49 protein-coding genes and 1 pseudogene (2 of these 50 cut by a window edge) are annotated in these 57,671 nt (G+C 41.4%); 42 read left to right on the top strand and 8 right to left on the bottom strand.

Going from position 1 to position 57,671, the window contains the following annotated elements; all coding sequences use genetic code 11:
- From J2S23_RS03540 to citX, 8 genes and pseudogenes are all read left to right on the top strand, one after another.
- Nucleotides 1-266, top strand: the 3' portion of a protein-coding gene (locus tag J2S23_RS03540; protein WP_307121381.1) for an OadG family protein. 25 nt of this gene lie to the left of the window's left edge; only the last 266 of its 291 coding nucleotides appear in the window; its start codon lies beyond the left edge, outside the window; its stop codon occupies nucleotides 264-266.
- 15 nt (nucleotides 267-281) lie between these two features.
- Nucleotides 282-635, top strand: a complete 354-nt coding sequence (locus J2S23_RS03545; RefSeq protein ID WP_307121382.1) for a biotin/lipoyl-containing protein — start codon at nucleotides 282-284, stop codon at nucleotides 633-635.
- A gap of 20 nt (nucleotides 636-655) precedes the next feature.
- Nucleotides 656-1,786 (top strand): sodium ion-translocating decarboxylase subunit beta, encoded by a 1,131-nt coding sequence (locus J2S23_RS03550; protein ID WP_307121383.1) that lies wholly within the window; start codon nucleotides 656-658, stop codon nucleotides 1,784-1,786.
- 46 nt (nucleotides 1,787-1,832) lie between these two features.
- The gene (citD, locus tag J2S23_RS03555) at nucleotides 1,833-2,150 is read left to right on the top strand and encodes a citrate lyase acyl carrier protein (protein WP_307121384.1); all 318 of its coding nucleotides are present in this window, start codon (nucleotides 1,833-1,835) and stop codon (nucleotides 2,148-2,150) included.
- Nucleotides 2,138-3,031 carry an aldolase/citrate lyase family protein gene (locus tag J2S23_RS03560; protein WP_307121385.1) on the top strand — a complete coding sequence of 298 codons (894 nt, stop codon included), beginning with the start codon at nucleotides 2,138-2,140 and terminating at the stop codon, nucleotides 3,029-3,031. Before citD ends, J2S23_RS03560 begins: the two co-directional genes overlap by 13 nt.
- Nucleotide 3,032: 1 nt before the next feature.
- A pseudogene (citF, locus tag J2S23_RS03565) lies at nucleotides 3,033-4,574 on the top strand (citrate lyase subunit alpha).
- Nucleotides 4,575-4,599: 25 nt separating this feature from the next.
- A complete protein-coding gene (locus tag J2S23_RS03570; protein ID WP_307121386.1) occupies nucleotides 4,600-5,886 on the top strand; it encodes a 2-hydroxycarboxylate transporter family protein in 1,287 nt (428 codons plus the stop codon).
- Between the two features lie 162 nt (nucleotides 5,887-6,048).
- Nucleotides 6,049-6,600: a citrate lyase holo-[acyl-carrier protein] synthase gene (citX, locus tag J2S23_RS03575; protein ID WP_307121387.1), complete on the top strand. Its 552-nt coding sequence runs from the start codon at nucleotides 6,049-6,051 to the stop codon at nucleotides 6,598-6,600.
- A 71-nt stretch (nucleotides 6,601-6,671) separates the two neighbouring features.
- Here citX and citC read toward each other — a convergent pair whose 3' ends face one another.
- Genes citC through J2S23_RS03590 form a run of 3 tightly spaced genes read right to left on the bottom strand, consistent with a single transcriptional unit; the run spans nucleotide 6,672 to nucleotide 9,301 of the window.
- On the bottom strand, nucleotides 6,672-7,709 hold the full coding sequence (citC, locus tag J2S23_RS03580) for a [citrate (pro-3S)-lyase] ligase (protein WP_307121388.1): 1,038 nt from the start codon (nucleotides 7,707-7,709) through the stop codon (nucleotides 6,672-6,674).
- A 34-nt stretch (nucleotides 7,710-7,743) separates the two neighbouring features.
- Nucleotides 7,744-8,634, bottom strand: a complete 891-nt coding sequence (gene citG / locus J2S23_RS03585) for a triphosphoribosyl-dephospho-CoA synthase CitG (protein WP_307121389.1) — start codon at nucleotides 8,632-8,634, stop codon at nucleotides 7,744-7,746.
- Nucleotides 8,606-9,301 (bottom strand): GntR family transcriptional regulator, encoded by a 696-nt coding sequence (locus J2S23_RS03590; RefSeq protein ID WP_307121390.1) that lies wholly within the window; start codon nucleotides 9,299-9,301, stop codon nucleotides 8,606-8,608. The genes citG and J2S23_RS03590 overlap by 29 nt, the downstream gene beginning before the upstream one ends.
- Nucleotides 9,302-9,618: 317 nt before the next feature.
- Here J2S23_RS03590 and J2S23_RS03595 point away from each other — a divergent pair, with 317 nt between their 5' ends.
- The 12 genes from J2S23_RS03595 to J2S23_RS03650 all read left to right on the top strand — a co-directional run bounded on the left by J2S23_RS03595 (nucleotide 9,619) and on the right by J2S23_RS03650 (nucleotide 28,051).
- Nucleotides 9,619-9,882 carry a phosphocarrier protein HPr gene (locus J2S23_RS03595; RefSeq protein ID WP_168549411.1) on the top strand — a complete coding sequence of 88 codons (264 nt, stop codon included), beginning with the start codon at nucleotides 9,619-9,621 and terminating at the stop codon, nucleotides 9,880-9,882.
- Between the two features lie 3 nt (nucleotides 9,883-9,885).
- Nucleotides 9,886-11,613, top strand: coding sequence for a phosphoenolpyruvate--protein phosphotransferase (ptsP, locus tag J2S23_RS03600; protein WP_307121391.1), 1,728 nt, complete (start codon nucleotides 9,886-9,888; stop codon nucleotides 11,611-11,613).
- 543 nt (nucleotides 11,614-12,156) lie between these two features.
- A complete protein-coding gene (gene cps2T / locus J2S23_RS03605) occupies nucleotides 12,157-13,305 on the top strand; it encodes a beta 1-4 rhamnosyltransferase Cps2T (protein ID WP_307121392.1) in 1,149 nt (382 codons plus the stop codon).
- Nucleotides 13,302-14,243 carry a glycosyltransferase family 2 protein gene (locus tag J2S23_RS03610; RefSeq protein ID WP_307121393.1) on the top strand — a complete coding sequence of 314 codons (942 nt, stop codon included), beginning with the start codon at nucleotides 13,302-13,304 and terminating at the stop codon, nucleotides 14,241-14,243. Before cps2T ends, J2S23_RS03610 begins: the two co-directional genes overlap by 4 nt.
- Complete coding sequence (locus tag J2S23_RS03615; protein WP_307121394.1) at nucleotides 14,240-15,043, top strand: ABC transporter permease; 804 nt, start codon at nucleotides 14,240-14,242, stop codon at nucleotides 15,041-15,043. The genes J2S23_RS03610 and J2S23_RS03615 overlap by 4 nt, the downstream gene beginning before the upstream one ends.
- Before the next feature lie 2 nt (nucleotides 15,044-15,045).
- Nucleotides 15,046-16,245, top strand: a complete 1,200-nt coding sequence (locus tag J2S23_RS03620) for an ABC transporter ATP-binding protein (protein WP_307121395.1) — start codon at nucleotides 15,046-15,048, stop codon at nucleotides 16,243-16,245.
- An 11-nt stretch (nucleotides 16,246-16,256) separates the two neighbouring features.
- A complete protein-coding gene (locus tag J2S23_RS03625; RefSeq protein ID WP_307121396.1) occupies nucleotides 16,257-18,011 on the top strand; it encodes a glycosyltransferase in 1,755 nt (584 codons plus the stop codon).
- On the top strand, nucleotides 18,008-19,765 hold the full coding sequence (locus J2S23_RS03630) for a rhamnan synthesis F family protein (protein ID WP_307121397.1): 1,758 nt from the start codon (nucleotides 18,008-18,010) through the stop codon (nucleotides 19,763-19,765). Before J2S23_RS03625 ends, J2S23_RS03630 begins: the two co-directional genes overlap by 4 nt.
- Nucleotides 19,762-22,245 (top strand): LTA synthase family protein, encoded by a 2,484-nt coding sequence (locus tag J2S23_RS03635; RefSeq protein WP_307121398.1) that lies wholly within the window; start codon nucleotides 19,762-19,764, stop codon nucleotides 22,243-22,245. The genes J2S23_RS03630 and J2S23_RS03635 overlap by 4 nt, the downstream gene beginning before the upstream one ends.
- Before the next feature lie 14 nt (nucleotides 22,246-22,259).
- A complete protein-coding gene (locus tag J2S23_RS03640; protein ID WP_307121399.1) occupies nucleotides 22,260-23,729 on the top strand; it encodes a glucosyltransferase domain-containing protein in 1,470 nt (489 codons plus the stop codon).
- A 121-nt stretch (nucleotides 23,730-23,850) separates the two neighbouring features.
- Nucleotides 23,851-24,522 (top strand): excalibur calcium-binding domain-containing protein, encoded by a 672-nt coding sequence (locus tag J2S23_RS03645; protein ID WP_307121400.1) that lies wholly within the window; start codon nucleotides 23,851-23,853, stop codon nucleotides 24,520-24,522.
- 190 nt (nucleotides 24,523-24,712) lie between these two features.
- Nucleotides 24,713-28,051: a GBS Bsp-like repeat-containing protein gene (locus tag J2S23_RS03650; protein ID WP_307121401.1), complete on the top strand. Its 3,339-nt coding sequence runs from the start codon at nucleotides 24,713-24,715 to the stop codon at nucleotides 28,049-28,051.
- 115 nt (nucleotides 28,052-28,166) lie between these two features.
- Here the strand turns inward: J2S23_RS03650 and queA are convergent, their stop codons facing one another.
- Nucleotides 28,167-29,195, bottom strand: a complete 1,029-nt coding sequence (gene queA, locus J2S23_RS03655) for a tRNA preQ1(34) S-adenosylmethionine ribosyltransferase-isomerase QueA (protein WP_307121402.1) — start codon at nucleotides 29,193-29,195, stop codon at nucleotides 28,167-28,169.
- Nucleotides 29,196-29,335: 140 nt separating this feature from the next.
- Between queA and J2S23_RS03660 the strand changes: the two genes are divergently transcribed.
- The gene (locus J2S23_RS03660) at nucleotides 29,336-30,046 is read left to right on the top strand and encodes a glucosamine-6-phosphate deaminase (RefSeq protein WP_307121403.1); all 711 of its coding nucleotides are present in this window, start codon (nucleotides 29,336-29,338) and stop codon (nucleotides 30,044-30,046) included.
- An 82-nt stretch (nucleotides 30,047-30,128) separates the two neighbouring features.
- Here J2S23_RS03660 and J2S23_RS03665 read toward each other — a convergent pair whose 3' ends face one another.
- On the bottom strand, nucleotides 30,129-31,577 hold the full coding sequence (locus J2S23_RS03665; RefSeq protein WP_307121404.1) for a UDP-N-acetylmuramoyl-L-alanyl-D-glutamate--L-lysine ligase: 1,449 nt from the start codon (nucleotides 31,575-31,577) through the stop codon (nucleotides 30,129-30,131).
- 428 nt (nucleotides 31,578-32,005) lie between these two features.
- Between J2S23_RS03665 and J2S23_RS03670 the strand changes: the two genes are divergently transcribed.
- The 15 genes from J2S23_RS03670 to J2S23_RS03740 all read left to right on the top strand — a co-directional run bounded on the left by J2S23_RS03670 (nucleotide 32,006) and on the right by J2S23_RS03740 (nucleotide 46,615).
- Nucleotides 32,006-33,637: a putative polysaccharide biosynthesis protein gene (locus J2S23_RS03670; protein WP_307121405.1), complete on the top strand. Its 1,632-nt coding sequence runs from the start codon at nucleotides 32,006-32,008 to the stop codon at nucleotides 33,635-33,637.
- A gap of 181 nt (nucleotides 33,638-33,818) precedes the next feature.
- On the top strand, nucleotides 33,819-34,910 hold the full coding sequence (locus J2S23_RS03675; protein ID WP_307121406.1) for a cystathionine gamma-synthase: 1,092 nt from the start codon (nucleotides 33,819-33,821) through the stop codon (nucleotides 34,908-34,910).
- Between the two features lies 1 nt (nucleotide 34,911).
- Complete coding sequence (locus tag J2S23_RS03680; protein ID WP_307121407.1) at nucleotides 34,912-36,078, top strand: MalY/PatB family protein; 1,167 nt, start codon at nucleotides 34,912-34,914, stop codon at nucleotides 36,076-36,078.
- 81 nt (nucleotides 36,079-36,159) lie between these two features.
- Nucleotides 36,160-36,789: a uracil phosphoribosyltransferase gene (gene upp / locus J2S23_RS03685; protein ID WP_307121408.1), complete on the top strand. Its 630-nt coding sequence runs from the start codon at nucleotides 36,160-36,162 to the stop codon at nucleotides 36,787-36,789.
- 382 nt (nucleotides 36,790-37,171) lie between these two features.
- Entirely contained in the window at nucleotides 37,172-37,783 is a 612-nt protein-coding gene (locus J2S23_RS03690; RefSeq protein ID WP_307121409.1) for an ATP-dependent Clp protease proteolytic subunit, read from the top strand.
- Nucleotides 37,784-37,977: 194 nt separating this feature from the next.
- Nucleotides 37,978-38,256, top strand: coding sequence for a DUF2129 domain-containing protein (locus J2S23_RS03695; RefSeq protein WP_307121410.1), 279 nt, complete (start codon nucleotides 37,978-37,980; stop codon nucleotides 38,254-38,256).
- Between the two features lie 113 nt (nucleotides 38,257-38,369).
- A complete protein-coding gene (locus J2S23_RS03700) occupies nucleotides 38,370-39,563 on the top strand; it encodes an ABC transporter substrate-binding protein (RefSeq protein ID WP_307121411.1) in 1,194 nt (397 codons plus the stop codon).
- Nucleotides 39,564-39,667: 104 nt separating this feature from the next.
- Nucleotides 39,668-40,537 (top strand): branched-chain amino acid ABC transporter permease, encoded by an 870-nt coding sequence (locus J2S23_RS03705; RefSeq protein WP_307121412.1) that lies wholly within the window; start codon nucleotides 39,668-39,670, stop codon nucleotides 40,535-40,537.
- Nucleotide 40,538: 1 nt separating this feature from the next.
- Nucleotides 40,539-41,486, top strand: a complete 948-nt coding sequence (locus J2S23_RS03710) for a branched-chain amino acid ABC transporter permease (protein ID WP_307121413.1) — start codon at nucleotides 40,539-40,541, stop codon at nucleotides 41,484-41,486.
- The gene (locus J2S23_RS03715) at nucleotides 41,487-42,251 is read left to right on the top strand and encodes an ABC transporter ATP-binding protein (RefSeq protein WP_307121414.1); all 765 of its coding nucleotides are present in this window, start codon (nucleotides 41,487-41,489) and stop codon (nucleotides 42,249-42,251) included.
- Nucleotides 42,251-42,961: an ABC transporter ATP-binding protein gene (locus J2S23_RS03720; protein WP_307121415.1), complete on the top strand. Its 711-nt coding sequence runs from the start codon at nucleotides 42,251-42,253 to the stop codon at nucleotides 42,959-42,961. The genes J2S23_RS03715 and J2S23_RS03720 overlap by 1 nt, the downstream gene beginning before the upstream one ends.
- Nucleotides 42,962-43,161: 200 nt before the next feature.
- Nucleotides 43,162-43,575 carry a hypothetical protein gene (locus tag J2S23_RS03725; protein WP_307121416.1) on the top strand — a complete coding sequence of 138 codons (414 nt, stop codon included), beginning with the start codon at nucleotides 43,162-43,164 and terminating at the stop codon, nucleotides 43,573-43,575.
- Between the two features lie 83 nt (nucleotides 43,576-43,658).
- Nucleotides 43,659-45,125, top strand: coding sequence for a hypothetical protein (locus J2S23_RS03730; protein WP_307121417.1), 1,467 nt, complete (start codon nucleotides 43,659-43,661; stop codon nucleotides 45,123-45,125).
- 35 nt (nucleotides 45,126-45,160) lie between these two features.
- Complete coding sequence (locus J2S23_RS03735) at nucleotides 45,161-45,802, top strand: HI_0552 family protein (protein ID WP_307121418.1); 642 nt, start codon at nucleotides 45,161-45,163, stop codon at nucleotides 45,800-45,802.
- Nucleotides 45,803-45,961: 159 nt separating this feature from the next.
- Nucleotides 45,962-46,615: a CBS domain-containing protein gene (locus tag J2S23_RS03740; RefSeq protein WP_307121419.1), complete on the top strand. Its 654-nt coding sequence runs from the start codon at nucleotides 45,962-45,964 to the stop codon at nucleotides 46,613-46,615.
- A gap of 187 nt (nucleotides 46,616-46,802) precedes the next feature.
- Here the strand turns inward: J2S23_RS03740 and J2S23_RS03745 are convergent, their stop codons facing one another.
- Nucleotides 46,803-47,948, bottom strand: coding sequence for a hydroxymethylglutaryl-CoA synthase (locus J2S23_RS03745; protein ID WP_307121435.1), 1,146 nt, complete (start codon nucleotides 47,946-47,948; stop codon nucleotides 46,803-46,805).
- A gap of 19 nt (nucleotides 47,949-47,967) precedes the next feature.
- On the bottom strand, nucleotides 47,968-49,143 hold the full coding sequence (locus J2S23_RS03750; protein ID WP_307121420.1) for an acetyl-CoA C-acetyltransferase: 1,176 nt from the start codon (nucleotides 49,141-49,143) through the stop codon (nucleotides 47,968-47,970).
- Between the two features lie 296 nt (nucleotides 49,144-49,439).
- On the opposite strand from J2S23_RS03750, the gene J2S23_RS03755 reads away from it, so the two are divergent.
- Entirely contained in the window at nucleotides 49,440-50,135 is a 696-nt protein-coding gene (locus J2S23_RS03755) for a phosphoglycerate mutase (protein ID WP_307121421.1), read from the top strand.
- A 395-nt stretch (nucleotides 50,136-50,530) separates the two neighbouring features.
- Here the strand turns inward: J2S23_RS03755 and J2S23_RS03760 are convergent, their stop codons facing one another.
- Nucleotides 50,531-51,988, bottom strand: a complete 1,458-nt coding sequence (locus tag J2S23_RS03760; protein WP_307121422.1) for an alpha-amylase — start codon at nucleotides 51,986-51,988, stop codon at nucleotides 50,531-50,533.
- Nucleotides 51,989-52,326: 338 nt separating this feature from the next.
- Between J2S23_RS03760 and pbp2b the strand changes: the two genes are divergently transcribed.
- The 5 genes from pbp2b to J2S23_RS03785 form a co-directional block, all read left to right on the top strand.
- Complete coding sequence (gene pbp2b, locus J2S23_RS03765) at nucleotides 52,327-54,360, top strand: penicillin-binding protein PBP2B (protein WP_307121436.1); 2,034 nt, start codon at nucleotides 52,327-52,329, stop codon at nucleotides 54,358-54,360.
- A gap of 9 nt (nucleotides 54,361-54,369) precedes the next feature.
- The gene (gene recR, locus J2S23_RS03770; protein ID WP_307121423.1) at nucleotides 54,370-54,966 is read left to right on the top strand and encodes a recombination mediator RecR; all 597 of its coding nucleotides are present in this window, start codon (nucleotides 54,370-54,372) and stop codon (nucleotides 54,964-54,966) included.
- A 14-nt stretch (nucleotides 54,967-54,980) separates the two neighbouring features.
- The gene (locus J2S23_RS03775) at nucleotides 54,981-56,024 is read left to right on the top strand and encodes a D-alanine--D-alanine ligase (RefSeq protein WP_307121424.1); all 1,044 of its coding nucleotides are present in this window, start codon (nucleotides 54,981-54,983) and stop codon (nucleotides 56,022-56,024) included.
- A gap of 171 nt (nucleotides 56,025-56,195) precedes the next feature.
- Nucleotides 56,196-56,966: a TspO-related membrane protein gene (locus J2S23_RS03780; protein WP_307121425.1), complete on the top strand. Its 771-nt coding sequence runs from the start codon at nucleotides 56,196-56,198 to the stop codon at nucleotides 56,964-56,966.
- A gap of 15 nt (nucleotides 56,967-56,981) precedes the next feature.
- Nucleotides 56,982-57,671, top strand: the 5' portion of a protein-coding gene (locus J2S23_RS03785; protein WP_307121426.1) for a hypothetical protein. 30 nt of this gene lie beyond the right edge of the window; the window shows 690 of its 720 coding nt (coding positions 1-690); the start codon lies at nucleotides 56,982-56,984; the stop codon falls past the right edge of the window.

Here is a 57,671-nt window from a genome sequence, read left to right on the forward strand (position 1 = left end):
CCTTAGGGCTTTCTGCAGTAGCTATTATCGTCGTTATGATAGTGCTGGTCGGATTGATGCTTATCGTTAGTGGCTTCAAATACATTGGAGGCTCAGAACAAGTAGCTGTTGCCTCAACCCCACAGCCAGCAGCAAGTCCTGCACCAGCTGTGCTTGAAGAAGACGAAGAAACCAAAACGGTTGCCGCTCTGACAGCCCTAATCATGGCAAATGATAACCAACAGGATAAAAAATACCGCATCACATCTATTAAACGTATCAAGTAAGGAGTAGTTTAACACATGAAAAATTATCATATTACTGTCAATGGTAAAACCTACGATGTCTCAGTAGAAGAAGTCTCAGCGCAAGAATTCCAAGCTCAAGCTGCGTCAGCTCCTGCACCAGCAACTCCAGTTACTCCGGCATCACCAGCTGCTAGTTCTGGAACACCTGTCAATGCACCGATGCCAGGAACCATTGTTTCTGTTAATGTGACAGCAGGAGATGCTGTTAAAGCAGGTCAAGTCCTCTGCATCTTGGAAGCTATGAAAATGGAAAATGAAATTGTAGCGCCTGAAGATGGTACAGTAAGTAACGTCTTGGTTGCTAAAGGAGCACAAGTTGAAGCAGGTGCTACACTCGTCACATTATAAGAGTTGGGAGGTTCACCATTATGTTTGATGCCTTAATCGAGATGGTCACATCTTCAGGCCTCTTTGCTTTAGATTTTAAAACCTTGATTGCCTTAGGGATTGCCTGTGTCTTTCTCTACTTGGCTATTGCCAAAGGCTATGAGCCTTATTTGCTCATTCCCATTGCATTTGGAATGTTATTAGTAAACTTGCCACTTGGTGGTCTGATGGATGCACCTGTTGATGGTTCGGGAGGCGGTTTGATTTACTACCTCTACCAAGGGGTAGATAAGGGGATATACCCACCGCTTATCTTCCTTTGTTTGGGAGCTACCACAGACTTTGGTCCCTTGATTTCCAACCCTAAGACCCTCCTTCTAGGTGGAGCGGCTCAAGTTGGTATCTTCGTTGCTTTGCTAGGTTCTATCATGTTAGGCATGACGGGTCCAGAGGCAGCTTCGATTGGGATTATCGGCGGTGCTGATGGCCCGACAGCTATTTACTTGTCTAGCCAGTTAGCCCCACATCTCTTGTCAACGATTGCCTTGGCTGCCTATTCTTACATGGCCTTGGTACCGATTATCCAACCGCCCATTATTCGTGCTTTGACGACTAAGGAACAACGTAAAGTGAAGATGGAACAGTTGCGACCTGTTTCCAAAAAAGAAAAGATTCTCTTCCCGATTGTGGTTACGATCTTTACAGTTTTACTGTTGCCATCGTCAGCTCCACTAATCGGAATGCTAATGCTAGGTAACCTGATTAAAGAATCTGGTCAAGTGCCAAAAATTACTGAGACACTCTCCAATTCAATGATGTACATTATCACGATTCTTTTGGGTGTTAGTGTGGGTGCAAAAGCTAAGGCAGATGTTCTCCTATCACCAGATACCCTTAAAATTATCCTTCTCGGCTTGGTTGCCTTTGCAGCAGGTACAGCAGCTGGAGTCCTGATGGGACGGTTAATGTACCATCTCACTAAAGGGAAAATTAATCCAATGATCGGTGCCGCAGGTGTGTCAGCAGTTCCGATGGCAGCTCGTGTTGTTCAGGGTGTCGGTGTCGAAGAAGACCCTTCAAACTTCTTGTTGATGCATGCCATGGGGCCAAACGTTGCCGGTGTTATCGGCTCTGCCGTTGCAGCAGGTGTGCTCTTACAATATTTCGGATAATTTAGTTATCATATCATTCTCATCACATAGAAAGGATCGTCTAAAAATGAGTTTTGACATTAAACAAGCTGGTTTAGCAGGGACCTTAGAGTCTTCTGATATTCAAGTGGTTATTGAACCAGCTACAGGACAAACCATTGATTTGACGTTGCAAAGTTCTGTTGAAAAACAATTTGGACGCCAAATCCGCAAAGTGATTTTAGAAACGCTTGACAGTCTAGGAATCACAGCAGCAAAAGTGGAAGCTGTTGATAAAGGAGCCTTGGATTGTACAATTAAGGCGCGCGTTATCGCTGCAGCACATCGTGCCAACGGTACAGTAGATGCGATTAACTGGGAGGAGATTGAAACATGGAACGTTTAAGAAGAACAATGATGTTTGTCCCAGCAAGTAACGCTGCTATGCTAAGAGATGCCAATCTTTACGGAGCAGATTCAATCATGTTTGACTTGGAAGATTCTGTTTCCTTGAAAGAAAAAGATTCTGCGCGTTTCCTTTTGTACCAAGCAGTTAAAACCTTTGATTTTGGAGATACTGAAACCATCGTTCGGATCAATGACCTTGCGGCAGGTGGTCGTGACGATGTTGAAGCCATGGTTCGTGCAGGCATTGACTGTATTCGTCTTCCTAAAACAGAAACAGCGCAAGACGTTATCGATGTGGCTGAAGTGATTACAGAAGTCGAAGAAAAAATCGGCCGTGACATTGGCTCAACCAAGATGTTTTGTGCCATCGAAGGGCCAACTGGGGTCTTTAATGCCTTAGCGATTGCGACAGCTAGTGAGCGTGTAGTAGGGATTGCCCTTGGAGCCGAGGACTATGTAACGTCAATGAAGACAAAACGTTATCCTGAGCGTAATGGGGAAGAACTGTTCTTTGCTCGGTCTATGATTGTCCACGCAGCACGTGCTGCAGGTATCGCAGCTGTCGATACAGTCTTCTCTGATGTAAACGATATGGAAAACTTCCGTCGTGAAGTGGAACGGATCAAACAACTTGGCTTTGATGGCAAATCTGTTATCAACCCACGTCAAATTCCTGTGGTCAACGAAGTCTTTGCCCCAACAGAAAAAGAAATTGACAATGCACACCAAGTTATGTTTGCCATTGCAGATGCTGAGGCTAAGGGGTCTGGTGTCGTTTCCTTAAACGGTAAGATGGTTGATAAACCAATCGTGGAACGTGCACAGCGAGTGCTCGCTTTAGCAGCTGCGGCAGGATTGATAGAAGAAGAGGAGGCTTAAGATGGTTGTAAACAAATTAGGACGAGACATTCCTCAAGAGTACGCAGATCAATTTGGTGTTTTTGAAGGTGAACTTGAAAACATTAAAGACTATCAGGAATCAACGCGTACCATCAAGCCTGCTAAACCTCGCGATGAAAAGTTAGTGGGATCAATCCGTGAAGCGATTGAAAAAACGGGTCTTAAAGATGGCATGACCATTTCCTTCCACCACCATTTCCGTGAAGGGGACTATGTCATGAACATGGTCATGGATGAAATTGCCAAGATGGGCTTTAAGAATTTATCGATTGCCCCAAGTTCAATTGCCAATGTCCATGAGCCTTTAATCGAGCATATCAAAAACGGTGTCGTGACCAATATCACCTCATCTGGACTTCGTGACAAATTAGGAGCTGCTATTTCTGAGGGAATCATGGAAAATCCTGTTGTCATTCGCTCGCATGGTGGCCGTGCCCGTGCCATCGCCCGTGGTGATGTTCACATCGATGTGGCCTTTCTCGGAGCTCCAAGTTCTGATGAATACGGTAACGCTAACGGAACCAAAGGTAAGGCCGTTTGTGGGTCCCTTGGTTACGCCATGGTTGATGCAAAATATGCGGATCAGGTTGTTATCATTACCGATACCTTAGTCCCATATCCTAATACGCCAATCAGTATTCCTCAAACAGATGTTGACTATGTGGTGGTTGTTGACGAGATTGGAGATCCTAAGGGGATTGCCAAAGGGGCTACCCGTTTTACTAAGAATCCAAAAGAACTCTTGATTGCAGAATACGCAGCAAAAGTGATTACGAATTCACCATACTACAAAGAAGGCTTTTCTTTCCAAACAGGAACTGGTGGAGCATCCCTAGCAGTTACACGCTTTATGCGTGAAGCCATGAAAAAAGATGGCATCACTGCTAGCTTTGCCCTTGGTGGGATTACCAATGCCATGGTTGAACTTCTAGAAGAAGGTCTGGTTGAAAAAATCATCGACGTTCAAGACTTTGACCATCCATCAGCACTCTCGATCGACCGTAATGCTGGTAAACACTACGAGATTGATGCCAACATGTATGCTTCACCGCTTAGCAAAGGATCTATGGTCAACCGTTTAGATACATGTATCCTTTCAGCCCTTGAGGTTGACACAGACTTTAACGTCAATGTTATGACAGGGTCTGATGGGGTCATCCGCGGGGCGTCAGGTGGACACTGTGATACAGCCTTTGCTTAAAAGATGAGTCTAGTTATCTCACCTTTGGTACGCGGACGCATTCCGACCTTTGTTGAAAAAGTCAACACTGTTATCACACCAGGTACTAGTGTTGATGTCGTGGTAACGGAAATCGGTATCTCAGTTAACCCGAACCGTCCTGACCTAGTTGAACACTTCAAGGACCTGAAAGTTCCTCAATTCACTATTAAGGAATTACAGGAAAAAGCCTATGAAATTGTAGGCAATCCTGATCCGATCGAATATGGTGATAAGGTTGTTGCCTTAATTGAGTATCGTGATGGAACACTCATTGACACTGTTAAAAATATAAAAAATTAAAACATTTTTGGGGGAGGAAAATTTCATGAAAAAGATGAAATTTCTAGGTTTGCCACCTGTACTAGCTGCAGGTCTTATCGTTATCTGTTTGGTAACAATGTATACGGGAGCTTTGTCAAAAGATTTGGCAGGTGCCTTTGCTATCATGCTGTCAATCGGTGTGATCTTTAATGAGATTGGGAAACGTATTCCAATTTGGAACACCTACATCGGTGGTGGTTTGGTATTAGCCTTCTTAGGAAGCTCTGCCTTAGTTTATTTCAATGCTATTCCTGAGGAATATGTAGAGTTGATGAACTTTGCAACAGAAGATGCCAACTTCTTGACGCTCTTCATCGTTATGTTGATTACAGGATCCATTTTAGGGCTTGAGCGCAAACTCTTGTTACGTTCTATGGCTGGATACATCCCTGCGATCTTAGGTGGTGTGGCTGGAGCTGGCTTACTCGGGATTCTCTTTGGTTTGTTGTTTGGTATCAACCCAGCCGACGTTATGATTAAATACGTCCTTCCAATTATGGGTGGTGGTAACGGTGCTGGTGCTGTTCCGCTCAGTCAAATTTATGAAAAAACGACTGGTCAACCAGCAGCAACTTACTATAGTTTTGCCATTACAATCCTAACTATTGCCAACATCTTTGCCATCATTACAGCAGGTATCTTAAATGGTATCGGTAAAAAACAACCTAAATTGACTGGTGATGGAAAAAGTTTGATGCGTAAGAGCAGTGAAATTGAAGTTGAAGAAGAAACTGTTAAACTTTCTATGATTGACTACGGTGGTGCTTTCCTTCTTGCCCTGTCTTTCTATGCTTTAGGACGTCTCTTTAGTGAGGTCTTATTACCAACGGTCTTTGGTGTAGCTATCCATACCTTTGCTTACATGATTATCTTCGTGGTTATCGCTAACGCAACAGGTATCATTCCTACTTATGTCCGCAAGGCGGCAACAGTGCTTCAAAGCTTCTTCACGAAAAACATGATTCTCATCATCATGGTAGGTGTCGGTATCGATACAGACCTTGGAGAATTACTAGCAGCTCTTACCTTCTCAAACGTTGTCATGGCCTTGGTGATCGTTATTGGTGCTATCCTTGGATCAGCTATTGTCGGCTACCTTGTTGGTTTTTACCCTATCGATTCAGCCGTTACAGCTGGTCTTTGTATGGCTAACCGTGGTGGTTCTGGAGACTTGGCCGTTCTTGGTGCGGCAGAACGTATGGACTTGATCTCATACGCCCAACTTTCTTCTCGTCTCGGTGGTGGCCTTGTCCTTGTCATTGCAAGTATCATCTTCGGAATGTTCTTGTAATCCGAATAATAGTATAAACTCAAAGAAGGCTGGACAGTTGCTCAGCCTTCTTTAAATGGTCATGGTTAAACGTCAAGCGCTCAAAAAATAGGGGAACAGCCGGGCTGATTAGCTATTGGGACTCCATAAGCTAGCAAAGGGAGTCGAAAAAGGGGAGAAAATATGTTTGAAACAGGTCAGTCCGTTACACTGCAGGACGTATTGAATGCACGGGAATCAAGGGTTCAGTTGCAAAATGAGTTGCTGAAGCAATACGAAGGGAATACCCTCATCAACTACAAATGCAATATTCCAGGACCAATCAAAAATAATGCCGCTATAAAAGCCCTTTTTCAACAAGGGTTTAATGACATTATCCGGTCAATCGTTGACCATAATGTTCAGGTCATTGACCAAAAAGTGATCAATTGGAAAACAGGTATCGAAGCCTTCATCATGGTAGCCCAACCTCCGAAAGAGGTTAAAAAATGGATGGTTGCCATAGAGGAGAATTCGCCACTGGGCCGTTTGTTTGATATTGATGTCATCTATCGTGATCAAGATTCCAAACAAGAGCAGGTTCAAAGCATTTCTCGGACGGATCTCGGGTTTCCTGAGCGAATGTGTTTGATTTGTGATCAACCAGCTAAAGCCTGTGGGCGCAATCGGACCCACTCTGTTGAAGAAATGCAGGCTTTTATCAGCCAGCTAGCCAAGGATAATCACTTGGTTTAAACCTTCCAAAACTAAAAAAGTCCAGCAGGTGGAGAGAAGACTTCTGTTCCTGCTGGATTTTTTTAATTGGGTTAATAGTGGACGACATTGTCCTGCGCTTTAATGTTTGCGATAATAGGAGCGGCTTCAGGACTTTTGAAAAAAGCCAATGTGGATTCTGGAACAAGATTTTTAAGACTTTCGAAATCACCTAGCTGGATCAGTTGGCGGACGGTGGAAGCACTAATCGGATTACTGGAGATAGCTTTGCGAGGGACTAGGACAAATGAGATGCCTGCCTGTGGGAGGACATCAGACATCACTTGGTTGTATAGATTGGTTACCATACTATGCGGTTCCTCGCCAACATAGCGTTTTTGAATCCCCAGTTTTTTAGCGATTTGACTAAAAATATGTAAATCCACGGCAGCCTGACTGCGAATGACAGCTTCACTGTCTTTTTGAAAATAACTTGGGAAGGTGGACTGGCTAATCATATAAGAATCCGTGTCATGATAGATCAGGTTGTCCAGATGAGCAGTCCCAGATTTGACCAGTTTCTTTCGAACGGTAAAAGGCACCAGACTGCTATCTTCGCTAACAATAAAGAGGTGGACAAGGTCATTTTCCTGCGCAGCTTTTTCGATCAGGTAGAGGTGACCTAACGTGAAAGGATTGGCATTCATGACCACAGCGGCTACTGAGGAGACATTATGCTGAGGTTTCTCTAGCTTGTCCAGATAATTGTGGAAGCCATTTTTTTTATTTTCCAAAAAGACAATGTCTTGACTTCTAACGATTTCATAAAAACCTAAGTCACTAAAAAACTGGGCTGTCTCTGGTTTGGTGTATAAAAAGAGATGCCTGTGGCCTCTGTCAAACTGATAGGTTGTCAGATGGCTGAGGATGAGGTTCATAAAGCCTTCACCCTGGTAGCTTTGGTCGACTGCTAGACATCTCAACGTGTTGCCATAGCAAGATCCTGTGGCAACCAATTGATTATCGTCATAAATCCCACAACTGTAGTCGAGATTAGCGTCTTTTTGAATCCCTTCTGTTGTTAGTAGCTGTGTGAGCTGTTGTTGGCCTTTTTGATCAAAAGGATAGATGGTAGAAACCGTCCAAGACATAGAAACTCCTCTCTTATTGATGCGACATCCTTTACTAAATCAATCCTTCTAATTGCATAAAGAAGTAGCCGAGCGCAAGGAGGTCAGCGCTGCCCCCAGGGCTAAGATGGCGCTTGATTAGCTCTTGGTCATAATCGGTCAGCCACTGGTAGAACTCCTCAGTGGCCAAGTTTTGAACAGTGACGGTAAGGCATTCTTCTTTGATGGTTTCCCAGGCTTTAATGCCTCCACGATGGATAATGTTGCCGTCTTCAACTTCACTCATCAATAGAACTAGCGCCCTCAAAAAAGCTTCTTCTTGACCAAACTGGGTTATATAACCCCTCAACGCTGGCAACAAAAGATCCTGCAAGGTCTGATAGCCTGATGCTGCTTCGCCCCTGATACCTGTTAACCCATACTCACAATAAAGTTTTTCCCCATAGGAGAGCTTTTTGGTCTGATCGATGGATGCAAAATCAGCCATGACACAATCATGGCACATTTCCTTGATGAGGGTTAAGACCTTTTGGCTATCCGTTGCTGTTAGAAGCCCTCGCTTTTCCGTCTGGCCACGGTAGTAGCCTAGAGCAACGAGAACCAAGGCAAAGGAAAAGTTGGCTCCCTTATGTGTATTGGTGCCATTTGTGGCCTCAAACATCCCTTTTTCAGCGTCAACGCCAATTACTCTAGCACGGTCAAAAAGCAGTGGCAGGGGGCCATGGTGGCGATTTCCAGCCTCTAGATAGGCCTCAAAATAAGGAATGAGACTCAGGCTGCTATCGATAAAGAGTGTGAGATCCATATCGTGATGAGCACCAGTATTAAAGCGGTCCACCAGGCCAGGCTTTGGACTCAAACTAACCTCGTATAAAAGGCTTTTAACAGCCATGGTGACAATGTGAGCATCTGTAAAACTATCCAATGTGGCGACGCTCCATTTCATCTAGGATAAAACGAAGGGAGAAATCAAGGTGTTCATTGGTAATTCTACGTATGGTCTCCTCATCCTTTTCTTTCATGGCTTCGTAGAGGCCCCAATGCTCTTCTAGGGCAATATGGCGACGTTTCGAAGACCGGATAGACACATCTCTGAAATAAATCAGGTATTCCCTCAAGGTTTGAACGATGTTTTGCATTCGAGGCATCTGACTTTTCTCATAAATAAAGTGATTAAAATCCGTAAAGTTTTGAAGCAAGGCATCAACCTCATCAGCAGCATCTAGCCGATTGCCTTCTTCTAGAAGGAGACGTAGTTCTTCAAAATCTTCTGGGGTCATGAGTTGAGCAGCCTTGATGGTCGCTAAGGAATCAAGGGCCTTTCGAATATCGAAAATCTCATAAGCGTCTGCTAAGCTGACACCGCGTACAACGACACCGACCTTTGGAGTGTGTTCAACGAGACCTTCTTTAGCAAGCTCTTGTAGGGCGTACCGGATAGGTGTTCTACTGATATTTAATAGCTCTGCATATTCTTTTTCATTAATGCGCTCCCCAGTTGGTATTTCACGGAGAATGATTGTCTTTCGAAAAGCTTCATAAATGCTTTCCTTTAAAGTTTTTTGAGAACTCTGTTGAAAGTTTTTCTTCACACTGTCGATATAAGGATTCATAAACGTTCCTTTCTCATCATAAATCGTCGACCATCTTTTAGATTATTACCATTATACACTAAACCTTCCTAAAAATGTAGCCTAGATTTTTTAAGATTCTGTTGTTAGGTCATCTTTGATAGTAATGCTTAGCAGTTAGCAAAGGGAATTTGAACCTACTGGTAACATTCCTCTTTTAAACTAAGCCATAAACAATAATTTTCTGAAAAGACCCAGTTAAATGATTGAAAAATCATTGAAGAAGTGGTATAATCTAGAATTGTAAGGGTTATCAGAAGGATAATTCATAAATTTGTAAAACAAAAAGGAGAAACCATATGGCTTCAAAAGATTTCCACGTAGTGGCAGAAACAGGTATTCACGCTCGTCCAGCAACTTTGTTGGTTCAAACAGCAAGCAAATTCTCATCAGATATTACTCTTGAGTACAAAGGTAAATCTGTAAACTTGAAATCAATCATGGGTGTTATGAGTCTTGGTGTTGGCCAAGGTGCTGACGTGACTATCTCTGCTGAAGGTGCAGATGCTGACGAAGCACTTGCTGCTATCACAGAAACAATGGAAAAAGAAGGATTGGCATAAGACATGACAGAATTGCTTAAAGGAATCGCAGCATCTGACGGTGTTGCCGTTGCTAAAGCATATCTACTTGTTCAACCGGATTTGTCCTTTGAAACGATTACAGTTGAAGACACAAACGCAGAAGAAGCTCGTTTGGACGAAGCACTTGTTGCTTCTCAAAACGAGCTTCTTCTTATCCGTGAGAAAGCAGTAGGTAGCTTGGGCGAAGAAGCGGCAGCAGTATTCGATGCCCATTTGATGGTTCTCGCTGACCCTGAAATGGTTGGTCAGATTAAAGAAACAATCCGCGCTAAAAAGACAAATGCTGAAACAGGTCTTAAAGAAGTAACAGACATGTTTATCACTCTCTTTGAAGGTATGGATGACAACCCATACATGCAAGAGCGTGCAGCAGATATTCGTGACGTTGCGAAGCGTGTCTTGGCTAACCTCCTAGGAGTTAACCTTCCTAACCCAGCAGCCATCTCTGAAGAGTCAATCGTTATCGCACACGATTTGACACCTTCTGATACAGCTCAGTTAGACAAAAACTTTGTTAAGGCCTTCGTTACCAATATCGGTGGACGTACGAGTCACTCTGCTATTATGGCACGTACCCTTGAAATTGCAGCTGTCCTTGGTACAAACAACATCACAGATCGTGTGAAATCTGGTGATATCTTGGCAGTAAACGGGATTACTGGTGAGGTTGTCATTAACCCAACAGATGAGCAAATCGCAGAATTCAAAGCAGCTGGTGAAGCTTATGCTAAACAAAAAGCTGAGTGGGCTCTCTTAAAAGATGCTCAAACAGTAACAGCAGATGGCAAACACTTTGAGTTGGCTGCCAACATCGGTACACCGAAAGACGTTGAAGGGGTTAACGATAACGGTGCTGAAGCAGTTGGTCTTTACCGTACAGAGTTCCTCTATATGGATTCGCAAGACTTCCCAACTGAAGACGAACAGTACGAAGCTTATAAAGCTGTCCTTGAAGGCATGAATGGTAAACCAGTTGTGGTCCGTACTATGGATATCGGTGGAGATAAGGAATTGCCATACTTCGATTTACCAGACGAAATGAACCCATTCCTTGGTTTCCGTGCCCTTCGTATCTCTATCTCTGAGACTGGTGATGCCATGTTCCGTACACAGATTCGTGCACTCTTGCGTGCTTCTGTTCACGGTCAACTACGTATCATGTTCCCTATGGTTGCCCTTTTGAAAGAATTCCGTGCTGCTAAGGCAGTCTTCGATGAAGAAAAAGCGAACCTCTTAGCAGAAGGCGTTGCCGTAGCTGATGACATCCAAGTCGGTATCATGATCGAAATCCCTGCAGCGGCTATGCTTGCAGACCAATTTGCGAAAGAAGTAGACTTCTTCTCAATCGGTACAAATGACTTGATCCAATATACGATGGCTGCAGACCGTATGAACGAACAAGTGTCATACCTCTACCAACCTTATAACCCATCAATCCTTCGTTTGATTGACAATGTCATCAAAGCAGCTCACGCTGAAGGCAAATGGGCAGGTATGTGTGGCGAAATGGCTGGTGACCAACAAGCTGTTCCCCTTCTTGTCGGAATGGGCTTGGATGAGTTCTCTATGTCAGCAACATCTGTTCTTCGGACACGTAGCTTGATGAAAAATTTGGATTCTAAGAAGATGGAAGAGTACGCTCGCCGTGCTTTGACAGAATGTTCAACAGCTGAAGAGGTTATTGCCCTTCAAGCAGAATACGTTAACTAAAAGCTATTTAAGAGACTGAGACATTATTCTGGCCTCCTTAATGGGGATCTGTCAGAAAAGTGGATTCGTTTGTCCCTCGGCCATTAGGCCAATAAATGATCAATCACAAAGCCCTCACTAGAATAATCTATCTAGTTAGGGCTTGTGGTTGATTTTTTTTGATTTGGCGAGTGATGATGGTGTCAACTATTAGTCAGTTCTATACCGTTTTACTTGCAGTGACGGAATATTGTGTGTCAATATCAAATGAGGGTTTAACATGAAAAATCCCTAGAAAAATGGTATAATCAAATGATTATACTGCCACTCAGCGAATAAACTGAGATTCTGAGGATGGAAAAGGCGATGCAGTCTGTCATGAATAGTGAATGATTGCTGATCTGCCCAAGGGGCCAAAGCTTATATGATATGAAAATTTCTCATGCCATTAGGTCTGAAAGCCCATCATTTATCATCTCAGAGGCGATTAGGTCTATAACGCCGCTCATAGAGATCTATTTCAGAAATAGGAAAAATCCAGCTATCTTGTCAGAAAGGAGCCTTATGCAACACGTTTTTATTATTGGGAGCCGAGGGTTGCCAGCTACTTATGGTGGCTTTGAAACCTTTGTAGACCAACTCGTCTCCAATCAGCAAAGTGACCAGATAAAATACCATGTTGCCTGTCTTTCAGATGAGAAAAGTCACCAGCATTTTGACTATAAAGGGGCAGATTGCTATACCATCAAGGCTCCTAAGCTTGGGCCTGCTCGAGTGATTGCTTATGACATGATGGCCATTCAATACGGTCTTCAATTAGTCCGAGAGCAAGGGATTCAGCGTCCCATTTTTTATATCTTAGGCAATACTATTGGTGGGTTTATCAAACCCTTTGCCAAGCGAATCCAGCAGGCGGGTGGCCTCTTTTTGATCAATCCAGATGGGTTAGAGTGGAAACGAGCCAAGTGGTCTAAACCCGTTCAGTCCTATCTAAAACATGCTGAAAAGGCCATGACACAATCGGCTGATTTGGTGGTTGCTGATAATGCAGGAATTGAAAGCTACTTAAAGGAATCCTACCCGTGGTCCAAGACGACCATGGTTGCCTATGGCACTGACTTGACTCCTTCACCCTTAACTGGTCAAGACAAACAAGTCCGAGATTTCTATGAGAAATGGCAGACTGCTGAGCAGGACTATTACTTGATTTTAGGACGATTTGTTCCTGAGAATAATTATGAAACGAGTTTGCGTCAGTTCATGGCATCACAGACCAAACGAAAGCTCTTAATCATAGCTAATCATGAGAGTAATCCGTATTTTGAGGAGCTTAAAGCTGTCACAGGGTTTGATCAGGATGACCGTATTCATTTTGTAGGCACAGTTTATGATCAGGACTTGCTTAAGTATATCCGTGAGCAGGCGTTTGCCTACATTCATGGACACGAGGTTGGTGGAACCAATCCAGGTCTCCTTGAAGCTTTGGCCCATACGGATTTGAACCTGGTCTTAGGGGTTTCCTTTAACCAGCAAGTGGCTCTTGACACAGCCCTATACTGGTCTAAGGACGATGACAGTTTGGCGTCTTTGATTGATCAGGTTGATCAGGGAGAAAGTCGCTCTGACTTAGGTCGTAAGGCCAAGGCTCACATGCTGGAAAATTACACTTGGGAGAAAATTGTCTCCACTTATGAGGAGTTATTCTTATCATGAACGTCATGATTCTCATGGCCACCTACAATGGTGAGCAGTTTTTAAAAGAGCAGATTGAAAGCATCCGCAAGCAAAGCTTCAAGGACTGGACGCTACTGATACGTGATGATGGGTCGACCGATCAAACGCGTCATATCATAGCAGAATACGAAAAGAGAGATTCACGGATACGATTGCTCAATCCAGAGCATTCTGAAAATCTTGGCGTCATTAAAAGTTTTTTTACTTTGCTAAAGGCTGAAACAGCAGAGTATTACTTTTTCAGTGACCAAGATGATGTTTGGCTGGAAGATAAACTCGCCAAACAATTAGAGATGGCTAACACCTATCCACAGGATAAACCTCTGCTGGTCTATACAGACCTTAAAGTGGTTGATCAAGGGTTGACCGTTATGCACGAGAGCATGATTCGCACTCAGTCACATCATGCCAATACCAATTTACGACAAGAACTAACAGAAAACACGGTCACAGGTGGGACCATGATGATTAATCATGCCCTGGCAGACTTATGGACGGATGCAGAAGATCTCCTCATGCACGATTGGTATTTGGCCCTCTTAGCGTCAGCTTTCGGCCATCTGGTCTATCTGGATTGTCCAACAGAACTTTATCGGCAACACGCCTCAAATGTTCTGGGGGCACGTACCTGGCGAAAACGGATGAAGAACTGGCTACGGCCGTCCCTGCTCTTTCAAAAATATTGGACCTTGATTAAGGACTCACAACGACAGGCTAAAAAGCTCTTGGCCCTTCCGTTAAAGGCTCAAGACCGTTCTATGGTAGAGGCTTTTGTTCATATCATGGATCAACCTCTAATGGAGCGTATCAAAACCTTAAAAGCCTTTAACTTAGGTAAGAACCGCACTTTTCACACCTTTGTTTTTCGAAGCCTTATCATTACAAAATTTGCTTATAGGAGAGATGAATCTCAATGAATTTTTTTAACAAACGTAATCGTATCCTTTTAAGGGAAATGATTAAAACGGATTTTAAGTTACGCTATCAAGGCAGTTTGATTGGGCATCTGTGGTCTATCTTAAAACCCTTAATGCTCTTTACGGTGCAATACTTTGTCTTTGTTCGTTTTTTGAGATTGGGAAGTGATGTGCCCCACTTTCCAGTTGCCCTGCTACTAGGGATGGTCATGTGGAATTTCTTCCAAGAATCAACAGCCATGGGACTGACATCCATTGTGGCGCGTGGCGATTTGTTGCGTAAATTGAATTTTTCCAAACAAATCATCGTTATCTCATCCATTGCTAATGCAGCCATCAACTTCGGGATTAACCTGATAGTTGTCATGCTCTTTACGGTTTTAAATGGGGTGCCGATTACAATCAAATGGCTTTGGATTATTCCACTCTTTTTAGAATTATGCTTACTCTCGACAGGTGTAGCGTTCTTATTAGCGACCTTGTACGTCAAGTATCGGGATATCGGACCGGTTTGGGAAGTTATCATGCAGGCTGGCATGTATGCAACACCAATCATCTACTCACTGTCGCTTGTGCTGAATTACAGCCAGACAGTTGGGAAGTTAATTATGCTCAATCCTCTGGCTCAAATGATCCAAGATGCCCGTCACCTCATGATACACCCGGCCAATATTACGACCTGGAATCTGATTAATAACCCATTGATTGTTGCGATTCCATATGTGATCCCTGTGATTATTTTTGTCATCGGGCTCACCGTGTTTAATAAAAATGCCAGTCGCTTTGCGGAGATTTTATAAGAATGGATAAAAAAATAGCAGTTCGTGTTGACCATGTCAGCAAGTATTTTAAATTACCAACCGAGAGTACCCAGAGTCTTCGAACAGCCCTAGTCAACCGATTTAGAGGAATAAAAGGCTACAAAGAACAACATGTCCTTAGAGACATTACCTTTGATGTGGAAGAAGGCGACTTCTTCGGAATCTTAGGGCGAAATGGCTCCGGTAAGTCTACCTTGCTCAAAATCATTTCTCAAATCTATGAGCCTGAAAAGGGTTCTGTTACGGTCAATGGCAAGATGGTTTCTTTTATCGAGTTGGGGGTTGGTTTTAACCCAGAGCTAACCGGTCGGGAAAATGTCTATCTCAACGGTGCCATGCTAGGTTTTACGACACAGGAAATCGATGCCATGTATGATGACATCGTTGACTTTGCCGAGCTCCACGATTTCATGAACCAAAAGCTCAAAAATTACTCCAGCGGGATGCAGGTCCGCCTGGCTTTTTCGGTTGCTATTAAGGCTCAGGGAGATATTTTAATCCTTGATGAGGTTCTAGCCGTTGGAGATGAAGCCTTCCAACGCAAGTGTAACGATTACTTCCTAGAGCGCAAAGATAGCGGTAAAACCACTATCCTAGTCACTCACGATATGGGCGCCGTTAAAAAATACTGCAATAAGGCTATACTGATTGAGGATGGGTTGATCAAGGCGCAGGGTGATCCGGTTGATGTCTCAAACCAATATAGTTTTGACAATATTCAAGTAGCTACAGAAGTAGAAACGGATGATGAAAAAGAGAAGCTTATCGAAAACTTTAGCGTCAAAATGTTAACACCAGATAAGGTGACCCCAGAGGATACCTTAGAATTTGAATTTTCATTTGAACTCTTAAAAGATAATCTGCCGATCCATATTGCCTTTTCTTTTGTGGATATTACGACAGGACTAGGCCTGTATAATGATAATTCATGGGATTTTAAATGCATAGGAAAAGGCCATAAAACATTACGTTATCAGTGTCAGTTGCCTTATTTTAATCATGTCAAATTACGCTTGATGGCCTATCTCAGAGATGATAAACAACACGATGTCGATATGTTGATGATTCCAAATCCACCAATCTTTTCAGTTGATCGTAAAGTGGATGAGTCTAACTTTTCAGAAGTGGATTCATCAACTGGCTTATTGGTAAGACAGGGACAGTGGCAAACTAATAAATAAGGAATGTAAAGATGAAACTACTATTCATTTCACCAACAGGGACTCTCGATAATGGTGCTGAGAAAGCAGGTCTCAATGTTATGAGTTACTTGGTGTCCTTAGGACATCAGGTTTATAATGTGTTTCCTGCTAATCATTCAGCAACCTATCCCCATTACTTAAAGTTGATGGAAGAAGAAGGCATTGGCTCTTATCCGATGGAGACCTTGAAATGGTGGTGGCCTGAGGCACCAGGGGATAGTCCTTTCACACTTGACAGTATAAGGGTTTATCACCATCAGAACATCGCTGACATTAAAGACATTATTAAAACCGAAGGGATTGACTTAGTCATTTCTAACACTGTCAATGTTTTTCAAGGGGCTGTCGCAGCAAGAAGCGAAGGAATTCCAAGTTTTTACTTACTGCATGAGTTTCCTTATGGTGAATTTGAATATTATTCTAAAAAGTTAACATTACTCGATCAACTTTCAGATAAAATTTTTGCAGTAGAAGGAGAGCTTTTTAAGGAGCTTTCCAAATACTTTTCTAGTCAAAAATTAGAATCCTTTTTGCCATTTTCAAACGTTTCAGATACCCCTCTGAAAGAGACGAAAGAAAGACGCTTTATTTCTATTGGTGCACTAACGGAACGAAAAAATCAGTTAGAGCTGATTAAAGCTTTTTCAAGGTTAGAAGCAAAACCTGATAGCCTTGTCTTTATCGGCGGTTGGGATGATGACTATAAGGAAAAGTGTGACGACTATATCCAAAGTCATGATATCAAAAATATCCATTTTTTAGGATTTCAAGAAAAACCATGGGATCACGTGGGGAGTTCGGATATCATTGTTTTTTCGTCCAAACTTGAAGCTTTTCCATTGGTATTTGTAGAATCTATTTTAAAAGGGGTTCCAGCAATAATCTCTGACAACGTTGGTCATCTCTCCGTCAAGGAGGTGTTTAATGCAGGAACGGTTTACCCGTTAGGCTCTATTGATACTTTAAGCGATGAGATGAATCTTCTACTGAATCAATTCGAAGCCAAAAAAGAACAAGCTCTGACAGATAGTCAGAAAGCCTGGGAACTCTATACCATTGAAGAGGCCAGTAAGAACATAGTCAATCAGCTAAATGTGCTAGAAGATAAGAGGAATCAAGGAGTTCAAAATCTTTATTCTGAGTTAATGGGGCTATCATTTAGCTCAGATGTTCTTCAACACATTAAAAACGAAACAGTATCTATTTTCTTTTCAAATGATGACCAGTTTCACCCGGTTAAGTCTGCTGTTTATCCATTGAAAAAGAGTGACAGCATTGAACTGGAAGTTCAAGAAAACAATCAAATCAGGATTGATTTGTCTGAAAATCCAGCTAGTTTTAAAGCAGTCCAGCTTGTCGAAAAAGACAGTCAGACAGAGATCGAACCGATCTTTTCAAATGCTTTAGAGAAGGATGGTAAACTGACATTTACGACTTTTGACCCTCAAATTGTTTACGATGTTAGTCAATACCACCATCAGAAACTGATCCTCCAGTATGAGAAATTAGAGTATAGTGATCATGTAGCTCAACTGAATCATTACTATAATCAGTTGAGCCAAGATAAACATCAGTTAAAGGATGAGATAGAGCATCAGCAAGAGCGAAATAAAGCCTTAGAATCAGACCTGCGTCAAAGGATAGAGGATATGGCGGCTCTTCAACATGAGTACAATAGTGTCATAACTTCTCGTCGCTGGACAATTCCAACTAAAATAATAAACTTCTTTAGGAGAGCTAAATGAAACGTTTACTTTTGTATGTTCATTTTAATAAATATGATCAATTAAGTAACCATGTTATCTACCAACTTCAAAAAATGACCCCCTTATTTGAAAAGACGGTTTTTATATCAAACAGTCTTTTTACTGATGAGGATTTGAATCACTTACAATCATTGAATCTTATTGATGATTTTATACAGCGTGAAAACACAGGATACGACTTTGCGGCTTGGGCAGAAGGTTTAAAACATATTGGTCTTGGAGATGCTGAGCAATACGATTCCATCACCATGATGAATGATACTTGTTTCGGTCCACTTTGGGATATGGAAGAAGTCTATAACCGTTATGAAACAGATAGTGAGACAGATTTCTGGGGAATGACCAATCATGGTGCAGTAGATGCTGGAAGCATCTATATCGATGAGCATCTGCAATCTTATTTTATTTCATTTAAGAAAAACATTATTCAATCGGATGTCTTTAAAGAATTTTGGAACTCTGTGGAAGCTTATACGGATGTCCAAAAGGTGATTGATAACTATGAAACCAAATACACCAAATTATTTGTGGAAAATGATTTTAAATACCAAGCAATCTTAAATACGGTCCCCTTAGTCAAGGATTTTCAACATTATAATTTCACCATCCACTACCCACATATTCTGATTGCTAATCGTGTGCCATTTATCAAAATCAAGACCTTCGACTTGATTCAGCATTTGTCGCCCTATTTACTCAATGAAATAGAGCGCGTGTCAGACTATCCTGTCGATCTTATCACCTCTCACATGTCTAAAATTAGCCTTCCAACACCACCTTATTTGCTGGATAGGAAAGTGTTAAAGGAGGGGAGCATTTCATTTGGTCAGCAAAAAATTGCCGTCCATCTTCACGCTTTTTATGTAGACTTGGTCGAGGACTTCTTACGGGCTTTTAAAGCATTTTCATTTGATTTTGATCTTTTCCTGACAACAGATCAGGAGTCTAAAAAAAGTGATATCCAAACGCTTTTAGACCGAAATGGTATGCAGGGCCAAATTGTAGTCACAGGAGCTAAAGGTCGTGATGTGATTCCTATGTTAAAACTAAAAGATGTTTTATCACAGTATGATATCATTGGTCACTTCCATACAAAGAAATCACCAGAATACCCTCATTGGGTAGGAGATTCATGGCGGAATGAATTATTCCAAATGCTTTTAACACCTGCTGACAATATTATTTCTCAATTTGAAACGAACCCTGAGTTAGGATTGGTCATCGCTGATATTCCATCCTTCTTTAGATACACTAAAATAGTAGATCCTTGGAATGAATTTCGATTTGCAGAAGATATGAATAAGCTATGGGAACGCATGAATCTTGACCGATCAATCAATTTTGAAGCTGAAAACACCTTTATCATGAGCTATGGGACATTCATCTGGTTCAAGTATGAGGCTTTAGAACCTCTATTTGATTTGGACTTAACAAATGATGAGATTCCAGCTGAACCCTTGCCTCAGCATACCATCTTACATGCCATTGAACGGATATTGGTTTATTTAGCATGGGCAAGGAATTATGACTATGCTATTTCTAAAAATACAAGTTACATTACACCTTTTGTCGATAATCGTGTCCTAAATATTCGACCAGATAATGTGCCAAATACTTACATTAATTTTGACCAAATCGGTGGCATAAAAGGTGCACTAAAATATATTATAATTGGACCCGGAACGGCTGTTAAATATATCCTGCGCCGTCTCAGGGATAAAATCAAATCATGAAGAATAAACTTATACAGGTCTTTGAGACGATCAAAAATATACTCAGGAAGATCAGATGGCATTCGCCACTCGCATTCTTGTTTATCTTTATTATTAATTATCATTTAATAATAAATCGATTATTAGATCAGTTTTCAATGTCCGACTTGAATCAAGCTAATCAAGGAATAACACAATTTCTATACTACATTGCAATTGTCGGTTTTGCCATTTTAGCTTCTAAATCTATTACAATCAAGGACCTTTTAAAACTTTTAATCGGTTACCTTGTTTATATTGTTTCATCATATTTTATTTTAATATCAGTTAACCTTAATAACCCGGATTTTGAAGTAGGAAATTGGTCTGAAAACATGCTGTTAGAGACAGGGTTTTTAGAAACAGGTTTACTGATTGTTGTTCTATCCTTTGTCTTTCGCTATCTCTTAACAGAATTTGGGATTCATAAAAAAAGTCAACGGTTTTTGCCAGAAAATGGCTCTAATCATTTTATCTTAGCGTGTCTAATAGGTTCTTTTGCTGTCAATGATATTAAAATACTCCTTCATAGCACGTCTCATTTAACGATTTTTGCCGAAGAGAATTACCTGTCCTACTATTTGCTATTCTTAGCGTTAAATACCTTTATTTCTTGTTTAGCATTCATTGCATTAGCACATAGTCTTTTAAATGGATTAAGGGATCTAAAAAACAATAATGCTAGCTTCAATCTCGTTCTGTCTGCCAGTGCTTTATTTGCCATTATTTTTAACTATACCATCCAATTTGGTATAAGAAGTGATCACACCATTTTAGGTGAATACCTATTTCCAGGGGCTTTTATCTATCAATTCACTATTCTTTTTTCTCTTTTTTTATTAATCTATTTTATTACCAATAGAGTCTTTGTTGGAACACTAATTATCGTTTCACTAGGATCAATTGTATCAGTTGCTAATTATTTAAAAGAAGGACTCCGAAGTGAACCACTGCTGGTAACCGATTTTGTATGGATTAAAGAAATTTCTCTTTTATCGAGTTTTGTAGAACACAAAATTTTAATAAATATTTTTATAACGGTAGCTGTAGCTTTAATATTATTTATATTAGGTTATAAAAAATGGCTACCTGGAGCAATATTTGAACGAAAGCGAATGAGAGCTATCGGCCTTCTGACCGTTGCTTCCCTATGGTTAGGTATTTTTACTATCTTTAGAACAGAAGAAAATTCTAAAATTGTTGATAATGTACCGGTCATCTCAAAGTTAAATAATATAGTTGATTTAACATGGATGGGCTTTACCAAAAATGCTAGTTATAAATCGTTAATGTATGTCTGGACTAAACAAATTACTAAAGAAGTAATGCCAGTTCCCGAAGGATATAATGAGACATCTATTAAAGAAATAGTTGAGAAGTACAGTAAATTAGCCACTGAAATCAACGAAACCCGTGATAGTCAAATTGAAGAACACACGATTATTTATATTCTTAGTGAAAGTTTTGCGGATCCTATGAGACTTCCTGGGATTACTATTAGTGAAGAAGTCTTGCCAAATATTAAAACGATTATGCAAGATTATACCAGTGGGACAATGCGTTCAGATTTCTATGGAGGTGGCACTGCCAATATGGAAATACAAACATTGATTGGCTTGCCTTATTATAACCTTTCACCAAGTGTCTCTGTAATGAACACAGAAGTTATTCCTAAAATGACCTATGTGCCAACGATTAGTCAATTTTATGAAGACAAAGATAAAGTGGCAGTACATTTTCATAATGGTGCCAACTATTCCAGGAATATTATCTATAAAGATTTTGGTTTTGAGACATTTATTGCCTTAGGTGGTACTGATGATGAACCGACTATGCTGGAATATAATGGTGCCAATGCGAGTGATAAAACAACCTATTATGCAATTGAGAGTCAATTAACACAGGACACGCCACAATTCTTCTCAGCCATTACCATGCAAAACCATATTCCATGGGAAAAAGATGAGCCTGTGGAAATTACAGCAACTGGTGAAGGATTTAGTGCAGAAGAAACTAAAAATCTAACCAATTATGTACGCCTTTTAAAAGATACAGATATCATGACTAAGGATTTCCTGGATACCCTATCTGACATGGATAAAAAAATTACAGTAGTCTTTTATGGTGACCATCTTCCAGGACTCTATCCATCTGCTATCTTTTCGGATGATCCAAATAGTCAGTATCAAACAGATTATTTTGTTTGGAGTAATTTTCAAACAGAGAAATTAGATCATCCTTATGTTAATTCAAGTGACTTTCCAGCTCTTGTGTTTAAACAAATAGATGCTAAAGTTTCACCTTACTATGCCCTATTGACTGAAGTATTAGAAAATGAGGATCGGCAGAATCCAAAAGAAAGTGAGACACTTACGTCTGACGAACTGAAATTAATTGAATATGATTTGATGCTAGGGAAAGGATATTTACTGGAATATCCTGAGTTCTTTACGATCAAGTAATCATGGAGAGAAAAATGAAACATAAAATTGAATCCTTTATTTCCATAAATAAAACAAAGATATTAGTGGTGTTTTTCTTATATCTATTCCCTTTAATAGCGATAGGAAATGTCAATTACCCTTATATTGATGATATTGGTCGTAGGATAGAAGGAGTTGCAAATTTTGCAGAACATTATTCAAGATTTTTAAGTGAATTTGCGTCTTACCTTGTTCATGGTGGCACCCACCTCGCGGATGCAGGCTTAACAACTTTTATACTTTGTGCAGTCATCTTAACACTAACAAGCTTTACTGTATTATATTTATTCAAAGATGGAGAAGAAATTTCCTGGTCAGCAGCAATTGCTTCCGTTTTTCTTGGTCTCAATCCTTGGTTTTTAGAACCATTAAGCTTTAGGTTTGATGCCCCATATATTTCCTTATCGGTATTAGTTTCTGTCCTTCCCTTTGTTTTTTATAGACAGAAACCTAAATACTTTGCCTTGGCATCCTTTGTAGGCATCTTCTTGATGTGTAATTCTTACCAAGGATCATCTGGAATCTATATCTTGACCCTACTTGCTTTAGTAACTGCTGATATTTTAGAAGGGAAACCGATTGTTGATGTCCTTAAAAAAATAGCAGTGAGCTTTATAGCTTATTCTGCAGGGATAGTGACATTCTTCTTTCAAACAAAGCTAAATCCCCATTTGGAATCAAGAGGTGAAACGACTCAAATAGCATCACTAAGGAATATGCCTCATGCAGTTGTCGAAAATCTCCGTGTGTATTTTGAGACTTTAAAACTACAAAGTAATCGTTTGTGGTTGTTATTAGCTCTTTTGATTATTTTAGGAGCTATCGTAACTTGGGTTTGGACTTCTAAACGGTCTAAAATTTGTTCTCTTTTTATCTCCTTATTATCACTGGGGATTAGCAGTATTATGAGTTACGGCCTATACATGTTTTTTGCAACTCCACTGGCAGATGATAGACCAAGATATGCCTATGGCTTTGCCTTCTTCATTGGGTTACTATTGATACAGTTGACAAAAAGAACCAGTTTGCCAAAATTGAATGCAGTAAAATCTTCTTTAGCGGTTCTTGTCATATACTATACGGTTTCATTTTCTTTCATGTATGCTAGTGTTCTTGATAATCAAAAACAAACCTTTGAAAACAGTAGTTTTTTGCTGGCAGATGATTTGAATAATTTCATCTCTGAAGACAATCAGACGGTTTATATTAGTTCTTTCTTAAAAGATTCTCAGGTTTTTGAAAATAGTGCCCAAGCATTTCCAATGTTGAGACACTTAGTTCCTAGTAATGCCAGTCTTTATTGGCCTAACTTTATGTGGTTTAATAGCTTAACTGACTTAAATGTTAATTTTGTTGGATTAGATTTCAATACCATCAATATGGATGATTTAGAACCATTGCTATCCAATAAAAATTGGGATATCTATCAATTCAATAATGAGATATATGTTTATACAAAATAATAGTCAATGATAAATAAAGTTACAAGTATCACAAAAATAGGATTGAAATTATTATATTTTTTGATATACTAATTCTATAGGTATTTTTTTAAAAAAAACTAATTTTTTAAAGGAGAATTTTATGAAAAAGTGGTTTTTAACCTTTGTAGCTGTATTTGTTGGCTTTCTTTTCCAAAGTTCATTCAATGTATCTGCGGTTGAAGCTTCAACTGTTGAAATGTACCGTTTGTACAATCCTAACAGTGGTGAACACTTTTATACTCGAGATGGAAATGAGAAAAACCATCTTGTGAATGTCGGATGGCATTATGAAGGAATCGGTTGGATTGCTCCTTTAGAAGGTGAAGATGTCTACCGACTTTATAATCCAAATGCGGGTGACCATCACTACACACTTAGTGCTTTTGAAAGAGATCATTTAATTGCAGTTGGATGGCGTTATGAAGGCTTGGCATGGAAATCAGGTGGTCACCTATCTTTACATAGATTGTACAATCCAAACGCTATCTCTGGAGCTCACCACTATACCTTAAGTGCTGGGGAAAGCAATCAACTTGCCAGCATTGGATGGCATTATGAAGGACTTGCGTGGAATGCAGTGGGAGAAGGGGTTCCCTATGTAGCTCCACAACCATCGACACCAAGTCAGCCTACAACTAGCACACAACCATACTATAAAAACTGTGATGAGGTAAAAGCTGCTGGAGCAGCCCCTCTCTACAGAGGCGACCTAGGTTATGGTCCTCACCTGGATCGTGATGGGGATGGAGTTGCTTGCGAATTGGTACCATAGTACTCTGTTCTCATTAAAATTGTTGTAAACCATTAGTGACTGCTAACTGTTAGTTAGAGTTAACTAATGGTTTTTTATGTTATATGGAGATGTCATTGAAATGTAATCTTATCATTCAAATGAATTTTTGACACAGATTTGTCGATAAGTTATAATAATACTGATAAACTAAAATGGAAATGGAAGAAAGATGAAACGTTACTCAAAATTTATAATCCTTTCGTCTACTGTGATATTGGGTGCTTTAACACCTTTAAACGCAGTGAATGCAGATCAGATTTCTGGTCAAGCCATTTACGTAAAGACAAAAGAAACAACTTCTGTGAACCAGCGAGTTACGGCAAAAATCCAAGCACTTGAAGTCGAAGGAAAACCAGTTCTACGGTTGACAGATCTCTCAACAGCTGATATTAATCAGATTAAAGTGACGGTATCTTCTAAGTCAAATGAAAGTCTTCAGCATACTTATGAAGCTAAATTAGACAAAGATGGGTATTATACGGTAGAATTGGACGCCGAGAAGCATGATTTTACAGACAATAGTTTTGTCGCAAAGGTAGTCCTAGAACGCCATAACAATGTCTTTGATTTTTTATCTGACTATGACTTCACATGGGAAAAAGAACAAACAACTGAAAAACCAACTGCTAATGTGTCCAATGAAGCAGTTGAAACTGTAGCAAATACTGAAGGTGTAACGACAGCAACTGAGACGTCTCGTGCGATTGCTGCTGATATTGTTAGTGAATCAGCTCAGGAGAAGACTGATCAACCAGCTGAAACCACTGCGACAGTAGAAACGGTAACAGATGCCACTACCACAGCAGAGCCTAATCCTCAAACATCTGAAGCATCTAAAGAGACTAACACAGAGGTTGAGCAAGAGTCATCAACAACAACAGAGTCTGCCTCTAAAACAGATGCCCTTTCTAAAACACGTCTTGAAAATCCGAGTGTCCGTGTTTCGTTAGATGGTAAGGACGTGACCTCAACACCATCTGTTAGCCAAAGCACATCAGAGGCGACCACTTCAAAAGAAACTGACAGCAAGGGTTCAACTGAAAAATCAACAGATACGGATACTAATAACAGTACAACTCCAAGGATTACTGAGGAAGTTTCCCACTTCGGAACAGAAGCGATTGCTCGAAATGCGACAGCGGGAGTTCAAACGACTGGGACAATCAAAGTCGTGAAAAATGAGGATAATGGGTCATTTGAAATCATCGTTTCTAACGCTGATACGGAAAATGGTGTTGAAGAAGTTCTTCTCCCTGTTTGGTCGGCGAAAAATGGCCAAGATGATATTGAATGGTATCGTGCTCAAAAGCAGTCTGATGACACCTTTAAAGCGATTGTTTCCATTTCAAATCACAATAATGACCTAGGGGAATATTACATCCACCTATACTACATTGACCGTAAGAAAAAGTTAGTAGGTGTGGGTGGTACGCAAACGAATATCAGTAAAACAGTTGCTGAGCCCACAGGAACACTCAAAGTCAGTAAAAACAATACCGTAACTGGAGAGTTTGAACTGACGGTTTCCAATATCTATGCCCCTCAAGGGTTGAGAGAAGTCTTGGTACCGGTATGGTCTGATGCGAATGGGCAAGATGATATCAAATGGTACAGTGCTCAAAAACATGCAGACGGCTCTTATCGTGTAACTGTTAATCCTGCTAACCATAAGCAAAACACAGGTGTCTACCATGCTCATCTTTATTACCGTCAAAACGATGGTCAACTAAAGGGTGTCTCAGGCATTAAGCATACGGTCCAGAATGCTCCTGTTTCTGGAAATATTAGCATTAAAAACAGCAATAATGCTTCTGGTCAGTTTGAAATCTTGGTTACTAATGTAGCGAGCCAATCAGGTATTAAAGATGTTTTAGTACCTGTTTGGGGCGATAAAGACGGCCAAAACGATATTAAATGGTATACAGCGACTAAACAAAGCGATGGGAATTATAAGGTTCTTGTTGACATTAAAAATCATAATTATGAACAAGGTACCTACCATGCTCACCTTTATTACCGTCTAAGCAACGGCTCTTTAAAAGGTGTTTCCACAGCAACAACAGTCGTCGAAACGAAAAATTCTTTTGGAACGCTCTCTATTGTCAACAAGAATAATCAAACAGGTAGTTTTGATGTTGTCATTAAGGATGTGAATCCTAGTTACGTTCTATCAGAAATTTTGTTACCGATATGGTCTGAAAAAAATGACCAAGATGATATTCAATGGTATAAAGCGACCAAGCAAAATGATGGAACCTATAAAGTGTCAGTTTCAATTAGCAATCATAAATTTGATTCTGGAACCTACCATGTTCATTACTACCATCGTTTAGCTAATGGTGAATTAAAAGGAATCGGTTCAATAAAGACATCAATCGAATCTCAAAACTCATCTCCAACTGGCAATCTCGCAATTTCTAAAAAGAGTAATGGTTTTGAAGTGCTGATTTCAAATGTTAATGCTCCAAGTGGTGTTACGAGTGTTTTGGTTCCAATTTGGTCAGATGCAGGAGGTCAAGACGATATTCGTTGGTATAATGCTGCTAAACAGTCAGATGGAAATTACCATGTCTCAGTCAACATAGCTGATCATCATAACCGTTATGGCAAATACCATGCCCATCTGTATTACAGACTAGGTTCTGGTCAGTTAGTTGGAGTCTCTGGTACTTCAACAGAAGTAGCTTCGAATAATACAACAAATAACGCATCTATAACTACTTCATATAATGGTACAGGATCTTATACAGTCAATCTGAGTAATGTTTCTGGGTATGGGCGCGTGAATGTTGCGGTTTGGTCAGAAGTTGGTGATCAGGATGATATTCGTTGGTATGAAGCTTATTCGAATGGGAATGGAAATTATAGCTTTAACTTCAATGCTCAAAATCATTCTGGAACTGGGACATACCATATTCATGCCTACTTGACCAACAATGGAAATACTTTGCTTGGATCGACTACAGTTAATGTAGCCCGTACAAATTATTCAGCTCCTTATTATTACCAAGGAGATACGCGTTGGGGTAGCCGAATGTTTGGCGCTTACACGATGTACGCGACTGGTTGTGTGCCGACAGTAGTTGCTATGGCTGCATCAGGTATCACAGGAAATGCTGTTTCACCAGTTGATGTGGCATCTTACCTCTATTATAATACTCAGGAATTCAACCGAATTCATGGTATGGGAACAACCGGTCAAGGGGTCGTCCTTGGTGCTAATCATTTTGGAGTGAAAACAAAAGCTCTTGGAAGTCAAAATGCAATTGTCGAAGCTCTTCAAAATGGTCATTATGTTGCAGCGGCAGTTGGTCATAGTGTCTTTGTCAGCTCTCCATCAACTCACCAAATTTTACTCAAAGGCTACCAAAATGGTAAAACTTACGTCATGGATCCTTATACACCATCATTAAATGGATGGTATGATGTTTCTTACCTAACAAGTGTACCAAGTACCTGGTCAGGAGACTTCTATAACGGATCTGTCTTTATCCAACTCTCTGAGTAACTTCTTATTAAATTGAATAATAGTTCTAACGAATTTAGTCTATAAAAACTATTAGATTAAGTATTTTATAACCAATAAACCACAGTAACTTCAAAAGCTACTGTGGTTTATTTCATTATTGAACAAACATGGCATCGCCAAAGCTGAAAAAGCGGTATTGTTCCTCAACGGCATGTTTATAGGCATCTAGAATAAAGTCGCGTCCTGCAAAGGCTGCGACCAGCATGACCAAGGTTGATTTTGGCAGATGGAAATTAGTTGAAAAAGCATCAACAAGTTTAAACTCATAACCAGGTTTGATGAAGATATTGGTCCAACCGGAATCAGCTACAATGTGACCATCAAACTTCGTCCCGATGGTTTCCAGTGTACGGATTGATGTCGTCCCGACGGCCACAATTCGTCCTCCAGCAGCTTTAACGTCCCGCAGAGTTTGAGCTGCTTCCTCACCTAAACTGTAAAACTCAGAGTGCATTTCATGATCGTCAACATTTCCCACAGAGACAGGACGGAAGGTTCCAAGACCAACATGGAGCGTTAATTCGACCAGTTTGACACCCTTTGCTTCAATTTTGGCCAATAATTCTTCTGTAAAATGAAGACCAGCAGTCGGTGCCGCAGCAGAGCCATTTTCTTTGGCGTAAACAGTTTGGTACCGATCCTTGTCTTCTAACTTCTCATGGATATAAGGCGGTAAGGGCATCTCTCCTAGAGATTCTAACACCTCTAGAAAAATCCCGTCATAATCAAAGCGAACAATTCGTCCACCGTGGTCTAATTCTTCCGTGATGGTCGCGTTTAATCGCCCATCTCCAAAGGTAATCTTGGTGCCTGTTTTGAGGCGTTTAGCAGGCTTGGCTAAGACTTCCCAATCATCTCCTTCAGTATTTTTAAGCAATAACAGTTCCACATGGCCACCGGTATCAGGTTTTTGACCATAGAGACGAGCAGGGAGAACACGGGTATTGTTCATGACCAAGGCATCCCCAGGATTGAGGTAATCGATAATATGATCAAAGTGTTGGTCGACCATGGTTTGTTTCTCATGATCTAACACTAAGAGGCGGGAACTGTCCCTTTTTAATAGGGGCGTCTGGGCTATTAAGGCTTCTGGAAGTTCAAAATCAAAATCAGCTGTATTCATGATAGTCCTTATCAAATCAAGTTTTGCGAGTCAAGCTCACAACGGTTTCTATTATACCATTTTCTATCTTATTCTGCTTGACAAAAATTGGTATATACCATATAATAAAATTAGCATAATAACAGGAAAAGGAGTGGCTTATGAAAATTATTGAAGTCCAAGATCAAATAGAAGGTGGCAAGATTGCCTTAGATATTGTCAGGGAAAGTTTAACCAACGGTGCAAAAGTATTTGGCCTGGCGACGGGGTCAACTCCCATTGAGTTATACAAGCAAGCAGTCGCTAGCGATATTGATTTTTCAAACGCAGTGGCCATTAATCTGGATGAGTATGTGGGCTTAGGGCCAGATGATGACCAGAGCTATCGTTATTTTATGCAGAAACACCTCTTTGAGGCGAAGCCTTTTAAGGAGACCTATGTTCCTGACGGAAAGGCCCAGGACTTAAATGAAGCAGCAGAAGCCTATGAAGTCATCATCCAAAATAATCCAATTGACTTGCAGATTCTAGGTATCGGCCGAAATGGCCATATAGGGTTTAATGAACCCGGTACGCCATTTGACCAACAAACGCACGTGGTCGATTTAGTGCCATCAACCATTGAGGCCAATGCCCGTTTCTTTGATAATCCCGAAGATGTTCCTCGGCAGGCTGTTTCAATGGGGATTGCAAGCATCATGAAGGCTAAGGCTATTGTTCTCATGGCTTATGGCTCTGAAAAGGCGGAAGCCATAGCAGGGTTGTTGGAAGGTCCAGTGACAGAAGACTTACCAGCCTCTATCTTGCAGCGTCACCCAGATGTGACCATTATTGCCGATGAAGCCGCCCTTAGCCTGTATAAAGGGGAATAAAACGGATAGTAATGAATAGATGCTATATAGATCACCGAACAGACAATAAAAATCGCTCTCCTTTAAGAGGAGGAGCGATTTTTTAGAGGTATTGGCGGGCGACTTCTAAATCACCGAGGTAGCTATCGTCTTTTTGACCGTTGATGATTTGATAAGCATCAGCCCCTTTACCAGCAATGATAACAGCATCATCAGGGGTGGCCGTGCGAGTCATAGCCGTTTGGATAGCTGCTTCACGGTCAACAATGGTATCATAGGGTCTTGTCAGGTAGCCTGCGATTTCCTCACAGATAAGGGCAGGGTCCTCGTAGTTGGGATCATCGGCTGATAAGATGACCTCGATCTCAGGCAAAGTGTTGAGCAGGTCACCAAAATCCTTACGGCGACTTTGGCCTTTGTTGCCCGGTGCGCCGATGATAAGGATAATCTTCCCTTTTTGGTGGGTTTGAACAACATGGACCAGTTTTTCAAGGCTGTCTTTGTTGTGGGCATAATCAACAAAAACCTTAGCGCCGTTAGCTTGAGTTAAGACTTCCATGCGTCCGGGAACTTGCGTTTCGGCAATCCCAGTTTGGATATCTGAAGGAGTGGCACCAAGTCTTAAACAGGCTAGACCAGCAGCTAGGGCATTTTCCTGATTAAAATGACCGATCAGTTGGATGTCGTATGTGCCTGCTAACTTGCCACTGACCTCGTATGAAAAGGCTTTAGAAGTCAGGATTTGGTTATCGGAATCTCTCCCATAGAAGTCGTGGGGTCTGTCAGTAACTTGAGCTTTTACAAGGTCAAAATGATCCATCTCGCTATTGACAATCACAGCTCTGCTATTGTCCATCAAAAGGCGCTTATGGTAAAAATAATCCTCTAGACTAGGGTGCTCAATGGGCCCGATGTGGTCAGGGCTGATATTTAGAAAGACACCGACATCAAAAGTTAGCCCATAGACGCGCTTGACCAAGTAAGCTTGACTGGAGACTTCCATGATAAGGTGGGTCCTGCCATTGTTGACAGCTTGGGCCATCATGGCAAAGAGGTCAAGGCTTTCAGGCGTGGACAGTTGAGACTTGAAAAAGGTTTCACCGTCCAAGGTCGTATTCATGGTGGAGAGAAGAGCAGGCTTGTGGCTTTGTTTAAGAATATGGTAGGCAAAATAAGCAGCTGTCGTTTTTCCTTTTGTTCCTGTAAAGGCAAGTAATTTCAGCTTATCTTGGGGATTGTCATAAAAAGCCATGGCTAAGAGACTCATGGCCTGCTTGATGTCATTGACTAAAATAGCAGGAATCCCAACCTCATAGTCTTTTTCAGCGACATAAAAGGCCAAGCCTTGTGCAACAGCACTCTCTAAAAATTCCCGCTTAAAAGCAGTCCCCTTGACAAAGAAAAGGGTGTCAGCCTTAGCTTGACGACTATCATAAGAAATGCTTTCAAAAGTCACACCAGACCAGTCAAAATAATAATGACCATCCGCAATCACCTCACGGAAATTATGGTCATTTTTTAAAATTTGTAACACAGACTCAATTTTTAACATGACTCTATTGTAAAACTAAAGTCAAAGTTTTACAAGTCCCAAAGAAAAGTTTATAATAAATAGGATACAAAGGGCGTTTAAAAATCCGTATAAAAATAGGAAAGAGACGCAGTGGCTGTAGCCACAAGGAGTCTTTATCATTTTTACTAGGATTTTAGCCCGTGTTCGACTTCATAGGATACAAAGCCCGTTAAGAAAAGCGAAGAAAAATGGCGGTAAGTCAGAAATCTTTGATTTCGTTGACGCACCCCGGTCAGGACGGTTAGGCTTTTCGACGATAGCCATCGAGAAAGGCCAAACGTCTACGACCACAAGGTCATCTGAGAAGGTTGTCTTTAAAGCTTCTGCATAACAACTATTGAACAATATTGGAGACTTGTTATTGGCCCTTAAGCCTTAATCTCGTCATCCTTAAAAAGGAAAAAATCATGTCAAAACAAGCTATTTCACAGCAAGAGAAGATGGTCCAAGGGACCTTATGGCTGACGATGGGAAATTTTGCCAGTCGGCTTTTAGGCGTTATCTACATTATCCCTTGGTTTATGTTGATGGGGGAACATGGCAATCAAGCTAATGCCTTATTCAATATGGGGTATAACATCTATGCGATTTTCTTGAACATTTCAACAGCAGGGATTAACGTGGCTGTTGCGAAACAGATTTCAAAATACAATTCCATGGATAGACCTGAAATGAGCTATAAATTAGTTCGGACGGCCTTTCAATTTATGTTGGTGCTAGGTGCCATTGCAGCAGGCATTATGTATATAGGGGCACCTCTATTTGCAGAAATCTCTGGGGTTAAGGATGATCTTGTACCTGTCATGCGTAGTTTGTCTTGGGCAGTGCTAATCTTCCCGTCGATGAGTATTATTCGAGGCGTTTTTCAAGGCTTTAACAACATGAAACCCTATGCTATCAGTCAGGTAGCAGAGCAAATTATTCGAGTCATTTGGATTTTGTTGGCCTCTTTCTTCATCATGAAGTTGGGTTCTGGGAATTATATTGAAGCGGTTATCCAATCAACTTTTGCGGCTTTCATCGGAATGATTGCCAGCGTCCTTGTTTTAGCCTACTACCTTTGGAAAGCTGATTTAGTAGGTCCAATTTTCTTAGAAAAACCTGTTGGCGAAAAAATGGACACCAAGGCGGTCTTGTTAGAAACTGTTAAAGAAGCCATTCCGTTCATCATTACAGGGGCTGCGATTCAGATTTTCCAATTGATTGACCAATTCACCTTTATCAATGCCATGGAAGTCTTTTCGAATTACACTAATGAGGAATTACAAGTTCTCTTTTCATATTTTGCGGCCAACCCTAACAAGGTTTATATGATTTTAATCTCTGTCGCCATTGCAATCGGAGGAGTTGGGATTCCTTTGTTGACAGAGAATTTTGTCAAGAAGGATAAAAAAGCTTCTGCCCATTTGATTGAAAATAGTTTAACCATGTTGATGGTCTTTCTGTTTCCAGCAGTTGTGGGGGCGACTATACTGGCAAAGCCACTTTATACAGTCTTCTACAATGTTCCAGATACCATGGCGTTAAGTTTATTTATTGTCGCCATGCTTAGCACCTTTGTATTAGGGTTTTACACAGTCCTTGCTCCCATGTTGCAAGCGCTCTTTGAAAACCGAAATGCAGTCAAATATTTCCTGTATGGTGCCTTGGTTAAGCTAGTTGTTCAATTGCCCTTCATCTTTCTCTTTAGAGCCTATGGGCCCTTGTTGTCAACGATTGTTGGCTTAAGCGTCCCAATTGTCATGATGTACCGGAGAACCTTGCGTATTACGGGCTTTAACCATCAGTTGCTTCTCAATCGCGGGTTATTGGTCCTGATGCAAACCTTGGTTATGGGTGTTCTTGTACTGATTGTGGAAATCGGGTTAAATGCTGTTTTTCCAGTCACCGATCGGTTTTCAAGTGTGGTTCACTTAGTTATCGGTGTTAGTGTTGGTGTGATTGCCTACGGCATCATGAGCTTAGCGACCAAATCAGCTGACTTCCTGATTGGAAAGAATAAGGCGGAGACCCTGCGCAAAAAATTTAAACTGTCCTAATAAATAAACCTCTAACAGTGAGCTAGTCCATTGACATGTGAGCATGGACTGGTATCCTTTGTTGGAGGTTTTTATGTTATAGTTTACAACTATGGCTAGGTATCTCTAATAAAAATAAAGGGAAATGCCTATACCCTTTCAATTCGTGATAAAATAGATATTAGAAATTGGAGGACGAGAGATGACCCATAAGATTGAGACTATTTTAGCTCAGACAGGAATTAATTCAGATGAAAAAACGGGAGCTTTAGTCACTCCTGTTCATTTTTCTACGACATATCAGCATCCGGAATTTGGCCAGTCAACCGGTTTTGATTACACAAGAACTAAAAATCCAACCCGTTCAACGTTGGAAAAGACTTTGGCTGCCATTGAGTATGCTGACTATGCCCTTGTCACAAGTTCAGGCATGTCAGCCATTGTTTTAGCCTTTAGTGTATTTCCGATTGGAACCAAGATTTTAGCTGTGCGAGATCTTTATGGTGGGTCTTTCAGATGGTTCAACCAGCAAGAAGCAGAAGGTCGTTTTCACTTTACTTATGTGAATACTGAGGAAGAATTACTGGCTGAGATTGCTACAGAAGCTTACGATGTGGTTTACGTCGAGACACCGACCAATCCGCTCATGCTGGAATATGATTTAGCGACCATCGTCACAGCAGCCCACAGTAAAGCAGCTAAAGTCATTGTGGATAATACCTTTTATAGCCCTATTTATCAGACACCGATTAAAGACGGTGCCGATGTCGTTCTTCATTCAGCAACTAAGTACCTTTCTGGGCACAATGATGTGTTAGCTGGTGCTGTGATGACTAGCGATCAAGAACTCTATGATCAGTATTTCTACAACCTTAACACGACAGGAGCAGTTTTATCGCCTTTTGATTCCTACCTTCTGATGAGAGGACTTAAAACATTAGCCTTGCGGATGGAACGGTCAACGAGCAATGCTCAAAAATTGGTTGCTTTTCTACAAAACCATGAGAAGGTTACAGATGTTTTATACCCAGGTAAGGGGGGAATGATCTCTGTTAAAGTTGTTGACGAGGAGAAAATTCCGACCATTCTTAACACCTTAAAACTCTTTACCTTTGCGGAGAGTTTAGGTGGCGTCGAGAGTCTAATCACCTATCCAACAACTCAGACCCATGCAGATATTCCAGCTGAGGTGCGGCACAGCTATGGTTTGACGGATGACTTATTGCGCTTGTCGATAGGTATTGAGGATGCAGACGATTTAATAGCTGATTTGAAACAAGCACTGGAGGCTTAATATGACTTATGATTTTACCAAACGGCCAAATCGGCTGATCACCCATTCCGTCAAATGGAGAGAAGTGGAGAAAGACCAAAGGCTTCTGCCCCTTTGGATAGCAGATATGGACTTCTACATTGCTCCTGAAATCAAACAAGCTATGGCAGACTATGTCGCATCAGATGATTATGGCTATGCCTATGAAGCAGAAAGCCTTTACCAGTCAGTCATTGATTGGGAGTCTAAACGTTATGGCAATACTGTAATTGCTGAAGAGATCCTCTTTGTTTCAGGAGTGGTCCCGTCCTTATCCATTGCTTTACAGGCTTTGACGGCAGAAGGCGATGCTATCTTGATTAACACGCCTTATTATGGGCCAATTCCTCGAACAATTCAACTGTTGAATCGTCAGTTAGTTAAAAATGAATTGGTTAATGTTGAGGGGCGCTATCAGATTGATTTTGACCAATTAGAGCAAGAAATCATCACTCATGATGTCAAAGTTTACGTTCTCTGCAACCCCCAAAACCCAAGTGGCCGTGTCTGGACGCGTGAAGAACTCAGCCAAATTGGTAATATCTGTCTCAAACACAATGTTCTCATTGTCGTTGATGAAATTCATCGTGACTTAACGCTTTTTGGCAATCAGCACATTAGTTTTAATACAGTCGATGATGCCTTTAAAGATATTTCAATTACGCTAGCCAGTGCAACAAAAACCTTTAACATAGCTGGGACCAAAAACAGCTATGCTTTGATCCCTAATCCATCGCTAAGAAAAAAATTCACACAGCGCCGCATGGCTAATAATCAGCACGAAGTTGCAACGATCGGTCTAGTGGCAACTGAGGCAGCCTTTACCCACGGAGAAGGGTGGTTAGATGCTCTCAAGCCTGTGCTAGAGCAAAATGTCACCTATGTCAAGGACCAACTAGAAAGCCAGACAAACATTAAGGTCATGGTGCCAGAAGCAGGCTATCTTATCTGGTTAGATTTCGCAGCTTATGGTCTGAATGACGAAGAACTTAAGGTTAAGTACCGTGACGAAGCAGGCCTGATCTTGAGTGAGGGAACGATGTTTGGGAGTGCTGGACGTCAATTTGTACGGTTTAATATTGCAGCACCTTTTGATGTCATCCAGGAAGCGTGCAGTCGGTTAGTCAATGTTTTGGCTAAGGATGAGTAGCTTTTTAAAAGTGTCGATTGACACATGCCTTTTTAAGTCTTTTTTGGTATAATTTTAGAAGAATAGATTAAGGAGGCTATCATGGGAAAATTCCAAGTTATTTCTCATCCATTAATTCAGCATAAACTATCCATTTTACGTCGGGTTGAAACGTCAACCAAAGATTTTCGTGACCTGGTCAATGAGATCGCCATGCTGATGGGTTATGAAGTGTTGCGCGATCTTCCGGTGGAAGATGTCGAAATTGAAACACCGATTACAAAAACCGTTCAAAAACAAATTGCAGGAAAAAAATTAGCGATTGTACCTATTCTAAGAGCAGGTATCGGAATGGTTGATGGCTTGTTGAGCTTAACGCCTGCTGCTAAAGTCGGGCATATCGGGATGTATCGTGATGAGGAAACCCTTCAACCAGTAGAGTACTTGGTTAAGTTGCCATTTGACATTGAGCAACGTCAGATTTTCCTCGTTGATCCTATGCTGGCAACAGGAGGTTCAGCTGTATTAGCAGTGGATTCCCTTAAAAAGCGTGGGGTAACCAATATTAAGTTCGTTTGTTTAGTTGCTGCACCTGAAGGTGTTAAAACCTTGCAAGACGCACATCCAGATGTTGATATCTACACAGCTGCCCTAGATGAAAAACTCAATGAACATGGTTATATCGTCCCTGGTCTTGGGGATGCTGGTGATCGTCTCTTTGGAACAAAATAAGACGAGCAGTCCTATCATTGCTTAATGGTCTTGAGGTTAGATTTCTATTTTCAAGATTTCCCATCTTGCTGAATAATTACAGAATACCCATAAACAGTCTGGATAAGGTCAAGGTAACGGTGTTATTAAGGCCCTGTCCAGTTTTTTTATTAATACGTAATATGAGGCTATCTAGCGGAGGCTTTTGAGATTTGGAATTACCCTGTCATGATTGTCAGTATCTGAACGATAGGATAGCTGATAGCACCTTATAAAAGCAGAAAAGGAAATGGAAAGTCAGGCTCAGGCTTGTTACCTAAATCTCAGCAGTATTCGTGCTAAAAATTTGACCTTTATTGACCAAAAAGATATAATGGCAATATAACATTTTAAGTATTATCTTATGACTAAAAAGGAGAACGATATGATTCCAGTAGTTATTGAACAAACTAGCCGCGGCGAACGCTCTTATGATATTTATTCTCGCCTTCTTAAAGACCGCATCATCATGTTAACAGGTCCCGTTGAAGACAATATGGCAAACTCTGTAATTGCTCAACTGCTCTTCCTGGATGCTCAGGACAATACTAAAGATATCTATCTTTACATCAATTCACCTGGTGGCTCTGTTTCAGCTGGTCTTGCGATTGTTGATACCATGAATTTCATCAAATCTGATGTTCAAACCATCGTGATGGGTGTGGCTGCTTCTATGGGAACGATCATTGCATCATCAGGTGCCAAAGGGAAACGCTTCATGTTGCCTAATGCAGAGTATCTCATTCATCAACCAATGGGCGGAACAGCTGCAGGCACGCAACAAACTGATATGGCTATTGCGGCAGAACGTTTGTTAAAAACCCGTAAACGTTTAGAGAAAATCCTCTCTGATAACTCAGGAAAATCTGTTAAACAAATCCACAAAGATGCAGAGCGTGATTTCTGGATGGATGCTGAAGAAACCCTTGCTTATGGGTTTATCGATGCGATCATGGAAACATCTGATTTAAAATAAGAGGTTTACCTTGTTAGTGGGCTGAGTCTAAGACTTGGCCTTTTTTAGTGATTCCATTTCACGAATGGTTTAGGTCAAAGGACCCCTAATCAGCTACGCTCGAATATTTTAAAAGGGAGATTAGGTCAACCACTGCTATCATTTAGCATTCATTCACGCTATTTTTTGTTATAATGAAAGAAAAGGAGTAGGTTATGTTTGAAAAAAAAGAACGAAAAAGCATCGTCGTTTACCTTAATTATTATCGCGATGTCAAAAAAATAAAACAGGTAGGAGATATTGCTTATGTCTCACGTCGAGGCCGGTATGCCGTCATCTATGTTGATCAAGACCAAGTAGAAACTCTGGTTGAGCAACTGTCAGGAGAAAAATTTGTTAAGCGAGTTGTCCCTTCTTATCTGAAAGATTTGGATCAAAACTTTGTGGGGAACCTTTGGCGGGATTCAGATTCTGTCACCATAGTAGAAAATTAGAAGAACTTTTTAAAATAAAAACGCTTTCTGGGATGTTCATTATTGACAATTTTCTGACAATTGTGTATATTAGTTATACTTTGGAAAAAAGAAGTAATTAATAGGAGAACACAATGACATCAAAAAAATTAGCAATGACCCTTTTGACTTTTGCTAGTGCTGCCTTTTTAGCAGCCTGTGGAGAGGTCGGAGGAAGCAACTCAAACTCTAATTCCGGTGATTCTGAACAAACAGCCTCTAACGCTATCGGGGATACCATTAAAATTGGTTACAACTTTGAATTAAGCGGAAACGTCGCTTCATACGGAAACACTGAAAAAAATGGTGCCGATTTGGCCGTTGAAGAAATTAATGCCGCTGGTGGTGTCGATGGCAAAGAATTAGAAGTTATTTCTAAAGACAACAAATCTGAAACAGCAGAATCTGCTACTGTTGCAACTAGTCTTGTAACGGAAGGTGCTCATGTTATCATTGGCCCTGCAACATCTGGTGCAGCAGCAGCTGCAACCGCTAATGTGACGCGTGGTGGCGTTCCAATGATTACTCCATCTGGAACACAAGATAACCTTGTTTATGCCGCTGATGGGACAACGATCAACGAATTTTTCTTCCGTGCAACCTTTGTGGATAGCTACCAAGGTGATTTGTTAGCAAGTTATGCGACAGATACCTTAAACGCAGAAAAAGTTGTTCTTTACTATGATAACTCTAGTGACTATGCGAAAGGTGTTGCGGATACCTTCAAAGAAACCTATACCGGTGAAATTGTAGAAACTTTAACGTTCGCTTCTGGTGATAAAGATTACCAAGCAGCTTTAACCAAGATTAAGGGCCTTGACTTTGATGCGATCATCATGCCAGGTTACTATGAAGAGACAGGAGCAATTGTAAAACAAGCCCGCGATTTGGGCATTGATGCTCCAATTGCTGGTCCTGATGGATTCGATAGCCCAGTATTCTTAGAAAAAGCTGGAACTGCAGCAACTGACGTGCATTACTTGTCAGGTTTCTCTACTGAGGGTTCTGAAAAAGCTAAGAAATTCTATGACGCGTATGTTGCAAAATATGGTGAAGAACCATCTATGTTCTCTGCCCTCGCTTATGACTCTGTCTACATGGCAGCAGAAGCAGCTCAAGGTGCATCAACTTCCGTTGATATTAAAGATAACCTAGCTAAATTAAGCGATTTTGAAGGTGTAACTGGTACCATGTCTGTGGATGAGAACCACAATGTGGTGAAATCTGCTTATGTCATCAGCTTTACAGATGGCAAAGTCTCTGGTGTTGAAGTCCTTGAGGCTAAATAAGGCGGTACCAGTTAGATAATCTCCTTGATAAATCAGTTCTTACTGAACTGATTTATCTTTGTTTTCTAAACAATAAAAAAGATGATAGAAAGTGCGGTGCCACTATGATTCAACAGCTTGTGAATGGCCTTATCTTAGGAAGTGTTTATGCCCTTCTGGCCTTAGGGTACACCATGGTTTATGGTATTATCAAGCTTATTAACTTTGCTCATGGCGACATTTATATGATGGGAGCCTTCATTGGCTACTTCTTGATTAATCAATTTCAGATGAATTTCTTTTTGGCTTTGATTTTAGCCATGGTAGGAGCGGCTGCTTTAGGTGTAACCATTGAATTTTTAGCCTATCGTCCATTAAGGCAATCAACTCGAATCGCGGCTTTGATTACAGCGATTGGGGTCTCCTTTTTCCTCGAGTACACCATGGTCTATTTTTTTGGAGCGAATACGCGGGCCTTTCCTCAAGCCATCAAGACAGTCAGTTATGATTTAGGGCCTATCTCAGTGACAAATATTCAGCTTATTATTTTGGGTGTTTCCTTGGTCTTGATGGTACTTTTGCAATTTATCGTTAAAAAAACCAAGATGGGAAAAGCCATGAGGGCTGTTTCTGTTGACAGTGATGCGGCGCAATTAATGGGGATTAATGTTAACCAGACCATTAGCTTTACCTTTGCTTTAGGCTCTGCCTTGGCAGGTGCTGCAGGTGTGTTGATTGGACTATACTATAACTCTGTCGAGCCTTTGATGGGGATGACACCAGGTCTTAAAGCCTTTGTTGCGGCCGTCCTCGGTGGTATCGGCATTATTCCTGGCGCTGCCTTAGGAGGCTTTGTTATCGGTATTTTAGAAACGTTAGCTATCGCTTTTGGCCTGTCTGACTTCCGAGATGGGGTCGTTTACGCGGTACTCATTTTAATTTTACTGGTGCGCCCTGCTGGAATTTTGGGTAAAAATATAAAGGAGAAGGTCTAGTATGAAACAGAATTTAAAAACGAACCTAGCTTGGCTAGGATTAGTTGTAGGCCTTTATGTCTTACTGTCGCTCCTGATTAACTCGGGTGTTATTAATTTTTACTATGTTCAAATTTTGCAACAAATAGGAATAAATATTATTTTAGCTGTAGGCCTTAACCTTATTGTAGGGTTCTCTGGACAATTTTCACTGGGACATGCAGGGTTTATGGCCATCGGTGCCTACACAACTGCAATCATTGGTAAACAAATGCCAACGTACGGTGGCTTTGTCTTGACAATCGTAATAGGTATGGTTATTGCTGGGTTAGTGGCAACCTTAGTGGGTATTCCTACACTTAGACTCAAAGGGGATTATTTAGCGATTGCGACCCTTGGAGTTGCAGAAATTGTGCGTATTTTAATCATCAATGGTGGTAGTCTCACCAATGGTGCTGCTGGGATTATGGGGATTCCACCCTTCACGAGTTGGCAGTGGGTCTTCGGATTAGCAGTGATTTCTATTGTGCTGATCATGAACTTTTTACGCAGCCCTATGGGGCGAGCTACAATTGCTGTTCGCGAAGATGAGATTGCAGCTGAGTCTATGGGGGTTAATACAACCAAAGTAAAAGTTGCAGCCTTTGTCATCGGTGCGATGACCGCTGCAGTTGCTGGTAGCCTTCAAGCTGGATATATCGGAACCATTGTCCCTAAAGATTTTGCCTTTATGACATCTGTCAATGTCTTGATTATCATTGTTTTAGGGGGCTTGGGATCGATGACTGGTTCCATTATTGCAGCAGTGCTTTTAGGGATTATTAATGTACTCCTTCAAAGCGTTTCTGATATACGGATGATTATCTATGCTTTGGCTCTGGTCCTCATTATGATTTTCCGTCCTGGTGGACTCCTAGGAACCAAGGAATTGACCTTGTCCACCCTGTTTCAAAAAAAGGAGGAAAAGTAGATGGCATTACTTGACGTCAAAAATCTGACCAAACACTTCGGTGGACTGACAGCAGTTGGAGATGTAACATTGGAACTCGAACGCGGAGAACTTGTTGGGCTTATCGGACCAAACGGAGCGGGAAAAACAACCCTATTTAACCTCTTGACAGGTGTTTATGAGCCAAGCGAAGGAACAGTAACCTTAGATGGGAAACTACTGAATGGAAAAGCCCCTTATAAGATTGCTGCTGCAGGTTTAGGCCGTACCTTTCAAAATATTCGCCTCTTTAAGAACATGACGGTCTTAGAAAATGTCTTAGTAGGTTTAGGAAATCACCATTCGTCTCATATCCTTGCTTCCTTCTTGCGCTTACCTCAGTTTTACCAATCTGAAGCCAGCCTCAAAGAAAAAGCCTTGGAATTGTTAGCCATCTTTGACTTGGACAAAGAAGCAGACACGCTTGCCAAGAACCTTCCCTATGGGCGACAACGCCGGTTGGAAATTGTTCGCGCCTTGGCAACAGAACCGAAAATCTTGTTTTTAGATGAACCTGCTGCAGGGATGAATCCTCAAGAGACGGCTGAATTAACGGCTCTTATTCGGCAACTTAAGGAACAGTTTGATCTGACCATTATGTTGATTGAACACGATATGAGTCTGGTCATGAAAGTGACGGAACGCATCTATGTTCTTGAGTATGGCCGTTTGATTGCTCACGGAACGCCAGACGAAATTAAAGCCAATAAACGCGTGATTGAAGCCTATCTGGGAGGTGAAGCCTAATGTCAATGTTAAAAGTAGACCAACTCTCGGTTCACTATGGTGTCATTCAGGCGGTTAAGGATGTCACCTTTGAAGTGAATGAAGGCGAAGTTGTATCGCTAATCGGTGCTAATGGTGCCGGAAAAACATCTATTTTAAGAACAATTTCTGGCCTGGTTCGCCCGTCTAGCGGAAGCATTTCTTTTTTGGGCAATGAGATTCAAAAGGTACCTGCTCAAAAGATTGTTGCCTCAGGACTCTCTCATGTTCCTGAAGGGCGCCATGTGTTTTCTGGCTTAACTGTCCTAGAAAATTTAGAAATGGGAGCCTTTTTGAAAAAAGATCGGGACGAAAACCAAGCGAATCTTAAAAAAGTATTTGACCGTTTCCCACGCTTGGAGGAACGAAAAAATCAGGATGCTGCGACCCTATCTGGCGGTGAACAACAAATGTTAGCCATGGGACGAGCGCTCATGTCAACGCCTAAATTGTTGCTGTTGGATGAGCCATCGATGGGATTGGCACCCATCTTTATTCAAGAAATTTTTGATATTATTCAAGACATACAAAAACAGGGCACGACGGTGCTTCTGATTGAACAAAACGCCAATATGGCCTTGTCTATCTCTAATCGTGGCTACGTGCTTGAGACAGGCTCTATCGTTCTCTCAGGAACAGGTCAAGAGTTGCTCACGTCTGATGACGTTCGAAAGGCTTATCTCGGTGGTTAAAGTTAAACTCGCTTTGGCGGGTTTTTTGTTTAAGGCTGTTGCTTTAGGTGGTATACTAATATAAAAGGACTAGATTTTTTTAAGTACGAGACGGATACGGGCAGGTCCTCTTTTGTTCCTGTCGAATCTGGTCTCGCACCTTGGTAGAATCAGGTTTCCCATTTCGGAAGCAACAGTAGCAATCACAGAGGAGGCGTTTGATGACAGCAGATAAACAAAATCGTATTTGGTCCTTGCTGGTAAGAGATTACCTTGTGTTTATTGCCCTAGTAATGGTACTACATGCCGTTCTTCAATTTTTTCAAGGAGCAGAACAGTTTGCTTTTTCAACTCATATTTTGGCGTCTGGTGTTTTTCTAGGCAGTTCATTGGTCCGCTATCTGGGCTCCAATGGATGGCTAAAGGGGTGTTTACTACCTGTCCTTATTTTTATAGTATTAACAGGTGCTTTAATCTTCTTGTTTGGAGAAACACTTTTTTACCTACCTTGGATCTGGGTACCGCCGGTGGCCTTTTTAATTGCTGGGCTGGCTTTAGTCGTTCACTGTTATTTTATTCGAAAGTCCTTTAAACTGGACTGGGACAATAAGCCAGGGCGTCATGAAAAATTATAGAATCTCCGCTTTTTTCGCTAGAAAAAAGTGTTTTTTTGTGCTTATTTTGGTAAGATAGAGGTATTGCTTTTTAGGAGATAATTGTGGATCAGAAGAAAAAAACGTTACAGGAACTAAGGCGCGAGCGAGCTAGAAAAAGAGATAAACGAGTGTTACTGAGTTTATCTGTCTTTTTGATACTCTTATTTATGGTGTATCTTGTGACAAATCCACCACAGTTTCATCTCCCTAAGTTTTCCTTCAGTTGGCCAAAATGGTCATTGGCATCCTCACCTCAAAAGGAAGAGCAACCTGAAGTTGAGGGGAAATTTTCAAAAGGGCAACAGGTGCTCATCAGTCCGGAAGCCATTGACGGAGATTCTTCCCTATCACCTTATCTCAATCGACTAGCAAGAGTTGAATCTTTGGAACTGATAGAAGAAGGTGACAAACAAAATATTGTTTACACCCTGAACTTTGGACGTGATGATAAGGTCTCAGGCATTGCTGAGGGCTTTCTCGCTGAAGAAGCAACTGGTTTTGCCTTAGGGCAGGAAGTGGAACTGTTAGACAGAGTTGGTTCTGCTAGAGTTGAAACGATTACCAAAACAGATGGTTACGAAACCTATTCGGTGACTCTTGAGGATGGACAGACTGTGGATTCTCTTAGTTTTCATCAGTTAGCCTATGTATATGACATTCCGCTTGAGGCGGCAGCTCTTCCTCGTGAAAACAATCGATTGATTCAAGAGGCGATGGATTTAACCAGTCAGTATAGCTTTGTCGTGGTTCGTTTTCCAAAGGGCCAGTACCGTATTGGATCAGCGACTCCGGAGTCAGAATACCTCTTGCTACGGTCAAATGTTGAATTGCGGGGACAGGATACGGAATTAATCGTTGAAGGCTCTGCCCGTTGGTTCGGGTTAGCCACTGGGGTGACCGGCTATGACGGGGTGTCGCATTTCCTAATGAATGGGCTGACCTTTAAAGCCAGTGATTTGGTTAATGGCAATCAATTGTTGATTATGACCAATCATGGCTATGGGTGGCAAATTGAGAACAATCAGTTTTCCATGGTTCATAAAATGTCCAGCCACATTTTTGACTTAGGAGGCTTACAAGACTCCGTCTTTAACGGCAATCGTTTTGAAGGTTATGCACCTGAACTGACACAGGTAACTGAGATTGGTGATCGCGACCTCCATAATTTTTATGCTGAGGCGATTCAACTGGATTCCTCTCACAATGCAGTTGGTTGGGATGGTGGCATGATGCGAGCGATTGATCCAAACTATGACTGGACAACTAGTCAACCTGTGATGTCTAACAACATCACGATTAGTCATAATGCCTTTTTACCCTACTATAATCCTCAAGGGGAATTGGTCGCTTACGGGGCAACGGTTGGTCAGCATTCGTCTTATGTAGGCATGACGAGTATTTTTGGAAACACTTTTGAAAATACTCTGGCGACACGCTACAAGGACCAAACGAGTGACCAATGGGTTCTTGAACCGGTTCATTTACAGTCCAATGCACCAGTTGACATAAGAGATAATAGCTACCAGTAGACCAAAATGGGCTTAAACCAAAGAAAGAGGTTGTGATGGATTACCAAGAGTTACTAAGTAAACTTTCGACGTTTATAGCACATCAAGGAGAAAAGTATGTTTCTCCTGCTAAAGCGGGACCGCATGCTCCTGAAATGGAAAGTTTAAAAAGCCAAGGGCAACAAGCCAGAAGTGCTTTTACAGCATTAGCGCTGGCTCTTGAAGAAAGGGTTCCTGGGTTTAATCGTCAAGCGACCAGCCAATGGATGAACCAGGCGCAAATCCTGCGACCACACTTCTGGGCCTATTTTATTGAGGAGACAAGGAGCTCTCAAGAGCCTGCCATAGCTTTGAGAGTCTTGCAGGATACGAAAAGTCTCGGTATCTCGCTGGAGGTAAGTGTCATTGAGCGTTCCTTAGCAGAGGATACCCTTTCAAGATTAAATCGAGTTCTCGACTTGCCATGTCAAGATGGTCTTTACTATTTTGCACAAGAAAACGGGACGAGTCGTAGAGTGGAAATGACAGAAGAAAACCGCAAAGCTCTCGTTGGATCTGTCGAAAAAGGATGTGTCCGTAAAGTGCAGGTCAAATATGATGTCACAGATTTAAGTCAGTTTTCCTCTTTTGAAGATTTAGAAGAGGAATTATTAAAAGGGTGGGAAATCATACAGCCTTACTACCGGATAACTCAATAATTTTAAAGCAGACTCTTTTTATGTCTTGTTTTATGATTTTTTAAAAAGAAAAAAAAAGAACTGACGCTTCAGTCGTTAAGCTGTGAAAACTTTTAATGAAAGCTAGCAAAACGCTTCCAAAAATGCTATAATGATGATAGAAATTCAAAGGAGGCGTTTATGGCAGTTAAAGATTTTATGACCAAAAAGGTTATCTACGTTAGCCCTGAAACAACAGTAGCATCTGCAGCAGATTTGATGAGAGAGCATGGAATTCACCGCTTACCCGTCATTGAAAATGACAAGTTGGTTGGTCTGGTAACAGAAGGAACCATTGCTGAAGCAAGTCCATCCAAAGCGACCAGCCTTTCTATCTATGAAATGAATTACCTGCTAAACAAGACCAAGGTCGGTCAGATCATGATTAAAGATGTCGTTACGGTTTCTAAATTGGCGAGTCTAGAGGACGCTGTAGCTCTCATGTTGGCGCACAGCATTGGTGTTCTGCCAGTCGTTGATCACGACGTTATTAGTGGTATTATTACAGATAAGGATGTCTTTAAGGCCTTCTTAGAAGTCTCTGGTTACGGTGAAGATGGCGTCCGTGTGCGCTTGATTACTGATAATGGTATTGGTGTTCTGGAAAAAATCATTCATCTTATTTCAGAAGAGAATCTCAATATCTCACACACTGTTAATATTCCTCGAAAAGATGGCAAAGTTATTATCGAAGTTCAAATAGACGGTGAATTTGACAAGGAGCAACTGAAAGCAAAATTCACTGAAAATGGATTTGAAGTAGATGGCATTGTCAGAACCTCATCCAAGCAGTAGTAATGACTCTCTTTGGTTGATGTACTCGTTAATCAAAATCAAACCTTAGACTAAGCGACACAGCTATAGATAGAACTGAAGGAATCATTCACCGATAGCAAGGTCTCGAAGTGATGTTTAAAAAATTTAATTCCCTTATGGCAAGCAAAAACGAGTCCCAGCATTGGAACTCGTTTTTAGTATTTGATTAGTTTTTGCGGTAAATGCGTTTATGATTTTCAATTCCTTGAAGGGCAAAACGGCTATCATCAGGGTGTAGTTCAGGGCTATTCCCTTTTTCATCAAGAGAAATAGTCTCAAAGAACAGGGCTTCGTAATCAGTGATAGAAAGCGTTTGACGCTTGGCCAGCTCTTCTAAACGATTTGGGTTGAGGTGATTGCGGTAACCATCAACGAGGCGTGCTGAGAAAAGCTCACAAACAGCTCCTGAACCATAACTGTATAGGAGAATCTCATCGCCTGCAGATAGGTTATTGCTTTGTTCTAATAGGGATAGTAAGGACAGGAAGAGCGACCCTGTATAGATATTACCAACTTCTTGGTTATAGACAATAGCCTCTAAGAAACGTTCCTCGTGTTTTTCAGATGGCTTGAGAGACCGCAAGCCTTTAAGCCCTTGTTTTGCAAATGGGATATGAAGGCATACAGCTGCGAAATCATCTAACGTTTTACCGGTCTGTTGTTGGTAATATTCAAAGGTCGTCTGGAGACAATCTGTATATTGCTCAGTTGAGAAGCGACCATCTACCTCTGGATAAGGGCTATAGTTTGGTCGCCAAAAATCCATGACATCCCTGGTTTGGTAAACATTGTCCCAGTTGAGTTCAAGGATACTAGGATTAGCAGAAACAAGCATGGCCACTGCGCCGGCCCCTTGAGTAGGCTCGCCTCCAGAATGTAATCCATATTTAGCAATATCACTTGCAATAACCAAAACTTTTGACTCTGGACGATTGGCAATATGGTTGCGGGCGAATTCTAATCCAGCAGCAGCAGAATAACAGGCTTCTTTGAGCTCAATCGCGCGAGCATAGGGTTGAATACCCAAGAGACCATGGATGTAGACAGCAGCAGCCTTGGATTGATCGATGCCGGTTTCTGTTCCAACAATAACCATGTCGATAGCAGCCTTGTCCTCGTCTGTTAAAATCTGAGCAGCAGCTTCAGCACCGAGGGTCACGATATCCTGGGTGACTGGAGCAATAGCCATTGCTTTTTGCATAAGACCTATAGTGTATTTATCTGGGTCTGTGTTGCGAGCTTTTGCTAATTCTTTTAAATCTAAAACATAGTTTGGTAAGGCAAGACCCATTTTGTCGATACCTATTTTTATCATTTTTATAACCTCATTTTTAGGGAAGTGAGACAGCCATACTGATACCTTGTCCACCTCCGATACATAGACTGGCCAAGCCAAGATGACCATTTTGTTTTTGGAGTTCATGGATAAGCGAGACTAATATCCTAGCACCGCTTGCTCCAATCGGGTGTCCGAGGGCGATTGCGCCACCATTTACATTAACTTTATCAGGCGAAACGCCTAATTCTTGTTGGACAGCTAATGCTTGTGAAGCAAAGGCTTCGTTAAATTCGAATAAGTCAAAGTCTTCGATTTTACGTTCCAATTTTTTTAAGAGCTTTTGAGTGGCAGGGATTGGACCTAGTCCCATAACAGATGGATCCAATCCGACACTAGCCCACCCTTCGATATAGGCTAGCGGAGTTAGCCCATAACGTTCCACGCTTTCTTGACTAGCAAGGACCACAATGGCCATCCCATCATTAATACCCGAACTATTCCCAGCTGTTAAAAGGCCGTCTTTTTTAAAGGAAGGACGTAGTTGAGCTAATTGGTCAAGACTGGTTTGACGAGGATGTTCATCCTGGTCAAAGACTACTTTTTCCCGTCTCTTTTGGACTTGGATAGGGACAATCTCATCGGCAAAGCGATTGGTTTCTAAGGCATTGAGGGCTTTTTCTTGGCTCTCAAAAGCCAGACGATCTAATTGTTCACGGGTAAACTGGAACCTTTCAGCAATCGTTTCGGCTGTTATTCCCATATGTATGTCTTCAAAAGCGTCTGTGAGACCATCTTTAACGATACTATCTTCAAGGGTTTGGTGGCCAAGCTTTGCGCCGAACCGGCTTGTCTTATCAAGGTAGGGGGCTTGGCTCATGAGCTCAACACCACCAGCGACGACTAAATCGTTATCTCCAACCATGATCGATTGGGCCGCTAATTGAATGCTTTTGAGACCTGAGCCACAGACTTTGTTAACGGTATAAGCCGTGCTGGCCTCAGGAAGACCTGACCTGATTGCAATTTGGCGAGCGATATTTTGCCCGTGTCCAGCCGAAAGAACATTGCCTAGAATCACCTCATCGATTGATTCTTTTGGAATTTTAGCCTGATGAAGGGTCTGGGTTAGCACCTGGGATCCTAAATCGGCAATAGTGATGTTTTGCAGGCTACCACCAAAACTTCCGATAGCGGATCGTTTGGCTGCTACAATGGCTACTTTTTTCATTCGTTAGATTAAAACCTTTCATAAAGAAACCAATTGACAGGAGAGACATCACCAATCTTTTATACCCTATCTAATAAGGTTATCGGTGAATCCCATCAACTGGTTACGGATGATCTAGTTAGTTGATTATACCATTTTTCCAGTAAATATTTAAGCGAAAGAATTGGTCAATAAAAAATCAGACTCAAGGACTAGTTGAAAGTTTTTTTGAAAAATAATAGCTTTTTGAGACATTTTCTTGTAAAATAGAAGGGTAAACATAGTTTTCACAAAAGTAAAAAGGAGAACCCTTAAACATGGTAAAATTAGTTTTTGCTCGCCACGGTGAGTCAGAATGGAACAAAGCAAATCTCTTCACTGGTTGGGCAGATGTGGATTTGTCTGAAAAAGGAACACAACAAGCGATTGATGCTGGTAAATTAATTAAAGAAGCTGGAATCGAATTTGACGTAGCGTTCACTTCAGTTTTGAAACGTGCGATCAAAACAACTAACTTGGCGCTTGAAGCAGCTGATCAACTTTGGGTACCAACTGAAAAATCTTGGCGTTTGAACGAACGTCATTACGGTGGCTTAACTGGTAAAAACAAGGCTGAAGCAGCTGAGCAATTCGGTGATGAGCAGGTACACATCTGGCGTCGTTCATACGATGTCTTGCCTCCAGAAATGGCAAAAGACGATGAGCATTCAGCTCACACTGACCGTCGTTATGCTTTGCTTGATGACTCAGTTGTTCCAGATGCAGAAAACCTGAAAGTAACGCTTGAGCGTGCCCTTCCATATTGGGAAGATAAGATTGCTCCAGCCCTTAAAGAGGGTAAAAATGTCTTTATTGGTGCTCATGGTAACTCTATCCGTGCTCTTGTTAAACACATCAAAGGCTTGTCTGATGATGAAATCATGGATGTTGAAATTCCAAACTTCCCACCACTTGTTTTTGAATTTGATGAAAACTTGAAAGTAACTGCAGAATACTACCTCGGTGGTGAATAATAGTGCACGATAAAAAACTCGGAATTCTCCGAGTTTGAGAGCGTAGACAAACACCGTTTTCTGTATTATTGATTTTCAAAAGTTTGGCTAATGATTTAAAATAATGTTTTTTAGTGAGAGAGGCAAGCAAAAACGGAAACTTTCTGAAGTGATAAAAGAGCCTGAAACGTAATAGTTTCAGGCTCTCGGAAGTTTTGAGACCTTAGGCTCAAAACTTAGGTTTGGAATTCCGAAGGGAGTCGCTACCGTCCGTTATCACCTAAGGAAAGTTTCAAAAAAAACTTTGTCTTCCATCTGAAACTCGGAATTCTCCGAGTTTTTTTGTGCTTTTTGAACTGGTTTTCAGTACCTTCCCCACGAAAGTGATTCACATGTTTACTGGTCCATTAGGGCTGTTAACAATCTTTATTGACCCAGGCTGAGATTGATCCACCATTAACAGGGAACATTCCCCAACCTTCGTCATCAATCACCACTTCGAAGTCATGGTTCCCGGTGTAGTCGACAAATACTTTCCCTGCGTTTAAGGTACCGACATGCATGCGTTTTTCATTGATGTCACCATTACTGATAATAACGGCAACACCATCTGGGTGTTCGTCGTTACCTAAGCGAGTCCAGCCAATACAATTGGCGTCATCCAAATAGTCTATCTGCTCTCCATAGGCATGGTTCTGACGGATATAAAGGAATTTATCAATGATGTTTTGGAAACTTGGCTGACCAAATTCCCCCTCAATGCCATAATAGTCACCGTAGAAGACACAAGGAAGCCCTTGTTCCCGTAAAAGAATAACACCATAAGCAATCGGTTTAAACCAATCTTCAATAGCTGATTCTAAGGCTTGACCACGTTGCGTATCGTGGTTTTCCACAAAGGTAACTGCAGACGTTGGAATATGCTCGATTAATGTTCCCTGGAATAAGTTTCTTAAATCATAATAGCCACCAGCTAATCCAGCTTGGTAGAAATTCATGTGCAGAGCAACATCGACCAAATCAAAGGTAAATTCGGTTTCATTAAGGTAGCTATCTTTGGCGTCAAAGTCACTGTTCCAATACTCCCCAAAAACATAGAAAGACTCTCCATAGTGCTCCTTAGCATGTTGCATCAAATCCTTCATGACGTTTTGATCGATATGTTTAATGGCATCCAGTCGGAATCCTGCTACACCCGTGGTTTTAACAAACCAATCCATCCAATCGTGCGTGTGGGCTAAAACATCTGGATGCCCATAGTCGATATCTGTGAACATGAGGTAGTCATAATTGCCATTTTCACTATCAACAGTCTCATTATCTGCCCAACCCTTATTATCCCCTAGAATCATATAAACACCAGATTCCTGGTTCTTAGCATCAAAATCAGTCCCCGAAAAATGGTACCAATGCCACTTGAAATCACTATAGGTGTTGCCTCGTCCTGGGAATTTAAAGTGCGTCCAAGCTTCAATTTCAAACGGCTCTGAAATGGGTGTTTGACGGTCATTCGGATCCATGCGTAAGACTTTAAACGTCTCTAGACCATCTCCATTAGCCTTGTGATTGAGGACGACATCAGCAATCGGAAAAATACCAACGTTTTTAAGGGCTTTTATCGCGTCTAGATACTCATCTTTTGTCCCGTATTTGGTAGCAATAGTTCCTTTTTGGTCAAATTCTCCTAAGTCAAAAAGGTCATAAACACCATAACCCACGTCATCTTTACCTGTTCCCTTAAAGGCAGGTGGCATCCAAACTTTGGTAATACCAATATCGGCTAAGTGCTGGCTATCTTCCTTCAAATGCTTCCAATGGTTTTGGTCGCTTGGCAGATACCATTCAAAGTATTGCATAATGGTTTGATTTCTCATAGGAATACCTCATTCAATTAATAGTATCTATTATAGCAATATTTTAAATATTTTGGCTAAATAAACCTCTTTTGAAATAGCAAAATCCTTTATAATCCCCTGTTTAAAATAGAAAAACTGAAAAGTTTTCGTGGAGTCTTTCTTAGAAATGTTTGAGTCAAAGGTATAGCCTATCAGAACGAGCTATCCAATCATCTAATGCTTACTTTTTAGTCTGCCTTTTTTCTTAAAATTATGATAAAATAGGGAAAAGATTTTAAGAGAAATGAGAGCACCCATTGTCTTCAAAAAGAAGCGCTAAATTTTGGAAGAAAACACGAAAACATGGCTATCAAGAGGTGACAACAGGTCGCTTATACCTCATATTTGCAGCCGTTGTTGTCCTTTTCTTGGGGTTGATTGCTAGATTAGCCTATATGCAACTGGTTGATCAACCATTTTACCAGACAAAATTAGCCAAAGCTAGTCAAAAAACAATTACCAGCCCAGGAGTTCGCGGTCAAATATATGATGCAAAAGGTGAGCCTCTTGTCACTAACAAGGCTTTTCAGGCGCTCTTCTTTACGAGACCGAACAAAGGATCGAGCGACGACATGAGGGCTCTTGCTCTAGATTTAGCAGCAATGGTTGATATGACAGACATGATGATTAGCGATCGGGATAAAAGGGATTTCGTGCTTGCTGATTCAGACGTCTATCGCCAAGTTGTTTCTGACTTGCCTAGAGAGGAACGGTTTGATGGTACAGGAAATTATTTGCCTGAAGCCACGATTTATGCCAATGCCATAGCTAGTTTAGACCAAGATGATTTGAATTTTTCAGCAATTGAAGAAAAAGCTGTTGCCCTCTATTCTCAAATGGCCTCATTGGGTTATTTTGAAACCGTTCAGCTCTTGACAGACCCGTTGACAGAAAACCAGGTCGCCAAACTAGCTGAAAATCAAAAATGGAAAGACGAGGGCTTGTCTGTCCAAACGGCGTGGAAGCGAGAAGTCTTACCAACCTCTCTAGCAACCATCATAGGCCGTGTCTCCTCCCAAAAGTCCGGGTTACCCGAAGAAGATGCTCAGGACTATTTGGCCAAAGGGTATGCCTTAAATGACCGTGTGGGAACCTCTTACCTTGAAAAACAATATGAACCTTACCTTCAAGGCCAACGAGAAGTCAAAGACCTTCATCTTGATAAAGATGGTAATGTGGAATCTGTTCAGGTGATTTCAGAGAGTCAAAAAGGTCAAAACTTAAAATTAACCGTTGACCTTGCCTTTCAAAATGGTGTTAATGATATCCTGCAACGCTATTTTAAAGAAGAACTTGAAAAAGGAACAACGACCTATTCGGAAGGGTTATATGCAGTTGCCTTGAATCCAGAGACTGGTGCTGTTCTTGCTATGTCGGGATATAACCACGAAGCTGAGAGTAAAGAGTTAGAAGAAAATGCGCTCGGGACGGTTACCAACGTTTTTGTTCCCGGGTCAATCGTCAAAGGAGCAACTCTCACTGCAGGTTGGGAGACGGGCGCAATAGCAGGAAATCAGGTCTTAACGGACCAACCGATTGTTTTTGCCGAGTCAGCTCCGATTATGTCTTGGTTTACTTCCCTGGGTACTCAAGAGGTTAGTGCTGTCCAAGCTTTGCAATACTCTTCAAACACCTACATGGTGCAAGTGGCTCTCAAAATGATAGGACAAGACTATCAGCCTAATATGACAGTGGCTACAGGGCAACTCGCTCAGGGCATGTCACAGCTTAGAGATGGTTTTGCTCAGTATGGTCTTGGGGCTGAGACGGGAATCGATTTGCCGATTGAATCGGCTGGCTTTATCCCTCAGGACTATGATCTTGGCCACTACTTAACCAACAGTTTTGGGCAGTTTGATAACTATACCCCAATGCAAATGGCTCAGTATGTGGCAACGATAGCTAACGGTGGCCAGCGCATTGCCCCCCATCTGGTCGAAGGAATCTATGCAAATGATTCGCAAAAAGAGATAGGCGAGTTGGTTCAAGCTATACAGCCTCAAGTCCTCAACACGGTTGGCATCTCACCAGAGAATATGGCCTTGATACAGGACGGCTTCTTCCAAGTGGTGAATAACCCATCGAGCTATTCAACCGGTAAGTCGATCGGACAGGGGGCTACTGTTACTATTTCTGCCAAGACAGGAACAGCTGAAACCTTTGTCACTGATAAGGACGGAAAACAGCAAGAGGCCATCAATACCAATGTTGTGGGCTATGCGCCTAGCGATAAGCCTCAGATTGCTGTGGCTGTTGTTCTGCCACATGTCACGGATTTGAACTCAAAAACGAGCCATTATATCATGCGTGATATTATTAACCTGTATCACCAACTATACCCTATGAATTAAAGGAATTTTATGCTATATCCAACTCCAATTGCAAAATTGATTGATTCGTATTCCAAGTTGCCAGGTATTGGCATCAAAACAGCGACGCGTTTAGCCTTTTACACGATTGGGATGTCAGATGAAGATGTCAATGATTTTGCTAAGAACCTCTTATCAGCTAAGCGAGAATTAACCTACTGTAGTCAGTGTGGTAATCTGACCGATGAGGATCCTTGTGCTATCTGTGCAGACGAGTCTCGAGATCGCACAACGATTTTAATTGTGGAAGATAGTCGGGATGTGTCAGCCATGGAAAATATCCAAGAATATCACGGTCTCTACCATGTCTTGCAAGGGCTGATTTCACCCATGAATGGGATTGGACCTGATGACATCAACCTCAAAAGCTTGATCAGTCGGTTAATGGAGAGTGATGTGACTGAGGTCATTATCGCGACTAATGCCACAGCTGACGGAGAAGCAACAGCCATGTACATCTCTCGTGTGCTAAAACCTGCTGGCATCAAGGTCACACGACTGGCGCGTGGGCTAGCGGTTGGGGCTGATATTGAATATGCAGATGAATTAACGCTCTTAAGAGCTATTCAGAATCGAACAGAATTATAAAAAAGGAAACGACTATGTCTAAGGAAACATTAATTTTACTTTATGGTGGTCGCTCTGCTGAGCGAGAAGTATCGGTTTTATCGGCAGAAAGTGTAGCGCGCGCGGTAGATTATGCCCAATTTACAGTGAAGACCTACTTCATTACCCAATCGGGCGAATTTATTAAAACTCAAGTTTTTGAAACGACGCCAGCAGAAGAAGAACACTTGATGACCAATACGACCATTGATTGGGAGAAGAAGATACCTGCGTCTGCTATCTATGAAGAAGGAGCAGTTGTCTTCCCTTTGCTTCATGGTCCTATGGGTGAAGACGGTTCTATGCAAGGCTTTTTAGAGGTTTTAAAACTTCCGTATGTTGGGACAACTGTCTTGGCGTCCAGTCTGGCCATGGACAAGATTGCGACCAAACAGGTCCTTGGCACATTAGGCATTCCGCAAGTAGCTTACGTTGCCCTGTCCGCTAGCCATGATCGTGAAACTAAAATCGCTGAAATAAATGATCGTCTGACTTATCCCGTTTTTGTGAAACCGTCAAACATGGGATCAAGTGTCGGTATTTCTAAGGTTGAGACTGCAGATGCATTAGACGCTGCGCTTGATTTGGCTTTTCGCTATGATAGTCGCGTCTTGGTCGAACAAGGTGTCACTGCCCGTGAAATCGAGGTTGGTCTCTTAGGCAATCATGACATAGGAACGACAGAACCCGGTGAGGTTGTGAAGGACGTTGCCTTTTACGATTATGATGCTAAGTATATCGACAATAAGATTACCATGGCCATCCCAGCTCAAGTTGACCAAGAAGTGGCTCAAAAAATGAGAACCTATGCTGCTCAAGCCTTTGCTGCTATCGGGGGGACGGGTCTATCACGCTGCGATTTCTTCTATACTGAAGATGGGCAAATCTTCTTAAATGAGCTAAATACTATGCCAGGTTTCACTCAGTGGTCCATGTACCCTCTCTTGTGGGATAATATGGGCATAGCCTATCCTGCTCTCATTTCGGAGTTAGTTCGCCTAGCTAAGGAAGTTTTTGCAGAACGTGAGAGTCATTTGTAGGCTAAAAGACTTCAAGGGTCAGATTGATTACTCGAAATAGAGAAAGGATCAATCGCAAACCTTTAAATCCACAGATGCTTGTAAAATAACTCTCTTTGGCTCCATTTTCCTCTCTGACTATGCTAATTGATTATTGTTTACCTATTTCCCTAAGACCATAAGGAGGTTGTTATGATTAAGAAAAGTCACTATGCTAGTATCGGCTTGTTTCTCCTATCCATTTTACTGAATGCCTTAAGCTCGCAAGGAAAGCTATTGCCTTACACGCAGGCACAAATTTCTGATCGCTATAACAATGTCCTGGCCCCAGATTACTTTACCTTTTCAATCTGGGGAGTGATTTATCTCTTATTTGCTGTCAGTTTAGCCTATCCTTTTATTAAGAGAAAACACCCCTTAAAAGATATTCAACAGGCGATTGCACCCTACAATGTAATGTGGATTTTGGCCAATATAGCTTGGATCATTTGTTGGAGCAACAATTGGCTGTTTTTATCCCTTTTGGTCATTAGTTTTTATCTGGTTGTTTTGGTCTTGATCAATACCAAAATCAATGCCTTTACCAATTCTCCAGCTCTGTGGCTAATGAGGCTAACTCATGGCTTGCATGCAGGATGGTTAATTGCAGCTTGGTTTGCCAATGCAATGGCCTTTCTGGTTAAACTGGGTGTTCCAGGACAGGGCTTTATCGGCGTGACTCTTGCCATTGTGATGGCGATAGCTATAGTCGGCCTTGCTTACCTTGTGCAAGGACAGACGCAAAATCCACTGACATTGTTAGCTTTGATTTGGGCTTTTGCAGGGATTGCCAGTAAGAATGCACCATCTAGTTTATATACTGGGGCTAGTTCAGTCATTCTTGTGCTATCCTGGCTATGTATTGGCCTTTTGATCTTCTTCTTTCTTAAGGCCTTTGCCAGTCGCACACGAAGAACCTATTAATCCAAGGAGTAGGGCATGGAATATATACTTGTCATTGGTGCTGTTCTCGCTGTAGGCCTGTTATCGGTTCCCTTTCTAAAACAATCAAGCCGAAAACGTTTAGAGGCACGGTTGAGCTTCTTAACAACACGACTCTCTTCTAATACAAGGCAATTAAGCATGACGACTGCAGCAAAATTTCCGACAGATTACCAGCGCTTGCAACAACAAGTTGCTGCGGATATGGCAGAGTTGTCGAAACTGCTAAAAAGCAATGACCAGCGCTTGCCTCTTGATTTAAGTCAGTCAGCCTGGGACTTAGTGGAAGAATCTCAAGCGCTGTTACCCACCCAAGGCGTCGTTGAGCGCCCACAATTATCAACCAGCACTGGCCAGGCTCAAGGTCTGACAGCTGTCCAGTTAAAAAAGCAGGTTCCTGAAATTTGGCCAATTTTATCAAATATTCAACAAGATGATGCCCAGATACGGCAAAAAATGCTTGAAAAGAACTTGCCCAATCAGCAGGAACTTTTAGCGGTTCATGAGGCTAATATGGCCAGGTATCAAGACATCTTAGAAGGGTATTTGAAAATCAAAGCAGACCCTAAAGCCTACTATCAGGCTGAGGAGCGCTTGGTCAAAAGTCAGCAAGCTTTACAGCGTTTTGATGAAGAACTAGATGAAACTCTGCGCCAAATTAATGAAGGGGACATGATGAATTTTGAG

The sequence above is a fragment of the Streptococcus moroccensis genome (genome assembly GCF_030812835.1).
Lineage (GTDB): Bacteria > Bacillota > Bacilli > Lactobacillales > Streptococcaceae > Streptococcus > Streptococcus moroccensis.

Excerpts from the sequence above, each read along its gene's own strand:
- J2S23_RS03595 (WP_168549411.1), top strand. The coding sequence starts at position 9,619 with ATGGCTTCAAAAGATTTCCACGTAGTGGCAGAAACAGGTATTCACGCT.
- J2S23_RS03715 (WP_307121414.1), top strand. The coding sequence starts at position 41,487 with ATGGCATTACTTGACGTCAAAAATCTGACCAAACACTTCGGTGGACTG.
- J2S23_RS03705 (WP_307121412.1), top strand. The coding sequence starts at position 39,668 with ATGATTCAACAGCTTGTGAATGGCCTTATCTTAGGAAGTGTTTATGCC.
- J2S23_RS03665 (WP_307121404.1), bottom strand. The coding sequence starts at position 31,577 with ATGTTAAAAATTGAGTCTGTGTTACAAATTTTAAAAAATGACCATAAT.
- recR (WP_307121423.1), top strand. The coding sequence starts at position 54,370 with ATGCTATATCCAACTCCAATTGCAAAATTGATTGATTCGTATTCCAAG.
- J2S23_RS03775 (WP_307121424.1), top strand. The coding sequence starts at position 54,981 with ATGTCTAAGGAAACATTAATTTTACTTTATGGTGGTCGCTCTGCTGAG.
- J2S23_RS03625 (WP_307121396.1), top strand. The coding sequence starts at position 16,257 with ATGAAACTACTATTCATTTCACCAACAGGGACTCTCGATAATGGTGCT.
- J2S23_RS03680 (WP_307121407.1), top strand. The coding sequence starts at position 34,912 with ATGACTTATGATTTTACCAAACGGCCAAATCGGCTGATCACCCATTCC.
- J2S23_RS03545 (WP_307121382.1), top strand. The coding sequence starts at position 282 with ATGAAAAATTATCATATTACTGTCAATGGTAAAACCTACGATGTCTCA.
- J2S23_RS03620 (WP_307121395.1), top strand. The coding sequence starts at position 15,046 with ATGGATAAAAAAATAGCAGTTCGTGTTGACCATGTCAGCAAGTATTTT.
- J2S23_RS03550 (WP_307121383.1), top strand. The coding sequence starts at position 656 with ATGTTTGATGCCTTAATCGAGATGGTCACATCTTCAGGCCTCTTTGCT.
- J2S23_RS03615 (WP_307121394.1), top strand. The coding sequence starts at position 14,240 with ATGAATTTTTTTAACAAACGTAATCGTATCCTTTTAAGGGAAATGATT.
- J2S23_RS03660 (WP_307121403.1), top strand. The coding sequence starts at position 29,336 with ATGAAAATTATTGAAGTCCAAGATCAAATAGAAGGTGGCAAGATTGCC.
- J2S23_RS03610 (WP_307121393.1), top strand. The coding sequence starts at position 13,302 with ATGAACGTCATGATTCTCATGGCCACCTACAATGGTGAGCAGTTTTTA.
- J2S23_RS03635 (WP_307121398.1), top strand. The coding sequence starts at position 19,762 with ATGAAGAATAAACTTATACAGGTCTTTGAGACGATCAAAAATATACTC.
- J2S23_RS03640 (WP_307121399.1), top strand. The coding sequence starts at position 22,260 with ATGAAACATAAAATTGAATCCTTTATTTCCATAAATAAAACAAAGATA.
- J2S23_RS03720 (WP_307121415.1), top strand. The coding sequence starts at position 42,251 with ATGTCAATGTTAAAAGTAGACCAACTCTCGGTTCACTATGGTGTCATT.
- J2S23_RS03750 (WP_307121420.1), bottom strand. The coding sequence starts at position 49,143 with ATGAAAAAAGTAGCCATTGTAGCAGCCAAACGATCCGCTATCGGAAGT.
- J2S23_RS03695 (WP_307121410.1), top strand. The coding sequence starts at position 37,978 with ATGTTTGAAAAAAAAGAACGAAAAAGCATCGTCGTTTACCTTAATTAT.
- J2S23_RS03675 (WP_307121406.1), top strand. The coding sequence starts at position 33,819 with ATGACCCATAAGATTGAGACTATTTTAGCTCAGACAGGAATTAATTCA.
- citD (WP_307121384.1), top strand. The coding sequence starts at position 1,833 with ATGAGTTTTGACATTAAACAAGCTGGTTTAGCAGGGACCTTAGAGTCT.
- J2S23_RS03645 (WP_307121400.1), top strand. The coding sequence starts at position 23,851 with ATGAAAAAGTGGTTTTTAACCTTTGTAGCTGTATTTGTTGGCTTTCTT.
- J2S23_RS03710 (WP_307121413.1), top strand. The coding sequence starts at position 40,539 with ATGAAACAGAATTTAAAAACGAACCTAGCTTGGCTAGGATTAGTTGTA.
- J2S23_RS03690 (WP_307121409.1), top strand. The coding sequence starts at position 37,172 with ATGACTAAAAAGGAGAACGATATGATTCCAGTAGTTATTGAACAAACT.
- cps2T (WP_307121392.1), top strand. The coding sequence starts at position 12,157 with ATGCAACACGTTTTTATTATTGGGAGCCGAGGGTTGCCAGCTACTTAT.
- J2S23_RS03740 (WP_307121419.1), top strand. The coding sequence starts at position 45,962 with ATGGCAGTTAAAGATTTTATGACCAAAAAGGTTATCTACGTTAGCCCT.
- J2S23_RS03570 (WP_307121386.1), top strand. The coding sequence starts at position 4,600 with ATGAAAAAGATGAAATTTCTAGGTTTGCCACCTGTACTAGCTGCAGGT.
- J2S23_RS03725 (WP_307121416.1), top strand. The coding sequence starts at position 43,162 with ATGACAGCAGATAAACAAAATCGTATTTGGTCCTTGCTGGTAAGAGAT.
- J2S23_RS03650 (WP_307121401.1), top strand. The coding sequence starts at position 24,713 with ATGAAACGTTACTCAAAATTTATAATCCTTTCGTCTACTGTGATATTG.
- citX (WP_307121387.1), top strand. The coding sequence starts at position 6,049 with ATGTTTGAAACAGGTCAGTCCGTTACACTGCAGGACGTATTGAATGCA.
- citG (WP_307121389.1), bottom strand. The coding sequence starts at position 8,634 with ATGAAATGGAGCGTCGCCACATTGGATAGTTTTACAGATGCTCACATT.
- J2S23_RS03560 (WP_307121385.1), top strand. The coding sequence starts at position 2,138 with ATGGAACGTTTAAGAAGAACAATGATGTTTGTCCCAGCAAGTAACGCT.
- J2S23_RS03670 (WP_307121405.1), top strand. The coding sequence starts at position 32,006 with ATGTCAAAACAAGCTATTTCACAGCAAGAGAAGATGGTCCAAGGGACC.
- queA (WP_307121402.1), bottom strand. The coding sequence starts at position 29,195 with ATGAATACAGCTGATTTTGATTTTGAACTTCCAGAAGCCTTAATAGCC.
- J2S23_RS03700 (WP_307121411.1), top strand. The coding sequence starts at position 38,370 with ATGACATCAAAAAAATTAGCAATGACCCTTTTGACTTTTGCTAGTGCT.
- J2S23_RS03590 (WP_307121390.1), bottom strand. The coding sequence starts at position 9,301 with ATGAATCCTTATATCGACAGTGTGAAGAAAAACTTTCAACAGAGTTCT.
- J2S23_RS03780 (WP_307121425.1), top strand. The coding sequence starts at position 56,196 with ATGATTAAGAAAAGTCACTATGCTAGTATCGGCTTGTTTCTCCTATCC.
- J2S23_RS03760 (WP_307121422.1), bottom strand. The coding sequence starts at position 51,988 with ATGAGAAATCAAACCATTATGCAATACTTTGAATGGTATCTGCCAAGC.
- citC (WP_307121388.1), bottom strand. The coding sequence starts at position 7,709 with ATGTCTTGGACGGTTTCTACCATCTATCCTTTTGATCAAAAAGGCCAA.
- J2S23_RS03755 (WP_307121421.1), top strand. The coding sequence starts at position 49,440 with ATGGTAAAATTAGTTTTTGCTCGCCACGGTGAGTCAGAATGGAACAAA.
- upp (WP_307121408.1), top strand. The coding sequence starts at position 36,160 with ATGGGAAAATTCCAAGTTATTTCTCATCCATTAATTCAGCATAAACTA.
- J2S23_RS03735 (WP_307121418.1), top strand. The coding sequence starts at position 45,161 with ATGGATTACCAAGAGTTACTAAGTAAACTTTCGACGTTTATAGCACAT.
- ptsP (WP_307121391.1), top strand. The coding sequence starts at position 9,886 with ATGACAGAATTGCTTAAAGGAATCGCAGCATCTGACGGTGTTGCCGTT.
- J2S23_RS03630 (WP_307121397.1), top strand. The coding sequence starts at position 18,008 with ATGAAACGTTTACTTTTGTATGTTCATTTTAATAAATATGATCAATTA.